At 60.9% G+C, this 56410-nt stretch carries 53 protein-coding genes, 1 other RNA gene and 2 pseudogenes (2 of these 56 only partly in view); 18 read left to right on the forward strand and 38 right to left on the reverse strand.

Going from position 1 to position 56410, the window contains the following annotated elements:
* Positions 1 to 642: the 3' portion of a sulfite exporter TauE/SafE family protein gene (locus AC07VG_RS14730; RefSeq protein WP_495001335.1), read on the forward strand. 126 nt of this gene lie to the left of the window's left edge; only the last 642 of its 768 coding nucleotides appear in the window; its start codon lies off the left edge, out of view; it ends in the stop codon at positions 640 to 642.
* 48 nt (positions 643 to 690) lie between these two features.
* On the opposite strand, the gene AC07VG_RS14735 is transcribed toward AC07VG_RS14730, so the two are convergent.
* On the reverse strand, positions 691 to 2769 hold the full coding sequence (locus tag AC07VG_RS14735) for a polysaccharide pyruvyl transferase family protein (protein ID WP_495001336.1): 2079 nt from the start codon (positions 2767 to 2769) through the stop codon (positions 691 to 693).
* Positions 2760 to 4046 (reverse strand): ABC transporter ATP-binding protein, encoded by a 1287-nt coding sequence (locus AC07VG_RS14740; RefSeq protein WP_495021409.1) that lies wholly within the window; start codon positions 4044 to 4046, stop codon positions 2760 to 2762. The genes AC07VG_RS14735 and AC07VG_RS14740 overlap by 10 nt, the downstream gene beginning before the upstream one ends.
* Before the next feature lie 450 nt (positions 4047 to 4496).
* On the opposite strand from AC07VG_RS14740, the gene AC07VG_RS14745 reads away from it, so the two are divergent.
* The 3 genes from AC07VG_RS14745 (at position 4497) to AC07VG_RS14755 (ending at position 7138) form a co-directional block, all read left to right on the forward strand.
* Complete coding sequence (locus AC07VG_RS14745; RefSeq protein ID WP_495001338.1) at positions 4497 to 5408, forward strand: LysR substrate-binding domain-containing protein; 912 nt, start codon at positions 4497 to 4499, stop codon at positions 5406 to 5408.
* Between the two features lie 260 nt (positions 5409 to 5668).
* Positions 5669 to 6562: an NAD-dependent epimerase/dehydratase family protein gene (locus tag AC07VG_RS14750; protein ID WP_495021410.1), complete on the forward strand. Its 894-nt coding sequence runs from the start codon at positions 5669 to 5671 to the stop codon at positions 6560 to 6562.
* A 207-nt stretch (positions 6563 to 6769) separates the two neighbouring features.
* Positions 6770 to 7138 (forward strand): glyoxalase superfamily protein, encoded by a 369-nt coding sequence (locus AC07VG_RS14755; protein WP_495001340.1) that lies wholly within the window; start codon positions 6770 to 6772, stop codon positions 7136 to 7138.
* A gap of 55 nt (positions 7139 to 7193) precedes the next feature.
* Here the strand turns inward: AC07VG_RS14755 and AC07VG_RS14760 are convergent, their stop codons facing one another.
* The 12 genes and pseudogenes from AC07VG_RS14760 to AC07VG_RS14815 form a co-directional block, all read right to left on the reverse strand.
* Positions 7194 to 8057 carry a methyl-accepting chemotaxis protein gene (locus AC07VG_RS14760; protein WP_495001439.1) on the reverse strand — a complete coding sequence of 288 codons (864 nt, stop codon included), beginning with the start codon at positions 8055 to 8057 and terminating at the stop codon, positions 7194 to 7196.
* Positions 8058 to 8096: 39 nt separating this feature from the next.
* Positions 8097 to 9116: pseudogene (locus AC07VG_RS14765) on the reverse strand (methyl-accepting chemotaxis protein); the annotation flags it as partial.
* A 264-nt stretch (positions 9117 to 9380) separates the two neighbouring features.
* Positions 9381 to 10847, reverse strand: a complete 1467-nt coding sequence (locus tag AC07VG_RS14770) for an ArnT family glycosyltransferase (protein WP_495021411.1) — start codon at positions 10845 to 10847, stop codon at positions 9381 to 9383.
* A gap of 115 nt (positions 10848 to 10962) precedes the next feature.
* Complete coding sequence (gene ggt, locus AC07VG_RS14775) at positions 10963 to 12795, reverse strand: gamma-glutamyltransferase (protein ID WP_495001342.1); 1833 nt, start codon at positions 12793 to 12795, stop codon at positions 10963 to 10965.
* 130 nt (positions 12796 to 12925) lie between these two features.
* On the reverse strand, positions 12926 to 15091 hold the full coding sequence (locus tag AC07VG_RS14780; RefSeq protein ID WP_495021412.1) for a beta strand repeat-containing protein: 2166 nt from the start codon (positions 15089 to 15091) through the stop codon (positions 12926 to 12928).
* An 11-nt stretch (positions 15092 to 15102) separates the two neighbouring features.
* Complete coding sequence (locus AC07VG_RS14785; protein ID WP_495021413.1) at positions 15103 to 15834, reverse strand: PilW family protein; 732 nt, start codon at positions 15832 to 15834, stop codon at positions 15103 to 15105.
* Entirely contained in the window at positions 15831 to 16253 is a 423-nt protein-coding gene (locus AC07VG_RS14790) for a hypothetical protein (RefSeq protein ID WP_495021414.1), read from the reverse strand. The genes AC07VG_RS14785 and AC07VG_RS14790 overlap by 4 nt, the downstream gene beginning before the upstream one ends.
* Positions 16237 to 16692: a pilus assembly FimT family protein gene (locus AC07VG_RS14795; RefSeq protein WP_495021415.1), complete on the reverse strand. Its 456-nt coding sequence runs from the start codon at positions 16690 to 16692 to the stop codon at positions 16237 to 16239. The genes AC07VG_RS14790 and AC07VG_RS14795 overlap by 17 nt, the downstream gene beginning before the upstream one ends.
* Positions 16692 to 17153: a type IV pilin protein gene (locus tag AC07VG_RS14800; protein WP_495001347.1), complete on the reverse strand. Its 462-nt coding sequence runs from the start codon at positions 17151 to 17153 to the stop codon at positions 16692 to 16694. Before AC07VG_RS14800 ends, AC07VG_RS14795 begins: the two co-directional genes overlap by 1 nt.
* A gap of 244 nt (positions 17154 to 17397) precedes the next feature.
* The gene (locus tag AC07VG_RS14805) at positions 17398 to 19038 is read right to left on the reverse strand and encodes an Nramp family divalent metal transporter (RefSeq protein WP_495021416.1); all 1641 of its coding nucleotides are present in this window, start codon (positions 19036 to 19038) and stop codon (positions 17398 to 17400) included.
* A gap of 512 nt (positions 19039 to 19550) precedes the next feature.
* The gene (locus AC07VG_RS14810; RefSeq protein WP_495021417.1) at positions 19551 to 21323 is read right to left on the reverse strand and encodes an acyl-CoA dehydrogenase C-terminal domain-containing protein; all 1773 of its coding nucleotides are present in this window, start codon (positions 21321 to 21323) and stop codon (positions 19551 to 19553) included.
* Positions 21324 to 21429: 106 nt separating this feature from the next.
* Positions 21430 to 23052: an acyl-CoA synthetase gene (locus tag AC07VG_RS14815; RefSeq protein ID WP_495021418.1), complete on the reverse strand. Its 1623-nt coding sequence runs from the start codon at positions 23050 to 23052 to the stop codon at positions 21430 to 21432.
* A gap of 231 nt (positions 23053 to 23283) precedes the next feature.
* On the opposite strand from AC07VG_RS14815, the gene AC07VG_RS14820 reads away from it, so the two are divergent.
* Together AC07VG_RS14820 and AC07VG_RS14825 are read left to right on the forward strand one after the other, a co-directional pair.
* Positions 23284 to 25092 (forward strand): PAS domain-containing sensor histidine kinase, encoded by a 1809-nt coding sequence (locus AC07VG_RS14820; protein ID WP_495001351.1) that lies wholly within the window; start codon positions 23284 to 23286, stop codon positions 25090 to 25092.
* A gap of 37 nt (positions 25093 to 25129) precedes the next feature.
* Complete coding sequence (locus tag AC07VG_RS14825; RefSeq protein ID WP_495001352.1) at positions 25130 to 25765, forward strand: response regulator transcription factor; 636 nt, start codon at positions 25130 to 25132, stop codon at positions 25763 to 25765.
* 161 nt (positions 25766 to 25926) lie between these two features.
* Here the strand turns inward: AC07VG_RS14825 and AC07VG_RS14830 are convergent, their stop codons facing one another.
* Positions 25927 to 26337 carry a VOC family protein gene (locus AC07VG_RS14830; RefSeq protein WP_495001353.1) on the reverse strand — a complete coding sequence of 137 codons (411 nt, stop codon included), beginning with the start codon at positions 26335 to 26337 and terminating at the stop codon, positions 25927 to 25929.
* 262 nt (positions 26338 to 26599) lie between these two features.
* Positions 26600 to 27025 (reverse strand): hypothetical protein, encoded by a 426-nt coding sequence (locus tag AC07VG_RS14835; RefSeq protein ID WP_495001354.1) that lies wholly within the window; start codon positions 27023 to 27025, stop codon positions 26600 to 26602.
* A gap of 132 nt (positions 27026 to 27157) precedes the next feature.
* On the opposite strand from AC07VG_RS14835, the gene AC07VG_RS14840 reads away from it, so the two are divergent.
* The gene (locus AC07VG_RS14840; protein WP_495021419.1) at positions 27158 to 27817 is read left to right on the forward strand and encodes a glutathione S-transferase family protein; all 660 of its coding nucleotides are present in this window, start codon (positions 27158 to 27160) and stop codon (positions 27815 to 27817) included.
* A gap of 461 nt (positions 27818 to 28278) precedes the next feature.
* Positions 28279 to 28569: a hypothetical protein gene (locus tag AC07VG_RS14845; protein ID WP_495021420.1), complete on the forward strand. Its 291-nt coding sequence runs from the start codon at positions 28279 to 28281 to the stop codon at positions 28567 to 28569.
* 483 nt (positions 28570 to 29052) lie between these two features.
* Here the strand turns inward: AC07VG_RS14845 and AC07VG_RS14850 are convergent, their stop codons facing one another.
* The gene (locus tag AC07VG_RS14850) at positions 29053 to 29292 is read right to left on the reverse strand and encodes a hypothetical protein (RefSeq protein WP_495001357.1); all 240 of its coding nucleotides are present in this window, start codon (positions 29290 to 29292) and stop codon (positions 29053 to 29055) included.
* 433 nt (positions 29293 to 29725) lie between these two features.
* Here AC07VG_RS14850 and AC07VG_RS14855 point away from each other — a divergent pair, with 433 nt between their 5' ends.
* Genes AC07VG_RS14855 through AC07VG_RS14865 form a run of 3 tightly spaced genes read left to right on the forward strand, consistent with a single transcriptional unit; the run spans position 29726 to position 31903 of the window.
* Positions 29726 to 30472: an SDR family oxidoreductase gene (locus AC07VG_RS14855; protein WP_495001358.1), complete on the forward strand. Its 747-nt coding sequence runs from the start codon at positions 29726 to 29728 to the stop codon at positions 30470 to 30472.
* A 13-nt stretch (positions 30473 to 30485) separates the two neighbouring features.
* Complete coding sequence (locus tag AC07VG_RS14860) at positions 30486 to 31340, forward strand: DJ-1/PfpI family protein (RefSeq protein WP_495021421.1); 855 nt, start codon at positions 30486 to 30488, stop codon at positions 31338 to 31340.
* Between the two features lie 14 nt (positions 31341 to 31354).
* Positions 31355 to 31903, forward strand: coding sequence for a YybH family protein (locus tag AC07VG_RS14865; protein WP_495021422.1), 549 nt, complete (start codon positions 31355 to 31357; stop codon positions 31901 to 31903).
* A gap of 69 nt (positions 31904 to 31972) precedes the next feature.
* Here AC07VG_RS14865 and AC07VG_RS14870 read toward each other — a convergent pair whose 3' ends face one another.
* Together AC07VG_RS14870 and AC07VG_RS14875 are read right to left on the reverse strand one after the other, a co-directional pair.
* Positions 31973 to 32923 carry a GlxA family transcriptional regulator gene (locus tag AC07VG_RS14870; RefSeq protein ID WP_495021444.1) on the reverse strand — a complete coding sequence of 317 codons (951 nt, stop codon included), beginning with the start codon at positions 32921 to 32923 and terminating at the stop codon, positions 31973 to 31975.
* A gap of 288 nt (positions 32924 to 33211) precedes the next feature.
* Positions 33212 to 33574: a winged helix-turn-helix transcriptional regulator gene (locus tag AC07VG_RS14875; RefSeq protein ID WP_495001361.1), complete on the reverse strand. Its 363-nt coding sequence runs from the start codon at positions 33572 to 33574 to the stop codon at positions 33212 to 33214.
* Between the two features lie 113 nt (positions 33575 to 33687).
* Between AC07VG_RS14875 and AC07VG_RS14880 the strand changes: the two genes are divergently transcribed.
* Positions 33688 to 34422, forward strand: a complete 735-nt coding sequence (locus AC07VG_RS14880; RefSeq protein ID WP_495001362.1) for an SDR family NAD(P)-dependent oxidoreductase — start codon at positions 33688 to 33690, stop codon at positions 34420 to 34422.
* Between the two features lie 74 nt (positions 34423 to 34496).
* Positions 34497 to 35099, forward strand: a complete 603-nt coding sequence (locus AC07VG_RS14885; protein ID WP_495021423.1) for an NADPH-dependent F420 reductase — start codon at positions 34497 to 34499, stop codon at positions 35097 to 35099.
* 538 nt (positions 35100 to 35637) lie between these two features.
* Here the strand turns inward: AC07VG_RS14885 and AC07VG_RS14890 are convergent.
* From AC07VG_RS14890 to AC07VG_RS14965, 16 genes and pseudogenes are all read right to left on the reverse strand, one after another.
* A complete protein-coding gene (locus tag AC07VG_RS14890) occupies positions 35638 to 36075 on the reverse strand; it encodes a hypothetical protein (protein ID WP_495001364.1) in 438 nt (145 codons plus the stop codon).
* Entirely contained in the window at positions 36056 to 36823 is a 768-nt protein-coding gene (locus AC07VG_RS14895; RefSeq protein WP_495001365.1) for an SDR family NAD(P)-dependent oxidoreductase, read from the reverse strand. Before AC07VG_RS14895 ends, AC07VG_RS14890 begins: the two co-directional genes overlap by 20 nt.
* Positions 36824 to 36831: 8 nt before the next feature.
* A complete protein-coding gene (locus AC07VG_RS14900) occupies positions 36832 to 37602 on the reverse strand; it encodes an SDR family NAD(P)-dependent oxidoreductase (RefSeq protein ID WP_495001366.1) in 771 nt (256 codons plus the stop codon).
* A gap of 1 nt (position 37603) precedes the next feature.
* Entirely contained in the window at positions 37604 to 38752 is a 1149-nt protein-coding gene (locus tag AC07VG_RS14905) for an oxidoreductase (RefSeq protein WP_495001367.1), read from the reverse strand.
* A 13-nt stretch (positions 38753 to 38765) separates the two neighbouring features.
* Positions 38766 to 39965, reverse strand: coding sequence for an AfsA-related hotdog domain-containing protein (locus tag AC07VG_RS14910; RefSeq protein WP_495001368.1), 1200 nt, complete (start codon positions 39963 to 39965; stop codon positions 38766 to 38768).
* A complete protein-coding gene (locus AC07VG_RS14915) occupies positions 39962 to 40492 on the reverse strand; it encodes a DUF2867 domain-containing protein (protein ID WP_495001369.1) in 531 nt (176 codons plus the stop codon). Before AC07VG_RS14915 ends, AC07VG_RS14910 begins: the two co-directional genes overlap by 4 nt.
* A 13-nt stretch (positions 40493 to 40505) precedes the next feature.
* A complete protein-coding gene (locus AC07VG_RS14920) occupies positions 40506 to 41099 on the reverse strand; it encodes an NAD(P)H-dependent oxidoreductase (RefSeq protein WP_495001370.1) in 594 nt (197 codons plus the stop codon).
* 144 nt (positions 41100 to 41243) lie between these two features.
* Positions 41244 to 41819, reverse strand: coding sequence for an acyl-homoserine-lactone synthase (locus tag AC07VG_RS14925; RefSeq protein WP_495001371.1), 576 nt, complete (start codon positions 41817 to 41819; stop codon positions 41244 to 41246).
* Positions 41820 to 41978: 159 nt separating this feature from the next.
* Positions 41979 to 42695, reverse strand: a complete 717-nt coding sequence (locus AC07VG_RS14930) for a helix-turn-helix transcriptional regulator (protein WP_495001372.1) — start codon at positions 42693 to 42695, stop codon at positions 41979 to 41981.
* Between the two features lie 175 nt (positions 42696 to 42870).
* Positions 42871 to 43041 (reverse strand): hypothetical protein, encoded by a 171-nt coding sequence (locus AC07VG_RS14935; RefSeq protein ID WP_495001373.1) that lies wholly within the window; start codon positions 43039 to 43041, stop codon positions 42871 to 42873.
* A 418-nt stretch (positions 43042 to 43459) separates the two neighbouring features.
* Positions 43460 to 43808 (reverse strand): annotated as a pseudogene (locus tag AC07VG_RS14940) (integrase arm-type DNA-binding domain-containing protein); the annotation flags it as partial.
* Between the two features lie 186 nt (positions 43809 to 43994).
* Positions 43995 to 44386: a transfer-messenger RNA gene (ssrA, locus tag AC07VG_RS14945) on the reverse strand.
* 79 nt (positions 44387 to 44465) lie between these two features.
* The gene (locus AC07VG_RS14950) at positions 44466 to 44744 is read right to left on the reverse strand and encodes a PA2433 domain-containing protein (protein WP_495001374.1); all 279 of its coding nucleotides are present in this window, start codon (positions 44742 to 44744) and stop codon (positions 44466 to 44468) included.
* Positions 44745 to 44868: 124 nt separating this feature from the next.
* Complete coding sequence (locus tag AC07VG_RS14955) at positions 44869 to 47685, reverse strand: FAD-binding and (Fe-S)-binding domain-containing protein (protein WP_495001375.1); 2817 nt, start codon at positions 47683 to 47685, stop codon at positions 44869 to 44871.
* 80 nt (positions 47686 to 47765) lie between these two features.
* A complete protein-coding gene (lldD, locus tag AC07VG_RS14960) occupies positions 47766 to 48911 on the reverse strand; it encodes an FMN-dependent L-lactate dehydrogenase LldD (RefSeq protein WP_495021424.1) in 1146 nt (381 codons plus the stop codon).
* A gap of 70 nt (positions 48912 to 48981) precedes the next feature.
* Positions 48982 to 50676, reverse strand: coding sequence for a lactate permease LctP family transporter (locus tag AC07VG_RS14965; RefSeq protein ID WP_495001377.1), 1695 nt, complete (start codon positions 50674 to 50676; stop codon positions 48982 to 48984).
* A gap of 261 nt (positions 50677 to 50937) precedes the next feature.
* Here AC07VG_RS14965 and AC07VG_RS14970 point away from each other — a divergent pair, with 261 nt between their 5' ends.
* A complete protein-coding gene (locus AC07VG_RS14970; protein WP_495001378.1) occupies positions 50938 to 51705 on the forward strand; it encodes a GntR family transcriptional regulator in 768 nt (255 codons plus the stop codon).
* Between the two features lie 165 nt (positions 51706 to 51870).
* Here the strand turns inward: AC07VG_RS14970 and smpB are convergent, their stop codons facing one another.
* Positions 51871 to 52353, reverse strand: a complete 483-nt coding sequence (gene smpB, locus AC07VG_RS14975) for an SsrA-binding protein SmpB (protein WP_100939616.1) — start codon at positions 52351 to 52353, stop codon at positions 51871 to 51873.
* Between the two features lie 127 nt (positions 52354 to 52480).
* On the opposite strand from smpB, the gene AC07VG_RS14980 reads away from it, so the two are divergent.
* Positions 52481 to 52915 carry a type II toxin-antitoxin system RatA family toxin gene (locus tag AC07VG_RS14980; RefSeq protein ID WP_495001379.1) on the forward strand — a complete coding sequence of 145 codons (435 nt, stop codon included), beginning with the start codon at positions 52481 to 52483 and terminating at the stop codon, positions 52913 to 52915.
* The gene (locus AC07VG_RS14985) at positions 52908 to 53222 is read left to right on the forward strand and encodes an RnfH family protein (RefSeq protein ID WP_495021425.1); all 315 of its coding nucleotides are present in this window, start codon (positions 52908 to 52910) and stop codon (positions 53220 to 53222) included. The genes AC07VG_RS14980 and AC07VG_RS14985 overlap by 8 nt, the downstream gene beginning before the upstream one ends.
* Before the next feature lie 44 nt (positions 53223 to 53266).
* On the opposite strand, the gene AC07VG_RS14990 is transcribed toward AC07VG_RS14985, so the two are convergent.
* Positions 53267 to 53794, reverse strand: a complete 528-nt coding sequence (locus AC07VG_RS14990; protein WP_495001381.1) for an outer membrane protein assembly factor BamE — start codon at positions 53792 to 53794, stop codon at positions 53267 to 53269.
* 97 nt (positions 53795 to 53891) lie between these two features.
* On the opposite strand from AC07VG_RS14990, the gene fur reads away from it, so the two are divergent.
* The gene (gene fur / locus AC07VG_RS14995) at positions 53892 to 54299 is read left to right on the forward strand and encodes a ferric iron uptake transcriptional regulator (protein ID WP_495001382.1); all 408 of its coding nucleotides are present in this window, start codon (positions 53892 to 53894) and stop codon (positions 54297 to 54299) included.
* Between the two features lie 99 nt (positions 54300 to 54398).
* Here fur and recN read toward each other — a convergent pair whose 3' ends face one another.
* The gene (recN, locus tag AC07VG_RS15000; RefSeq protein WP_495001383.1) at positions 54399 to 56072 is read right to left on the reverse strand and encodes a DNA repair protein RecN; all 1674 of its coding nucleotides are present in this window, start codon (positions 56070 to 56072) and stop codon (positions 54399 to 54401) included.
* A gap of 243 nt (positions 56073 to 56315) precedes the next feature.
* Between recN and grpE the strand changes: the two genes are divergently transcribed.
* Positions 56316 to 56410: the beginning of a nucleotide exchange factor GrpE gene (gene grpE, locus AC07VG_RS15005; protein WP_495001384.1), read on the forward strand. 472 nt of this gene lie beyond the right edge of the window; 95 of the gene's 567 nt are visible here — the first part of the coding sequence; it begins with the start codon at positions 56316 to 56318; its stop codon lies off the right edge, out of view.

Genomic DNA, 56410 nt, shown 5'->3' on the forward strand with positions numbered 1-56410 from the left:
GGCTTGCTCGGCCTGGCTATGGCGCCGACGCAGGCTGCGGCCTTGTTGATCATCCCAGCGACCTTGACCAATGTCTGGCAACTGGCGGCGGGCGGGCACCTGTCGACCCTGCTCAAACGTCTGTGGCCGATGTTACTGGCGATCTTCCTCGGCACCGCTGCCGGCACCTGGTGGTCGGGCGGGATGGACGGCGGTCATGGGATGGCGCGGGCGTTGGGCGCCGCCTTGCTGCTGTATGCCTTGAGTGGCCTGTTTCTACCGGTGCTGCGAGTCGGTACTCGAACGGCGCGCTGGCTGGGCCCGGTCTGTGGGCTGGTCACCGGGCTCATCACCTCGGCTACCGGTGTGTTCGTGATTCCTGCGGTGCCTTACCTGCAGGCGCTGGGCTTGAACAAGGATGAGCTGGTGCAGGCGCTGGGCCTGTCGTTCACCGTTTCGACCCTGGCGCTGGCCCTCGCTCTGTTCTGGCGTGGGGCGCTGGGGGAGGGGGCCCTGGGTGCTTCATTGCTGGTCTTGCTCCCGGCGATTCTCGGCATGCTGTTCGGGCAATGGTTGCGCCAACGGGTCAGTGCCACGTTGTTCAAGCGGGTGTTCTTTATCGGCATGGGCCTGCTGGGCGGGCATCTGCTGATCGGTGGTTGATGTTTGACGTAACCGGGAACGGAGGACTCCGGCCCCGGTCTGTTTCAATCAGTCTCGTGGGTAGCTGTGCAGCGGCGTGGTATCGCCAGATGGCCACATCGAGCTTTCGGAGCCGGGCTGGTAGAAGGTCACCGTCATGCTTCGGCGTGAGATTCGTTGCTCAGAGACGACGGGAGAGACGGCGTGCCAGGAGTTGTTCGAACGCACCAGCACGGCAGAGTTGCCCACCAGTGGCTCGACCCGCGCGGCCACCGCGGCGGGGTCCTTGCCGCGCAGGATGTTCAGGCAGCCGCCATGGGCCCGATCCCAGGACTCATTGAAATAGAGAATATGCGTGACCCGTTTGTCCGGCAGGTCCGGATGGGCGCCGAGGCTGGCCCCCGGGCCGTAGTGGAAAACATTCACTTCCATCGGTGCCTGGCGCAGGTCCTGGTCGGTCAAGGCGCTGAGGGCCTCGCGATAGGCGGCGCTGCACAGATCCCGGGCAAGCCGGCGCCAGACATCGCTCAGTTCCGATTCGTAGGCAATGGCCTTGCTACCCATGGGTAACAAGGCGCGGGCCTCATACTCATAATCCTTTTCGCCGCCATAACCGGCCACGGTCTTGAAATGATCGTGGGGATAGGTCGCGGCCAGGGCGGCCGCGTCTTGCGCCGAATACAGGTTGCCGATTTCGGCCCATGCAAACGGGTCGCTCTTGAGTGCGCCGTGTTTGAGCGCCGACAGGTTCAGGATGGGTTGCATTTGTCGCGCTCTCAATTTTCTGAAACCACGCCCCAGCGAGCGCAAAGGCGCTGTGAGTTTGAAACTGTTGGAGTTTTGCAGCGTCATGATCGCCTTCTCGCTGAGCGCAAGTTGTTCTGTCAGTAGGAAGATCTGTCGCTGCCGTGCGTTGAGCTCGATATTCAGAAAGTCGAGCGTAGGTGCTGGCGGTTCTGTCAGTGCCGGGGGCTGGTTATCGCCGCGTTCAAGCAAGGTGGGCAGATGTTGCCAGAAGCGATTGAGGGCGCGGCGCGACGAGGTCTTCCCTTGGACGATGATGTTCGCGACCTGGTCCCAATAGGTGTTCAGCTCCACCGCTGCGGTTTTTAGCGACAGGGGCGGCTGGGTTTTGCCAATCCGTGAAGTGAACCATTGCACCGTCAGTTCTTCCTCTTTCGGCAGTGCATGCATCTGACCCATTTTGGCCAGTGCGGTGTACTTGCCAGTGCTCAGGTCCGCTGTGGAAAACACCGGCACGCCAAAGACCAGGGCGCTGATGGACAAGTGATAGCTGTGACCGATGACCGCTTGGGCATGGCCGAGGATCTCCGCCAGCAGTAGCGGGTCCGGCCAGAAAGGCAAGGTGATGGTGTTGGGGATACGCGTTGTCACCACCATGTGATGGTCACCCAGCACCGGGCCGATCGGCATGACCAGCAGGCGGTAGCCGGCTAACGCCTCCGGGTGTTGTTCGAACAGTTGTAAAAACGGCTCAACCACGTGAATCGACTGGATAACGATATACGGCGCACCCAGCCCGCAGGTCCCGCACAGCTTGGCAAAGGCCGCGCTGGGGTGTTGCTCGTCGATCAGGCTCGGCAGGTTAAAGGCGGTATCGGGCAGCACCTGAATGTCGGTGTTGGGGCTGAGCTCTCTCAGGCTGGCGCGTGACGGCTCATCCCGGACCCGCACACATTGGCTGTGTTCCAGCGCGAGCTTGAGCAGGGGCGTGCTCCACTCGGGAATATCATTGCAATGCATGCCCGGAGCGTTCCAGACCACCGGGACGCCATGCTGCTGGGCAATCAGCGCCGGCGATAGCCAATAACCCGTGGGGTGATGAATATCCGGGCTGGGAGGCGCGTAGCCATGGGCGACGACCTTGTCGAAGCGGATGATGAAACCACCGCCGATCAGGACGCCGTCGAGTTGCTCGGCCAATTCCGGCAGTTCGGTTAGCGAAGTAACGGTATAGGGCCACTCGGCTTGAGTTTTTGCATTGTAGGAAAAACGATGCAGTTGAACCGAGCCAAGGCGCTTGCTTAATTCGGCTTCGGCGAGGATCGGGAACAGCAAGTCACCATAGTTCTCTACATCGAAAGTGCCGAAGATTCCGATGTGCCAGGTACGTGCAGTCATTTGCATGGTGCGATTCCGTTATTGAATAGAGGATTTTCCCGGGCGGATACGTCGACGGCCTGTAAACCCAGATCGACAACCCCAAGAAAATTTTCGGCGTTGGGCAACATCTCGAAAGCCAACGGCGCGACTTGCTTTTCGATCAGTTGGGCGGTGTGTTCGATCAGCCCATCCATGAGTTTGAGGGTGATGTGATAACGACCTGCCGCCAGCTTTGCCTTGAAGGTGATAGTGATTGAAGCGCGCTGCCAGCCGTTTTCCTCCGGCTCTACCGAAAGCGCCAGGTTGGCGCCGCCGATGACCAGCAGGTGGGCTTCTTGAAGGGTGAGGCTGATCGACGGGTGGCGGACCGATGTTTGAATCCGGGCCTGGACGTGGATCTCGATATTTTCGCCGTACAGGTAGGCGGATGTCAGCGCTTGTGTATTGGTGAACACGGCGCTGCTGATATGCCCCTCAGTGGTGCCGAAGGCGATACCGTCCCGGGTGTCGAGGAAGGACTTGCGCGTGACGGCGATATTGCCTCCGGAGGCCCCGCGTCGCTGTTCATCACGCATGTCGAGCAGGTACAGCTCGGCCATGTCTTCGGGAGTACCGCTGGCAACCAGTTGGCCTTGGCGCAGGTAAATCACCCGGTGGCAGAAGCGTTTGACCAGGCTCATATCGTGGGACACGAACAGCAGCGTGGTGCCACTTTTGGTCAGGGCCTCCAGACGGTTCAGGCACTTGAACTGGAAGGCCGCGTCGCCCACGGAAAGCGCTTCGTCGACGATGAGGATGTCCGGCTCCACGCACACCGATACCGCAAAGGCCAACCGTACCAGCATGCCGCTGGAGTAGGTCTTGGTCGGTTGGTCGATAAAGTCGCCAATGTTGGCGAAGGCCTGGATCTCCTCGAAGCGGGCGTCGATCTGCGCCGACGTCAGGCCCAGGACCGCGGCGTTGAGGTAGACATTCTCTCGACCGCTGAATTCCGGATTGAAGCCAGAACCCAACTCCAGCAGGGCGGCAATCCGGCCTCGGACCTGGAGGTTGCCCTGGGTGGGCGTCAAGGTGCCGCAGATCAACTGCAAGAGCGTGGATTTTCCGCTGCCGTTGCGGCCAATAATGCCGACGGTTTCGCCTCGGCGAATTTGCAGTGACAGGGCTTTGAGCGCCCAGAACTCACGATAAAACTGCTTGCGGTTGCGCAGCAGCATTTGCAACAGGCGGTCTTGGGGAGCGTCGTAGATCTGATAGCATTTGCTCAGGTCTTGGACATCAATTGCGAAATCAAGCGACATTGGCAAGTCCGTTACACATCATACAAGCATCCTTAAAGCACCCGTCTCGTTTGCCTCGGTGCATAACCGAAAGGTCGGTGAGGCACAGTTGTTTTCGTTGTCGGCGAAAGGAGTCGTTCTTTTCTCGGCTTTGAGCGGGAGCCTGTCCCGTGTCTATCGTGTCATGCTTGCGCGACTGAGAATAAGTGATAATTGAGGCTTTCGATATATCGAATTATACCGGTGTGGCAAACAGTCTGTCTTGAAGCGCAGCGACGTGGAACAGGGCGAGTTTTGCCGGGATATTGGCGTCAATAAGCCTCTAAAAATCGTAAGTTAGTTAAGGGAAGCAACGTCTGAAGACGGAGCAGGCCAGTGTGATAATTGTGTTTGGATTAATACATTTCAGACAAAATAAAGTGGCCGTGGAATACGGCGACTGTTGAGCAAGTTTTCCATGAGGGATAGCGGTTGAAAGCCAGATCCGATGAGTTGCAGATCTTCGTGTGTGTCATCGAGTGCGGCTCGATTTCCGCCGCGGCTGAACAGGTCGGCCAGACGCCCTCGGCGGTCAGCCGGAGCCTGTCGCGGCTTGAGGCCAAGTTGGAAACCACCTTGATCAACCGCACCACGCGGCGCATGGATTTGACCGAGGAGGGCAAGTTCTTCTTCGAGCGGGCCAAGCAGATCCTGGCGCAGATGGATGAACTGGAAGAGCGGCTGTCCTTGCGTCAGCAGACGCCCGCCGGACGCCTGCGGATCAATGCCGCTTCGCCCTTCATGTTGCACGCGGTGGTGCCTTATATCGCGGAGTTTCGCCGCCTGTATCCGGATATCCAGCTGGAGCTCAACAGCAACGACCTGATCATCGACCTGCTGGAGCAAAGCACCGATATCGCCATTCGTATCGGCAACCTGGCGGACTCGACCCTGCATGCGCGCTCCCTGGGCAGCAGCCCGCTGAATATCCTCGCCAGCCCCGCGTACCTGGAGACGCATGGGATACCGGCCAGCGTCAGCGAGTTGTCCGGGCATACGTTGCTCGGGTTCACCCAGACCGAAAGCCTCAATCACTGGCCGTTGCGGCATGCCCAGGGCGACCGCTGGCAGATCCAGCCGGGCATCAGCGCGTCCAGCGGCGAGACCTTGCGCCAGTTGGCGCTGGAAGGGCAGGGCATTGTCTGCCTGTCGCATTTCATGACCCATCAGGACATTCAGGCCGGGCGCCTGCAGGTGATTTTGCCCGAGGCCAACAGTGGCTATCGCCAGCCGATTCACGCGGTGTACTACCGCAACTCGCAACTGGCATTGCGGATCCAGTGCTTCCTCGATTTTATCCAGGGCAAGCTGGCGGGTTATGCCGATCCGGTGTTGGTCGGTTAAGGCAATGCGCCGCCTGAGACCACGGCGTCACCTGTAGGCGCCGGCTTGCTGGCGATGGCGGTGGTGAATGTGGCATCGCAATCGCCGGCAAGCCGGCTCCTACAAGGACCGTGCAGAGTCAGCGTTTTACGGGGAAGTGCCGGTTGTACTCAGGCAATTCGTGATTCCTGCGCAAGAGTGAATTGGGTCATCCAGGCTTATTCGGCACGGATAAGTCTTCGATACTGGATCCATCACTGACCCCTGCACGGAGTTTCTCCATGAACGTTTTCATTACCGGCGCCGCCGGCTTTATCGGCGGCTCCATCGCCACCGGCCTGGTCAAGGCCGGTCATCAGGTCACGGGCCTGGTACGTAGCGCCGGGCAGGCCGAAGACATGCGCCAACTGGGCATTACCCCGCTTATCGGTACCCTGGATGACAGCACCCTGCTCGCTGAGCAGGCGCGTCGGGCCGATGCGGTGATCAACGCCGCCAGCAGCGACCATCGGGGTGCGGTTGAAGCCTTGCTCGGCGCCCTGCGCGGTTCCGACAAGGTGTTCCTGCACACCAGCGGTTCGAGCATCGTCGGCGACGCATCCGGCGGCCTGGCCAGCGACAGCATCTACCACGAAGACCAATTGCCCGCACCCACCGTCGACAAGGCCGCGCGCGTGGCCATCGACCATCTGGTGCTGGGCGCGGCGGCCTTTGGCGTGCGTTCGGCGGTGCTCTGCAACACACTGATCTACGGCCACAGCCAGGGTGTGAACCGCGACAGCGTGCAGTTGCCGCGGCTGCTCAAACAGGCGCGCAAGAGTGGCGTGGTGCGCCATGTCGGCACGGGCCGGAACATCTGGTCCAACGTGCATATCGATGATGTGGTGGCGCTGTATCTGCTGGCACTGGCCAAGACCCCGGCGGGCGCCTTCTACTTCGTGGAAAGCGGCGAGGCGGCGTTTTTCCAGATGACCACCGCCATGGCCCGGGCCCTGGGCCTGGGTGAACCGCAGGACTGGCCGCTGGCCGACGCCGAGGCCGAATGGGGTTATGAAATGGCCAACTATGGCCTGGGCTCCAACAGCCGGGTGCGCGGCAGGAAGGCCCGCGAACTGCTGGGTTGGGTGCCCAAGCGCACCTCGGTGACCGAGTGGATTCTCAACGAGATGGTGTGAAGGAACAGCGGGTCGATCGCTTCCGGGCCTGGGTGGCGATCAGCCCGACCAGGCTCTGGGATCTGCTCGCTTGTCTGCGCGCGCGGAGGCTTTACGACGCGGTTTTTGCGAGGCGCTTCGCGCTTTTAGTAGTGGTGGCATCTGGCTATTAAAGAATCTGCTTTCCAGGCCGAAGCGCTTTAACTCAGGTAGCCAGGAAGACCCGTCATGAGCTTCGGTAAAACCACTCCCATCTTGCGTATCGAAGACGAAGGCAAGGCCTTGGCGTTCTACGTTGACTTCCTTGGGTTCAGCGTCGATTGGCGGCACCGTTTCGAGCCCGGGTTTCCCCTGTATCTGCAAGTGTCCCGGGGGGATTGCGTGCTGCACCTGAGCGAGCACACTGGCGATGCCGCGCCGGGGGCGGCGTTGCGCATCGAAACCGACGAACTGGAAGGCTTCAGGGCGCAGTTGCTGGACAAGGCCGGCGATGCTGAACCGCTGGAGATCCAGGCGATGCCCTGGGGCAGCCTGGACATGGCGATTTACGATCCGTTCGGCAATCGGCTGGTATTTACCCACGCGATTTGCGTCTGACAGCGTCCGCCGGCTCCACAGTTTCCGTTCTGTGGGGCCTGGCGAGACAGTGGCGTTACACGCGGAAGTGGCTGACCATCATCTGCAACTGATTACCCAACCGGGCCAGCTCGACGCTGGACGCCGCGGTTTCGTCGCTGGCGGCGGCGGCCTGTTCGGACACATCGCGCACATTGACGATACTCCGGCTGATTTCCTCGGCCACCGCGCTCTGCTGCTCGGCTGCCGCGGCGATCTGCTGGTTCATCGACTGGATGTTCGACACCGTGCGGGTGATGTTCTCCAGTGAGACGCCGGCCTTGCGGGTCAGGGCGACACTGCTGTCGGTCAGGTTGCGGCTGTTGTTCATCACGTTCGCCACTTGCTGGGTACCGTTCTGCAAGGCGGCCACCAGGCCCTCGATCTCTTCGGTGGACTTCTGGGTACGCTGGGCCAGGCCGCGCACTTCGTCAGCCACCACGGCAAACCCGCGTCCGGCTTCACCGGCCCGGGCCGCCTCGATGGCGGCGTTGAGTGCCAGCAGGTTGGTTTGTTCGGCCACGGCCTTGATCACATCCATGACCGCGCCGATCTTGTCGCTTTCCTGTTGCAGCACGGTCATGGCTTCGGTCGAACGCACCACTTCGGTGGCCAGGCGTTCGATCTGGGCAATGGCCTCGCCGACCACCTTGTCACCTTCACGGGCTTCACCGTCCGCGGCGGCGGCGGCCTGGGAGGCCTGTTCGGCATTGCGCGCGACCTCCTGAACGGTGGCGGTCATTTCGTGCATCGCCGTGGCCACCTGATCGGTTTCGATTTTCTGGCTGTTGACCCCGGCGCTGGTCTGTTCGGTGACCGCCGAGAGTTCCTCGGCGGCGCTGGCGATCTGGGTGACACCATCGCGGATACCGCTGATCAGGTCGCGCAGGGTGCTGCCCATGCGCTGGATGCCTTGTTGCAGCACACCCAGTTCGTCACGGCGGGTCACCACCAGGTTGTGGGTCAGGTCACCGGCGGCAATGCGCTCGACCACACCGAGGGTCTCGCGGATCGGGCGGGTGATCTGCCGAGTGATGACCACGGCGGCGAGAATCCCGACCAGCAACGCCAGCAGCGTACTGCCCAGTTGGAAGGTGCGGGCCTGGGCGCTTTCGCTGTCGCGTCGGTCCAGTTGGATCTGATACAGCGCTTCGCTGCGAGTGACGATGTCGGTGCCCTGGTCGGTCATTTCCTTGCGCGCCTGGGCGATGCCGGCGTTGGCCGCTTTGTAGGCCTGCAAGGCGCTGCGGTAGTTGCCCAGGGCCGTCTCGAGCTGGGTCACGGAGGCCTGTTCGGCACTGCTGAAGGCTTGCGCCAGTGCTTTGAGCCCGTCGATCGCTTCGCTCAACTGATTGAAGGCTTTCTGCTCGGTGTCCGGGTTGCTGTTGGCGGCATAACCGCGCACTTCATAGCGGGTCAACTGAAACTGTTCCTTGGCCCGGGTGATGGCCTGGAAGCGTTCGAAGCGGCCTTCCTCGCCAGGCTGCATGTTCAGCACCTGGTCGTGGATGGCGTTGATCAGCTTGTTGACGGTCTCGGCGTTGTCACCCATGGTCTGGCGGGCGCCGTTGCCGGTGCGATAGGCATCGCGCATCTTGTTCAGCGATTGCTGGTATTGCGAGATAAGGTCGGCCTGCTCTTTGAGCAGCTTGAGGTTTTCCGGGCTCTTGAAGCTGCCGATCAGCTTTTGCTGCTGGGCGATGAAGGCTTCCAGGGTGACCTGCACGTTCTGTGCGGCGGTTTCGTTGCCATCGGCCAGCATATATTGCAGGCGGGCCACGCGCAGTTTGGTCAGCGAGGCGTTGAGCTGGGTGATGTCGCTCATCCAGTTGCTGCGATCGATCAGGCCGCCCAGGCTGTTCCAGCCGGTCAGGGCCAGCATGGTGGTCAGGAGCAGCACCAAGCCGAACCCCAGACCAAGTTTCAGGTTGACGCTGATATTGCCAAACCAGCTATTCATCGAATTCCTCCAGGAACGTTGTGTTGCATGCTATCGGGTGGCTGGAAGGTGTTGTTTTTGGAGCCAGCTGAATTTGTTGGTAGAGCTTCTATCGGCGGTAACACAGATAGCTGAACGATATTTTGTCATACAGCATGTTTCTGTGTTGTGGGGGCGAGGATAGCTGTGTTTGTCGTTTGGCTGTTCGTGAAGTCGGTTTCGGGTGAAAAAAAACCGGCGCTACGAAGGCACCGGTTTTTGGGGGGGGGGAGCGTATGGGGGCGTTTATTGCCCGTAGAAGTTATACAGACGCTTGCCGCCGATGGTGACACTGCTCAGGACCTTGGCCGGTGCCGGAGGTGCCGGGATTTTCAGGCCCTGGTCGACGATGACCACATTGTCCGGCGAGGCAGCCAGGAAAGCGCTCAACTCGGCTTCGGTCATCAGCACTTGTTGCTGGCGTTGGGTATAGAACACGGTCGAGGCCAGGCGCTCTTCCGGCTGGAACAGCGCGACCTGCTTGCCGTGGGCCTGCAGTTCGATGACCTGGTCGGTCAGCGGTTTGAAGGAGTTCTTGACGTCGGAGCGCGACTCCAGCGCTGCCGCTACCAGGTAGCCGCCGACCACCAGCGCCATCAGCCCCATTGCCAGGGGCCGGTGATGTTTCACCAGTTTGGCGCTGAAGGTCGAACTGGCCGAGCGTCGACGCAGCCACTCGAGGATCACCACCGAGTACTCGGCGGCGATGATGGCGGCGGCCGGAGCCATGGACATCAGGTAGACCATGCGCTTGCTGGAGGCCAGGGTCAGCAGGGTGAACTGGGCCAGGATCCAGACACTGGCGAACAGCAGGTGGCGGTTGTCCACCAGGCGTTTGCGCAGGTTCCACAGGCCCAGGTACACCAGCAGGTTCCAGGGCAGGAAGGCTTCCGGCAGCTTGGCCAGGTAGTAGTAGAACGGTTCATAGTGTCCGGCGGAGGTGAAGGAACCGCTGAAGCGGCCGACGCTGTTGGCCCACAGCACTTCGCCGACGGCCTGCAGGCCGCCGCGCTGGTAGAGCAGGCATAGCCAGATCAGCAGGGGGATCAGCCCGAGCGCGGTGAACAGCGCCGGACGCAGCCAGTCGCCAAGGCTGAAGCGTTTGTCGATCAGGCTTTGGCTCACCAGGTAGACGAAAATCACGATACCCGGCAGGGCAAGGCCCAGTACGCCCTTGCTCAGGGTCGCGATCACGATGCCGAGGGCGAAGACACACCAGACGCTGAGGCTCGGGTTACCTTTTGCGCGTTGCTCGGTGGCGCGGAAGAAGGCCAGCAGGGCCAGGGTCACCCCGAGGCTGAGCAGCGCGTCTTCGCCGACCTGGCGCGCGTTGCCCAGGTAGCTGGCCATGGTGGCGAGCATCGCGGCGGCGGTCCAGGCCAGTACGCTGGGGCGACCGATTTTGCGCAGAAACGCAAAGAGCGCAAGCACCGTGAACAGGCCGGCGAAGGCCGAGGCGAGGCGCACGGCCAGGGGCGTGCCGCCAAACAACTGGATGGCGCCGGCGTCGAGCCATAGGCTCAGCGGTGGTTTTTCCAGGAAAGGTTCACCCAGCAGGTGCGGAGTGACCCAATCCTGGGTCAGGTGCATTTCCATCGCGATCCCGGCCACCCGGGATTCCGTGGAGCCTTGCAGCTCGTGGTTACCCAGTCCGAAAAAAAACAGTAGGCCACCCAGAAGGAGCAGGAGGAGAAAGGGGCGTGTCATTCGCATAGTGATACCGAAAGAGAGGAGCGGGTCGCAAGGCAAGCTGTGGATTGGAAAAGTATACGGGGCGATTTCTCAACATATTGTGAAGAGCCGTCGCCCCAGAGTGTTCCAAGATATTTCAGTCGCCCAGCGCCTCACCCTCGCGCCGAGGATCGGCGCCGCCGGCCCATGACGACTGCCCCTTGGCATCGCGCACGCGCATGATCGCCTGGGTGCCGCTGGTCATGTCCAGCTCGCTGACGGGGTGTCCCTTGTCCTGCAATGCTTTCACCAACTGGGCTGAGAACAGGCCTTGTTCCAGTTCGGTAGGGCCATTGCGGCTGCCGAAGTTGGGCAGGTTGATAGCCGATTGCGGATCGAGCTTCCAGTCCAGCAGGCCGACCAGGGTCTTGGAAACGTACTCGATGATCTGCGAGCCGCCGGGCGAGCCGACGGTACCGAGAAACTCGCCACTCGAACGGTCGAACACCAGGGTCGGCGCCATGGCCGAGCGTGGGCGTTTGCCCGGCTCGACACGGTTGGCCACCGGCTTGCCGTTTTCACTCGGGATGAAGGAGAAGTCGGTCAGTTGATTGTTGAGGATAAAACCCTCGACCATCAGGTGTGAGCCGAACGAGCTTTCCACCGTGGTGGTCATCGACACGGCACCGCCCTGGTCGTCCACGGCGACGATCTGCGAAGTAGAAATGCGCATTGGCGAGCGGTCCGGGGCCAGGGCCACCTGGATGCCGGCCGGCACGCCGGGCTCGGCCTGGCCCAGGCTGCGCTCACCGATCAGGCGGGCGCGGCTGGCGAGGTAGGTGGGGTCGATCAGCCCGGCGACCGGGACCGGGATGAAGTCGCTGTCGGCGACATACAGACCCCGATCGGCATAGGCCAGGCGGTCGGCTTCGGCGATCAGGTGCACGGCTTGCGGGCGCGGTTCGAGACCGGCGGGGCTGGCGCTTTTCACCGGACCGAGCGCTGACAGCGCCTGGCGTTTGTCCTGGGCCTCGAGAGCCTGCAGGGTGCCGAAGATCTGTGCGATGGCGATGCCACCGGAGGAGGGGGGTGGCATGCCGCAGAGCTGCCATTGCTTGTAGTCGGAGCACAGCGGCGTGCGTTCCTTGGCCTGATAGCTTTGCAGGTCGGCCAGCGAGAGCGTTCCGGGGTTGGTGCTGCGATTGACCGCCGCGACGATCTCCTCGGCGATGACGCCCTTGTAGAGCGCATCCGTGCCTTCGTTGGCGATGCGCTTGAGCACGGCGGCCAGTTGCGGGTTCTTCAGCATCGTACCGACGGCTTTCGGGCTGCCGTCGGCATTGAGGAAGTACGCGGCCATGGCCGGCGAGTGGGGCAGGAACGGACTGGCGACGATCTGCTTGTGCAGGCGCGGTGAAATCGGGAAGCCCTGTTCGGCCAGGCGGATGGCCGGGTCGAAGAGCTTCGCCCAGGGCAGGCGGCCCTGGCTGCGATGGGCCAGTTCAAGGGCGCGCAGCACCCCGGGCGTACCGACCGAGCGTCCGCCGATCTGGGCCTGGGTGAAGGCCATTGGCGTGCCGTCGGGTTTGAGGAAGAGTTGCTCGGTGGCGCCCGCCGGTGCGGTTTCACGTCCGTCGTAGGCATGCACCTGTTTGCCATCCCAGACCATGATAAAGGCGCCGCCGCCGATGCCGGTGGCTTGCGGTTCCACCAGGGTCAGTACGGCTTGCATGGCAATCGCCGCATCCACGGCTGAGCCGCCCTGGCGCAGGATCTCGCGCCCGGCCGCGGCCGCCAGCGGGTTGGCCGCCGCGGCCATGTGCCGGGTGGCGTGTTGGGTGAGCATGCCCGTGCGATAGCCCGTGCCGATTTCCGGGGCGTCGGGCAGGCGGGTGTCGGCTGAGGCAAACGGGACGTTGCAGAGGGTGAGCGCGAGGCTCAGGGTCAGGGCGCGAAGAGGGAAGCGGCGTGATGGAAAACGTGAGTGCACTGTGTAGGCTCCTGCCTTGGACATGCGGAGCACTATAGTCCGGGCGCGTTGGCTGGAACAGTCGTCGATCGGGGGGATGCAAAAGTGTCAGCGCCGCCGGCACAGGGGGACGGTGACGGCGGCGCTGAACTCAATATGCCCGGATCCAGCGCACTCTCGTCGAGGCCTGGACCGCCCCGCCGCCGCCACCCGTGCTGGGCGGGGTGGTGGTGATGGTCTGGTCGCTGGTCACGCTCGAGACGTCGACGGCGATGCCGCCCTGGGAAATGGTGGTCGTGCTGGTGCCGTTGCCACCGCTGGAAAGCGCGCCCTTGATACTGGTGGTGGCCCCCGTGGTACTGACGAGACCGCCGAGGATGACGTTGCCGTATAGGGTCCAGCCGCTGCTGTTCAGCCCGCCGTTGGCTTCAATGGCGATGTTGCCGATGGGCAGGCCGCTGTGGCTGACGTTGGAGGCGTCGGTCCAGGTGGTCAGGGCCCCCGCTGTCTTGTCGCACAGGTTGGTCGGGTAGAACGACCCGCCGCACAGGTTGGTGTAGCCGGAGAAGTTCGGCGAGTACAACGGCACCATGCCGCTGCTGGTCAGGGTAACGTCGCCCTTGTTGTTATTGCTGCTGTTGCTGTTGCTGAGCACGGTATTGGTCAGCCGGGTCAGGCTCTGCACGCCATCGAGGGTGATATTGCCATCGAACCAGAGCACACCTGGCGGCATGGCCTTGATACCCGTAAAGGTCCAGCCGCTGCTGGGGGTCGCACTGCTGCCGCAACTGGTGTTGCCATAGTTGCAGATCATGAAGTTGGCGCCCAGCAGGGTGCGCATATCGGTTTTCGTGAGGTCATAGGGCCCCGCTGGCACTGCCGTGCCCGCGGAGGTTTTGACGTTCTGAATCGTCAGCGTCGGTGTGCTCCCGGAAAAAGCGAACACATAGTTGGCCTGGCTTTTCAGGGCCGTGACGTCCACCGTGGAGACGGTGATGTTGCAGTACGGCACGCCGGGCAGGCCGGGCGAGGCGCCGGCGACATTCTGCGTCAGGTTCGCCAGTGCCGTGCCGGTGTAGGTCGTGCCGTCCTGGTTGAGCAGCGTGCCGGCGATCTGGCTGGCCGCGCTGAATGACGGGGTATTGTATTGCTTCACGTTCAAATTTCCGCCGCCCTGGAACTGACCTACTGTCGCGGTGAGGATCGATACGTCGCTGTTGGCTTTGAGTGTGGTGTAGGTGCCGCTGAAGCCGGTGATCGCCAGGGTGTTGCCCCACAAGGTCCCGACGGTGCCGGTCAGGAAGTTGACGCCGCCGCCGTATACCGAGTTGTAGGTCAGCGAGATGCTGGCGGGCAGGGTGCCGGTCCCTGAGATCAGCACCGCGCCGGCCGTGGTACTGATGACCCCACTGGATTGGCTGACCTTGCTCAGGTCCAGGGTATAGACCGTGCCATCGGTGAGGGTGATCAGTGCGGTGCCGGTGCTGGCGGCGGTGATCGAGTTGTCGGTGTTTTTTGTGCCGCCGACCAGGGCGGTGCCGATCGTCGATCCGCCCGACAGCACATTGGCCTTGAACGCTCCCGCCGTGATCGCCACATAGCTGCCGCCGGACTGGGAGATGTTGATGGTCTTGGCCCCCACGGTCAGGTTGACCGGCTGGCTGCTGGAACTAAAGGTAAAGGTACCTTCGGTGTTGAGGGTTGCATTGTCCGCGATGCCACCGCCACTGAGGTTGATACCGCCCTTGGCGCAACCGGAGACATAGGCTTTCGAACCACTGGAAATGCTCAGCGTGCCCATCACGGCGATATTCGCCAGGGCCGTGCCGTTGGTGATCGACAGGCTGCCGCCGCTGTAGTTGAAGTCGCCGTTGAACTGCAAGGCTGGGGGCAGGGCCCCGTTGGTTGTGGTCGCGGGACTGGCCGGCGTCAGCACATAGACCACTTGTAGGGTGCTGGTCGCCAAGTTGTTGGTGGCGGTGATGTTGGCGGTTACCTGGGTGTTGGTGCTGCCAGGAAGTATCGTCGCTTTGAGTCCAGTGGCGCTGATGGGTAGGTCGCCCGCGGTGACGTTCAGGGTGCCATTCTGCAACTGCGCCTGCAAGTACTGACGCACCCATTCCACGCCGTTCCAGACTCGCGACTCCGCTGGCGAGGTGGCGTGTGCCGCCACCTGCTGTTGCTGGGCGCCGCGTATGCCGTACATCATCCCCAGGGCGGTCACGGTCAGGGCCATGCCGATGAACAGGATCATCAGCGTTGCGGCCATGCCACGTTGAGCGGTGCGCGACGATGTGGAAAACGATGAGGCTGGCATCGAGAGCTCGGCTAGGAAGTAGGCTTTTCGAAATTGATCAGACAGACCGTCGCCTTGCTTTTGACATAGGCGGGCTGAGGATCGGTGCTGTTCGGGTCCAGCGTGCTGTTATTGGCACTCAGGGTGACTTGCAGGCGATAGGCGGTGTTGATGGTGCGACCGTAGGGCCAGCAGGTGGCGAAGCCTACTGAAAACATCGTGGTGCCCTGGCCGGCTTCGATCAGCGTGGTGCTGGTCCAGGTGGTGGTGTTCCATTGCGTCGAGGCCTGGGTACAGCCGACCGCGCCCTTGAGGCTGACCAGGGCGCCGTTGATGACCACGAGCCCTGCGCAACTGGCTGTAGTCGCGGTGGAACTGGTCTGATAGGACCAGACAATGGCATTACCCGTGATGCCATTCGGTGCGGAACTGGTCAGGGTTGGAAAGCTGGTCTGGGCGGTGGCAGTGCCGGCCAGCGTGCCATTGGTCAGGGTGGCGCCGGAGAGCAGCACGAAGTAGTTGTCGATATCGGAGGTGGCGCGCGCGGTCGCGCTGCCGCTCCAGAAACCGCCATTCATCAGTTCTCGCTGGGCTGTCAACAGGCCTGATGCGATCTCTCCGTCCTGTCGAGCGCTCTGGATCGATGCCGCGGAAGTGTAGACCAGGTTTTTATACAACGAGAGCATGGCCAGTATGCTGAGCAGGGAAATGACCGTGCCGACCATCAGGCTGATCAGCGTGAAGCCACGCTGCTCGCTGCTCATGACTCGTCTCCCACGCGGATGATGCCGCCAAAAATGCTGCTGTCCGAGCTGCGTGTAGTGAGTACTACCGAACTCTGTTGCGGCCCGCCGGGGAGGGGGGTGGCGCTGGTACCAGCCGTGACGGCTGGGGCGCTGGTGCAGGTCGCTATGATCGGCAGGGTGGCTGTCTGGGTGGGGATGGAGACGACGAGCAAGGCGGCGTTGGTCGTGCACAACGACGCGCCGTTCTGCTCCAGCAGACTGCGCATCTGGGCGACCACGATATTTTCCAGTTTCATGTCCCGCTGGCTTACCGCCGCCCGCGACGCGGCATAGGTGATGCCCAGGCCGACAATCGCCATCAGCAGGATACCAATCAGTGATTCGAGCAGCACGTCGCCCCGTTGTCGCTTCGAGGCCAGCTTATATAATCGGGACATCGACTGAACTCTCGCTGCCGGCCGTGACTTGAATGGTGCTGGTGGTGCACGAGCCGGAGCTGACTGCAAAACCTCGGTTGTTGAAGGCGATGCAGACCAGATCGACACCGCCAGTCTGGATCACCGCGGCGTTCGGAAGCGAGGTGCTCCAGATCTGCGTGGTCGCAGTACAGTCGATGGCGCTGGAAAGGCTGTACAGCCTGAGGTTCTGCCCGGAGCGGCACAGTACGGCAGCGGGCGCGGAGTCCTGCATTTTACCCTGGTTGCGCAGGGCGATTGCCTTGGCGCGGCTGATCCCTTGTTTCAAGAGGCCGGCGGCATCGCGCTGATAACCACTGTTGGTCCATGACTGGGTCAAGGGCATCCCCACGAACAGCAAGAGGCCGAACAGGGTGATGGTAATCATCAACTCGATCAGGGTGAAGCCGCGACTGTTCATTACAGCCAGCCGCCGTTATACGAGCTGCAGGAAGCGATGTTGCGATTATTGCCTTGATCCAGCGTGATGACGCAGCCATTGACACTGCCGCTGCTACCCGTTGCGGTCACGGTATAAGTTGTGGCGGTGGAGCTGATGGAGTAGCTGAACAGGCTGGACTGGCTGGGTTGCCAGCCTGACGACGGGGCGGTGCAGGGTGTAGGGTTGCCAATCAGTGCGCACTGGATCGAGGTTATGCCGCTGGCCGTCGAGACCGGGTAGGCCAACTGTTTCTGATAGTAGTTTTCCAGATTGAGGCTCAGCGCGACGAGGTCGGCCTGGGCCGCCTTGATATCGCTCTTGGTGATGTAGCTAGTGTAGGCCGGAAGCGCAATGGCGGCGAGGATCGCGACGATGGCGACGGTGATCATCATTTCGATCAGGGTGAATCCCGATTGTTTTCTGGCGTGGTTCATAGACATTTGATTAGCGCGTCCCCGTGACCCTGTAGTCAGGTCGCATTATGACATCAGTGAGTCGCACTTCGGTGACCGGATCAGGGTGACTGGTCGGATCTGCAGAGCATTTCATCGTCGGTGTTGTCCCGGGCCCCGTTAGCCTCATCAATTATTCGTCGGCTTGCGCTGATATTGACCGAACATAAGCGAGCAATAAGCAGGCCCATGCTCGGTCGGCTTCAGTAGTTTTTGGCTCGACCCGAGGGGGTCACGCCATCGCCAACTGGACCACCTTGAAAATCACCATGCCCATGGCGACAACCAGGTAACCGCGCAGCACCCCCATCCAGATCCGATTGCGTTGCGACAGGACCATGGGCTTGAGCTTGTTCAGCGCTGGCATGCGCCAGGAGTTCATCATTTCCTGGGTGAAAGTGCTCGCCTTGTCGGTCAGGCCGGCCTTGTCCACGGCTTCGCGGGCATGCAGTACGTTGACCGCGATGGCGATGACCAGGCCGACGATACCGCCGCCGATCAGAATATCGGTGATGGTTTCACCGGACATGTCCGGGAACGCCACGGCCGAGGTCAGGACCACGGACAACAGCACCAGTATCGCGACGATGACCGCGGTCACCACATTGGTGAAGCGCTTGTTCACCCAGGGGCCGAGCACTTCCTTGTCATTACACAGTAGCAGCAGGAACACCGTGGCGCTGGGCAGTAACACGCCGGCCAGGGTCTGTACCGCGTTGGTCAGCAGGCCCAGCGGTACGCCGGGGATCAGCACCAGGGCCGCGGCGACGGCGATCAGGCCGCAGTACATCAGGTAGAAGCCCTTGGCGTCGCCGGGCTTGCGGTGCAACGAGTGCTTGAGGCTCAGGACATCGCCCAGTGCATAGGCGGTCGACAGCGACACCGCCATGGCGCCGATGATACTGGCGTCGATCAGTGCGACCGCGAACAACACACCCGGCAGGCGCCCGTGGTACTTGGCGATACCGGCGGCGATGGCGCCGGCGTCAGTGAAGTTGCCGAACTCCGGGTGGCCGACGAAAACCTGCGCGGTGAAGGCAATCATCGCCACCGCCCCGATCACCACCATGGCGATGCCCAGCCACAGGTCGGCGCGTTCGTACTTGATGAAGCGCGGGGTGATGCGCTTGTCGATCACGTAGCTTTGCTGGAAGAACAACTGCCAGGGCGCCACGGTGGTGCCGACAATCCCGATGATCAGCAGCAGCACCTCCGACAGCTTGCCGTCAGCCGGCAGTTGCGGGGTGAAGAAGTCATGGGCGACCTGCGTCATCGGTGGGTGGATCATCACGAAAATCGGCACCAGCAGCAGGCTGCCGAAGACCAGGATCAGGGCGAACCGCTCGAAGCGTCGGAAATTGCCCGTGCATGCCGCCAGCATGATGAACACCGCGGCCAGGCACACGCCGGCCACCTTGGGCACGCCGAGGAAATCCATCCCCAGGCTGATACCGATGAATTCGGTGACGATGGTCAGGGCGTTGAGGATAAACAGGTCGATGGCGCTGAACGCGCCCCAGAACTTGCCGAAGCGGTCGAGGATCAGGCGGGCATGGCCGACACCGGTCACCACGCCCAGGCGCAGGACCATCTCCTGGTTGACGTAGAGCACCGGGATCAGCAGGGCCAGGGTCCACAGCAGCAGCGTGCCGTAGTTCTGGCCGGCTTGGCCGTAGGTGCTGAACGCCCCGGCGTCGTTGTCGCCGACCATCACGATCAGGCCCGGGCCGAGGATGGCCAGCAGGGTTTTGAGGCGATGCATCCAGCCGTTGCGTGGGGCGATATCGTCATGGCGGATGGTGCCGAAGGCTCCGCGGATATCGCCGATGTGGGCGCTGTCGAGAACAGCGGATTGTGCATTCAAGTTGGACATGGTGAGTTCCTCCAAAGCGTGGCATTGGCAGCCGCTTTTTGGTTTCCCACGGACAGGCGAGCATGGGTCTTCCTTCTCCTGGCCACAGTCCGTGGGCGTTGCTGGAGACGAAATGACAGGCATTCCTGGCGTTACGGGAAGCGCAAATAAATTGGGTATTCAACCGCTGACCGAGGTCGGTCCGGGTTGCTTGGAGGTCACACGGAAGGGAACTGCATAAAGCGCGGGGCGTTCGAGCGGGGGGAGATCAACCAGGGTCAGTCCTACCTGCCAGGCGGCACCATTCCAGTCAGTGTGACCGGCCTACTAGAGCTGGGGTCCATGGGAGTTCTCCGTGGTTATTTGCGCTAATGTAACAAAATGTGAGGAAAGGTGGTGAGTGAAAATTTATGAAACTTTTATAGGGAGCAACAACGGGTCGAGAGGCTCCTTGAGGGCCGCAGAGCCGGTTCTTGTTGTTTTGCATCGGTGATGCAGGTGCCTTCTTGTGCCTGCACGCGGCAGGCATGGATTCAGAACTGCTCGGCTTCCAGCCCGAACAACGACGCACTGCCTGCGCGAATGCTTTGTTCCAGACTCAGGATGCGCGGCAGCAAGCGGCTGAAGTAGAACTGCGCGGTGGCCCGTTTCGCCCCGTAAAACCCTTGATCCTCGTCGTGCTTGTCTTGCGCGACCTGGGCCATGCGCGCCCAGAGATAGGCGTAGGCGACATACCCCAACAAGTGCAGGTATTCGACGCAGGCGCTGCCGATGATATTGGGGTTGTGCGCGGCCTGCTCCCGCAGCCAGTCGCTGAGGCTTTCCAGGCGTTGCACCGCGTCCAGCAGGTCATTGCTGTAGGCCGCGCCGGGCCGTTCGGCATAGTCGCGAATCTCGGCGGTGAACAGGCGCAGGGCGACCCCACCGTTGCCCACCACCTTGCGGCCCAGCAGGTCGAGGGCCTGGATGCCGTTGGTGCCTTCGTAGATCTGCGCGATGCGCACGTCCCGCACCAACTGTTCCTGGCCCCATTCGCGGATATAGCCGTGGCCGCCGAAGATTTGTTGGCCGTGGATGCAGCTGTCCAGGCCAGTGTCGGTGAAAAATGCCTTGGCCACCGGGGTCAGCAGGGCGACCAGGGCCTCGGCGTTGTGCCGTTCATCAGGCTGCTCGGAGAACTTGGCCAGGTCCAGTTGCTGGCCGACATAGCTGGCGAACGCGCGGCCGCCTTCGGTCATGGCCTTCATGCTGAGCAGCATGCGCCGTACGTCGGGGTGGACGATGATCGGGTCGGCGGCCTTGTCCTTGGCCACCGCCCCGCTCGGGGCACGGCTTTGAAGGCGTTCGCGGGCGTAGGTCCGGGCGTTCTGGTAGGACGTTTCCGCGCACCCGATACCCTGGATGCCGATGGACAGGCGCTCGTAGTTCATCATGGTGAACATCGCCGCCAGGCCCTTGTTGGCCTCACCGATCAGCCAGCCGCTGGCGCCGTCGAAGTTCATCACGCAGGTGGCGGAGGCCTTGATGCCCATCTTGTGTTCGATCGAGCCGCAACTGAGCGCATTGGCGGCGTCCAGATTGCCGTCGGCATCGACGAGGATTTTCGGCACCAGGAACAGCGAGATGCCTTTGGGGCCCGGTGGTGCATCCGGCAGCTTGGCCAGCACCAGGTGGATGATGTTCTCGGTCAGGTCCTGTTCGCCGCCGGTGATAAAGATCTTGCTGCCACTGATGCGGTAGCTGCCGTCGACCTGGGGTTCGGCGCGGGTGCGGATCAGTCCCAGGTCGGTGCCGGCATGGGCTTCGGTCAGGCACATGGACCCGGCCCAGCGGCCTTCGTACATCGGCGGCAGAAAGCGCTCTTTCAATGCCTGGGTGGCATGGGCGTCGATGGCCAGGCAGGCCCCGGAAGTCAGTGCCGAATAGAGGGCGAAGCTGGAGTTGGCGCCGTAGAGCATTTCCTCGAATTGCACGGCGAGCATCTTCGGCATGCCCATGCCGCCGAATTGCGGGTTGCCGCTGAGGCCGACCCAGCCGCCCTCGATATAGGTGGCATAAGCTGCCTTGAAGCCTTTCGGGGTGCTGACCTGGCCGTTGTGCCACTGGGCGCCTTCTTCGTCGCCGCTGCGGTTGAGCGGGGCGATCAGGTTACCGGTGACCTTGGCCGCTTCTTCAAGAATCGCATCGGCGGTCTCGGCGTCGACGGTCTCGGCCAGGGCCGGCAGGCGCGCCCAGAGCTGGCGGGCATTGAAGACTTCATGCAGTACGAAGCGCATGTCGCGCAGGGGCGCGTTGAACTCGGGCATGGCGGGAAACATCCTGCAAATAGGGAATGGAAACACGGCGCGGCGGCGCCATGGGCAATGCGCGTCACCCCAGGCGTCGGCAACACCCTGGGTCGATAGGTAAAGGCTAGAGGTTTTTCGCCATATCGCGCAGGACGAACTTCTGGATCTTGCCGGTCGAGGTCTTGGGCAACTGGGTGAAGACCACGCTGCGCGGTACTTTGAAACCGGCCAGGTGTTCGCGACAGAAGGCGATGATCTCGGCTTCACGCACATCCTGATGATGGGCCTTGAGGGTGATGAAGGCGCACGGCGTTTCCCCCCACTTTTCATCCGGACGGGCCACCACCGCGGCTTCCAGCACCGCCGGATGGCGATAGAGCACGCCTTCGAGTTCGATGGTGGAGATGTTCTCGCCGCCGGAGATGATGATGTCCTTGAGCCGGTCGCGGATCTCCACGTAACCGTCCGGATGGGTCACCGCCAGGTCGCCGGTGTGGAACCAGCCGCCTTCGAAGGCTTCGGCCGTGGCGCTGGGGTTCTTCAGGTAGCCCTTCATCACCGTGTTGCCGCGCATGAAGATTTCGCCGATGGTCTGGCCATCGGCGGGGACCGGCTCCAGGGTTTTCGGATCGGCCACCATCAGACCTTCGAGGGTCTGGTAGCGCACGCCCTGGCGCGCCTTGACCTGCGCCCGCCCTTCCAGCGGCAGTTCATCCCAGGCCTCATGCCAGGCACAGATGGTCACCGGGCCATAGACCTCGGTCAGGCCGTAGACGTGGGTGACCTTGATGCCCATGGCTTCCACGGCGCCAATCACCTTGGCCGGTGGGGCGGCGCCGGCGACCAGGGCGTTGACCGGATGATCGATTGCCGCCTTGGCCGACTCGGGCATGTTGACCAGGGCGTTGAGTACGATTGGCGCGCCGCTCAGGTGGGTGATCTGGTGTTCGCGGATCAGGTTGAGGATCTTCTGCGGGTCGACCCGGCGCAGGAACACATGCACCCCGGCCATCGCGGTCACTACCCAGGGATAGCACCAGCCGTTGCAGTGGAACATCGGCAAGGTCCAGAGGTACACCGGGTGGTTGCCCATGCTCCAGATCATCTGGTTGCCGAGAGAACTGAGATAGGCGCCGCGATGGTGATAGACCACGCCCTTGGGGTTGCCGGTGGTGCCGGAGGTGTAGTTCAGGGCAATGGCTTGCCATTCGTCCTGCGGCCACTGCCAGTCATAGGCCGGATCGCCCTCGGCCAGCAGCGCTTCATAGTCCAGGTCGCTGACGGCCTGGCCTTCGCCGTATTCCGGGTCATCGACATCGATCACCAGCGGCGGGTGGTCGAGCATGCCGATGGCGGCCTGTACCACGTCATGGAACTCGCGGTCGGCGATCAGCACCTTGGCTTCGCCATGGGCGAGCATGAAGGCAATGGCTTCGGCATCCAGGCGCACGTTGAGGGCGTTGAGCACCGCGCCGATCATTGGCACACCGAAGTGGGCTTCGAGCATGGCCGGGATATTCGGCAGCATCACCGCCACCGTGTCATTGCGGCCGATGCCGCGCCCGGCCAGCGCCGAGGCCAGGCGTCGGCAGCGCGTGTAGGTCTGGGCCCAGGTGCGGCGGATCGAGCCGTGGATCACGGCGGGGTAGTCGGGGTAGACCTTGGCAGTACGCTCGATAAAACCGAGTGGAGACAGGGCAATATGATTGACGGCAGTTGGCGCGAGGCCTTGCTCGTAGATGGACATGGTTCGGGTACCCGGTGGCTGATTATTAGCTCTATGTCCGAGGTGCTCGGTCTTTACCGATCCCCTCGATGACTTATCCGGGGTGTTTTATATAATGTTTGTGGATTGATATGGAAGTACTACCTGAGTTGTATAGTATATCTACTATAAGAATTTCAAGGTTCAAATCATGACCGCAATACTGCCCATAAAGTCGCGATTGGCCCGGCCTTTCTCCAGGCGGGGGCCGCGATGACGTCCGCCGCCATTGGTCTGGCGCAGGGTTCGCCGTTACTGGACCACGATCCGCAGCCGAGCCTGCTGCTCGATGCCCGGGCCCGACCGCTGGAGCTCAACAGGGCGTTGCTGGCGTTGCTCGAACAACTACCGCTAGCTGATGCGGTGAGCTTGTTGCCGGTCAATCACCAGCCGCTGGTACGCGCCTGCCTGGACCAGCAACGGGCCATCGAAGGTGTCGAGGCGCAATTCGAGCAGCGGATCCTGGTCTGGACCTTTATTCCCGACCCGCAGGAAAACCGTGTGCTGGCGCGCTGTCGCGAAGCCACCGCGCAGATCCTTGCCGAACGCGAGTCGGCCACGGCCAGGCGTCTCTACCGCCTGATCACGGAAAACACCACCGACCTGATTTCCCGGCATACCCCCGACGGCTGTTTTCTCGATGCGTCCCCGGCGTCCTCGACCTTGCTCGGTTACTGGCCCGAAGAGTTGCGCGGTCGCCTGGCCCACAGCCTGTTCCACCCGCAGGATCTGGCCGGCCTGGTACACCGTACCCGTGACGCCCTGGAGCAGGACGGTTATCACACCATGACCTATCGCATCCGCCATCGCGATGGCCATTACCGTTGGTTCGAGACCGCCTGCCGGGCGATTCGCGAAACCTACACCGGGTCGGTGGTGGAAGTGGTCAGTGTGTCGCGGGACATCACCGCCCGGGTCCAGGCCGAGGAAAACAAGCACCGGCTGGCGGAGGTGGTGGAAGCCAACCCTGACCCGGTGTTGTTCATCGAGCCCCGTGGCGCTGTCACTTATCTCAACCCGGCGGCCCGGCGCACGCTCAAGTTCGCTGAGCAGGCGACGATGCCGAGCCTGGACGAATTTCTGGCCGCCGATGTGCTCGCGGCGCTGCAGCGCGAGGGCTGGAGTCGTGCCGAACGGGATGGTCGCTGGAGCATCGAGGCTCGTCTGCAACCCCTCGATGGTGGAGCCTCGGTGCCGGTGTCGTTGATGCTGCTGGCGCATCGCTCGGCCAGTGGTGAACGCTTCTACTCCCTGGTCGCTCACGACCAGAGCGAGCGCGAATTGCGCGAAGCCCAGCAGCGTCATCACCAGGATGAACTGGCCCACACCGCACGGCTGGTGACCCTGGGCGAGCTGGCCTCGGGCATTGCCCACGAGATGAATCAGCCGTTGGCGGCGGTGGTCAATTACGCCAGTGCCAGCCAGCGTTATTTGCAGGCCATGGACAGCAATCCGCAGGCCGTCGAGCGGGTGGCCCAGGGCCTGGAGCGCATCGCCGTGCACGCCAATCACGCCTCCGAGGTGATCAAGCGGCTGCGCGCGTTTCTGCGCAAGGGGCGGCGGCGCATGGAGGCCCTGGATATCAGCGAAGTGGCTCGCGAGACGGTGCGTTTGTGTGCCTGGGAAGCCAGTGCCTGCCAGGTGACGATCGAGGAGCGCCTGCCGGATAATCTGCCGCCGGTTTATGCCGACCGGGTGCTGCTGGAGCAGGTATTGCTCAATCTGTTGCGCAATGCCATCGATGCCAACCGCGAGGTGCATCCGCGGCAAGCCTCGCGAATTATTCTGGCGACCGAGCGCGGCCTGGATGGTGGCGTGGAGGTGAGTGTCAGTGACCAGGGCCCCGGTGTTTCCTTGGCGCAGTTGGAACTGATCTTCACCCCGTTCTACACCAGCAAGGCCAACGGCCTGGGCCTCGGGCTATCGATGAGCCGCAGCATCATCGACGGCTTCGGTGGCGAGCTGCAGGCACAGCCCATGGCCAGCGGTCTGCGGATGCGCTGCCGCTTGCCAGCGCAATAATGCGTCGGCCGAAAAAAATAACAACAGGAGTAACGCAATGGTGAGTGTGGCGCAGCAGCTGGTCTATGTGGTCGACGATGACCAGGGCATGCTCGACTCGACGGTCTGGCTGCTGGAGTCGGTCGGCCTCAAGGCGCTGCCCTTCACCAGTGGGCGGGACTTTCTCGACGCCTGCGATGCCCGGCTCAATGCCTGTGTGCTGCTGGATGTGCGCATGCCGGGCATGGGTGGTTTGAATGTGCAGGAAGAGATGAGGGCGCGGGATATCCGCTTGCCGGTGATCTTTGTCAGTGGCCATGCCGATGTACCGATCGTGGTGCGGGCGTTCAAAGCCGGTGCTCACGACTTTATCGAAAAGCCCTATAACGAACAGTTACTGCTCGACAGCGTGCAGCAGGCCTTGAGCCGGGCCGATGACAGCCAGAGCCTGAGCGAGGGGCAGGCGCGGGTCCAGGCTCGGCTGGATAGTTTGACCCCGCGAGAGCGTGATGTGCTGTTGCCGCTGGTGCAGGGCTACGCCAACCGGGAAATCGCCGAGCAGTTGGGGGTCAGTGTGAAGACCATCGACCTGTATCGCTCCAGGGTCATGAAACGCATGGCGGCGCAGAACCTCCCGGATCTGGTGGGGATGGTGATTGCGGTGGGGTTGGTGGATCCGTTGAAGTTGCGTTGAGCTGTCAGGAGACGCTCGTTGCAATCAAATCCCTCGCGATTATCTGACAGTGCTCCCTGCGTTCATTACAGCGCTGACCATTGATGCGTGGACCGTCATCATTGGGTTCACCGCTGTAGCGCTCCGCTATTTCATGCAGCACCTGAGTGACGAGTCCACCGTCACTCAGTGAGGTGCAAGTCTCCACGATGGGCGATATGGATCTTGTTGCCATCCGGGTCACGAAGGTAGGCACCGTAGTAGCCGTCGCCATAGTGAGGCCGAGGCCCCGGTGCGCCTTCGTCGACTCCGCCGCTATGAAGACCTGCGGCATAGGCTGCATCCACGACTTCCTGAGAGGGTGCAGAGAAAGCCAGCATGCTGCCGTTGCCAGGGGTTGCCGGCATGCAGTTATAGGGCGAATAGACGTAGAACCGAGGCAAGGTGCGATCAGGCATGACCCAGCAAGCGGCGGCTGGGCCTCCGTCAGGCGTGACCGTGCGCCGGCGCAGGCCCAACGGAATCAAAACCGCGTCGTAGAAGGCGGCGGCCTTGTCGAGATTGTTTGTTCCGACAGTCACATGGCTGAACATTTCGGCTCCTTCGAAGGTGTTGGTTTCAAGAGTATCGCAATCCCACTCTTCAAGGGCGCAGCCATCTCCTGGACGTCTCGCTTTAGTGATTATTGTTTTCACGGTGAGGTTGGGCAACTACGCCAGTTTGGCCACCTGCTGGGCGATCCAAGTCACTTCAACCCGTACCGCACACCGCGTCCGCTGCCGTGCTGCTCCAGATGGTTTCGCTCGGTCAGGCTGTCGTCGTTCGGTGTCGGGTGTCAGCCAAGGAGCTGTTCAGTCAGGGCTTCAAGGCGTCACATTGGCTGCGCAGGTCGCTGTTGGAGATCGAAAGGCAGCTACCGTGACCGGTCTTGGCGTAGCAATAGGCTCGCTGGTCACTGTCGGAGATCGAAAGGCAACTGCCATTGCCGGTTTCCGCATCGCAGGCACTGCGCAAGTTGCCATTGGAGATGGAAAGACAGCTGCCATGACCGGTCTTGGCGTAGCAATAGGCACGCTGGTCACTGTCGGAGATCGAAAGGCAACTGCCATTACCGGTTTCCGCATAGCAGGCACTGCGCAAGTCGCCGTTGGAGATGGACAAACAGCTACCCTGACCTGCCTTGGCATAACAATAGCTACGCTGATCACTATCCCCGATGCTGAGGCAGTCGGCATAGGCGTAACCACTCAACATCAACAGCATTGCAATGATGACTCTCATCACACCCTTCCATGATTTGCCAGGAAACAGCCTGGTACTGTTGGGTCAATATGTTTCAGCGCCACAGGTGCGCTATCAAATTGACACTATCATGGGGAAAAGTTCCCTTGAGTATTCCTGGAGACTCTTGACATGGCGCTTGTGCTCTACGGTCATCCCTTCTCGTCGTACACACAAAAAGTGCTTATCGCGCTCTACGAAAACGCGACCCTCTTCGAGTTCCGCTGTCTCGGACCGGACACACCGCAGCACTCGGCCGAATGGTTGCGACGCTGGCCGCTGCGCAAGTTTCCGTTGCTGGTGGACGGCGAGCGCAACGTAGTCGAAACCAGCATCATCATCGAGTACCTGCAACTCGTGCATCCAGGGCCGGTGCACTTGCTGCCCGGGGACCCGATGGCCGCGCTGGATGTGCGCTTCCTCGACCGTTTCTTCGATCTGCACGTAATGAGCCCGGTGCAGCACGCGGTAAGCGGTGCGCTGACGGGCGATCCGGTGAGGCGTCAGGAAGGGCTGGCGCTTGCTGAGCAAAAGCTGGAACTTGCCTATGCGTGGCTCGAAGGGCAGCTTACCGGCAGGATTTGGGCCGCAGGTGCGGACTTCACACTGGCGGACTGCGCGGCCGCACCGGCGCTGTTCTACGCGGATTGGACACACCGGATTTCCGAGGCATTTCCCGTGCTCCGCGCGTACCGCGCGCGGTTGCTTGGCCGACCGTCCTTCGCCCGGGCGGTGGAGGAGGCACGGCCGTTCCGTCCGCTGTTCCCGCTCGGGGCGCCCAATCGAGACTGAAATACACAGATGTTCACCATTGTCATGGCGATAGGGCCAGACCAAAGCAGAGATGGATACACCGGCCTGCTGTTTGGCATGTCCTGCCAAGGTCTCTGCCCAGGCAGCCGCGGCGCTGCTCTTCGCTGCCCCGGTGAAAAGGGCTCTGCCTGGTACCCAAGCCATCGTATACTCGCCACATCAAACAATTATTCTTCTTTCCCTCACCACTGCGGCTTCTCCAGTTCCACCGTACGACTTGAAGTCACTTTTTGATACAGTGTTAATGCTGTTATCCCATGGGTCCCAGTATGTGACAGACGAAACTGAGAGATCATGACCCAGTATAACTACAAAGTGGCCTTTGCTGAAGACCATTACTCCTTTAAAGGTATGGAGAGAATCAAAGAAAAGCTCGTATCGATCAAAATAATGCATTTCCCTAACAATCTTATAACTTATTAGCTGCGATGGCGACGTTGGTGTTGCTGGTGACGATTGCCCCGATGACGATGACGGCCCCGACACTGGCGTTGGCGTTGGCACTGCTGGTGACGATTGCCATGATGACGATGAAGGCCCCGACACTGGCGTTGGCGTTGGCACTGCTGGTGACGATTGCCATGATGACGATGAAGGCCCTGACACTGGCGTTGGCGTTGGCGTTGGCGCTGCTGGTGACGAATGCCATGATGACGATGAAGGCCCCGATACTGGCGTTGGCACTGGCACTGCTGGTGACGATTGCAATGATGACGATGAGGGTGAATTAGTCGAAGGAATCAGAACATGGTGATCAAAAGAGGTATGAGAGAAGTAATCACTGTTCATCTTTTGAATTAATGTCTTCCATTGGGATGCATCAATGCCGTCCTTTTTAGCATATCCCGGAAAATAGTTAATGATGGTTTGCTCTGTGACATTAAAGCCATTAATGCGCATCAGTACAGACATACACGCGGCCCAGCAGCTGTAATCTTGCGACTGAAACGTCAACCCACTACATGTGGCAGAAAATTCTTGAGGCGTGATTCCCGCATATGGCATAACCTATCTCCATGCTGGTATGTGGTCATTAGCGAAATTCGTTGAGTATTCCAAAAGCTGATTGCAGCTTGCTTAACCAGTTACGGCGACCTTCGTGCTATGGATGTAAGTAACGCAAATGCTTTTAGAGCAGAGCCCATTGTAGACCGCTTTCAAGGTAGCATCAGGGGCGGGCCAGGCACGGCCGTTCCGTCCGCTGCGATTAAAATTCATTGCAACTGCGCCAGCTTCGCCTCCACGGCATCGTCAAAAATGATGTAGAGCGCTTCGATATCGGCTGGTCGCAAGCGCTTGGCACTTTCCAGGCCGCCGATCCATTCAATCTGAATGGCCCTTTCAGCCTCCACGTCCGCAATGGTGCTGGCGGCATTGAAGGCCCGGACCAGGTCGCTGACGGGGTCCCGGATGGGTTTTGGAAGTCGTAACAGGTCGAGCCTTTCTTGTGGCATGTTTTCCTTAACCGATTGAATTTCATGGTTAATATTGATTTTTATGTGAAATAAAAATTGGAATATCTTTCGAAATTACACGCCACTGTAACACCCATTTGAACTCGATCTGATAACCGATCGCCTGTCCGCGCAAGGCGCTGGTCCTTGGGATACAACGCCCCCTCACGCAGCCTCGACCCCACGCTGTGTAAGCGTTGCAACAATGCTTTCAGCACCTTGGCCATCTCATGATCTGGCGCACCTTGGCGTAAAGATCTCTATCGGTTTGTCTGCCAGCTTGTGGCGTTTTTTGAGGGTTATACGACCTTTACGCCATCAGCGGGCTGTTTCCATAATTTGCCCAGGAAATCGAGCGCAGACATGCGCATAACCGTGATGACGCCGTGACCTTTCGGCTTGACCAATCACGAGGCAGAGAAGGGGACAGAAGATGAGGCTCAAGAACAAATCGGTTTTGATCACCGGCGGTACCAGTGGTATCGGGCTCGCCACCGCCAGGCTCTTCATTGCAGAAGGCGCGCGGGTCGCGGTTACCGGTCGCGATGTTGCTGTATTTGAGCGCGTGCAGGCCGAGCTGGGCGAGACCGCGCTGGTGCTCCAGGGCGACGTGCGTTCGCTCAAGGATATGCGGGCGATTGCCGCCGAGGTGAAAGAGCGGTTCGGCGCTCTGGATGTCGTGTTTGCCAACGCCGGTCGAGCATTCCCGTCGGCACTCAACGACATCGACGATGACCTCTATGACGAGATCATGGATATCAACGTCAAGGGCGTGGTGGTCACGCTTCAGGCGGTGCTGCCGGACTTGCGCGAGGGCGCTTCGGTCATTCTCAACACATCCTTCGTCGCGCAGACCGGCAAGCATGGCATCTCCTTGACCGCAGCGGCGAAGGCGGCCGTGCGATCACTGGCGCGCAGTTGGTCATACGAGTTCCTTGACCGGAAAATCCGCTTCAACGCGATTGCGCCCGGCGCGATGGACACGCCCCTGATCAGCAAGTGGGGTATGTCCGCTGAGTGGGTTCGCGAGCGTAAGGCCGAGTTCGCCCAGGCGGTTCCGGTGGGTCACATGGGCAAGGCCGAGGACATTGCGTATGCGGCGCTCTATCTCGCCAGCGACGAATCCTCCTATGTGGTCGGCACCGAACTGGTGGTCGATGGCGGAGCCTCGCAACTTTAAAGGAGAAATTATCGTGACCGACAATAGCGAAAACAACGCCGCCGGCGAGCGTCCACTCAGTACGGGGAGTTCCCGCCGCGATGTGCTCAAGTTCGGCGGCATCGTCACCCTCGGCTCCATCCTCGGCGGCGGAGCCCTGCTTGGCCGTGCCGCTCCGGCTCTCGCGCAGGCCGGCAGCGGTGGAGAACTGGCCGCGAACGAACCGCTGAATATTTTGATCGTGAATTACGACGGCGGCACGCTGCTTGATTTCGCCGGCCCCAGCGAGATTTTTCACCGGCTACCGAATACCAAGGTTCGTTATGCGAGCCTCAATGGCGGCAACGTGACCCTCGAATTCGGGGTCGTGTATGGCAACACTGAGCGACTGGCCGACATTGAGAGGACTGACCTGCTCCTGGTCCCTGGCGGTTCTGACTTGTCGGCGCCGATGCGGCCGGAGTACCAGGCACAGATCCGGCGCCTGGCTGAAAGCGCCAAGCATATTACGTCGGTCTGCAATGGATCGCTCGTGCTCGCCGCCACGGGTATTCTCAAGGGCAAGCGCAGCGCCTGCCATTGGGCCTTCGTCAACAAGCTGACTGAGTACGGAGCTATCGCTGTTCCGGATCGCTTCGTAGAGGACGACAACGGCCGGTTCATGAGCGGCGGCGGCGTGACGGCGGGCATCGACTTCGCGCTTCGTGTTGCCGCGAAGCTGCGCGGTCAACAGGCCGCCGAATTCACGCAACTCGTGATCGAATATGACCCCGCTCCGCCGTTCCATTCCGGTCATCCCAGGGACGCTCGGCCAGAAGTCATCGCGATGGTCGACAAGGAACTGCCCGGCGCGTCCAGGGGGCTCGCTCGCATACCCGGCGTTCGCTGAAACGTCGGCAGGCCATGTTGGCTGCACCTGCCCAATCGGGTGCAGCCCTCTCCATTCAAGTCAATATCGGAAATCACCAGATGCGACAGATCCGTCTTTGTGCGGCTGCCCTTGCAGTCGGCTTCTCCTTTTTCGCCTTTACCCTGCCGGCCACTGCCGGTGACCCGCAGCATCCGCCCGAAGCGGCTATCAAGGCCGAGAATGCACGATGGGCGCAGGCCTTCGGGCGAGGTGACTATGAGGCGATAGGTCGCCTCTATACGGCAGATGGCGCTCTCTTGCCGCCCGGGGGCGACAGGGTCAGCGGAGCCCGCGCGATCACCGAATACTTCGCCAAGGGCTATGCCGGATCTGCGCCTGGCAGCGTATCTTTCAGCAATTACGAGTTCTACGGTGACGATCAGGCGGTTACCGAGGTTTCGGATGCCGAGGTCCGTGATCACAGTGGAGCGCTCAAGTTTCGCGGTAAACAGATCCTGATCTTCCTGAAGCAGGGGGGCGTCTGGAAGCTGCACCGCGACATGTGGAGTGATTACGGTCCGCTGAAACCTGACGCTCGTTGAGCGCCCGGGTCTGACCGCAGTGGCCCGGGTGGCCACTGACTGCGCCACGCGTGCTGATGGGGCGTCGATCTATCCGCGCTCAGCGTTCAATCTGCTCTCGCGGCGGACCGATTGCGGCGGATGTCCATGCAGTTTGACGAAGGCCCGGCGCATCCGTTCCGGATCGGTGAACCCCACCGCCAGGGCAATCTGTTCGATCGGTTCACTACCATCGCGCAGGCGCAGGCACGCCGCTTCAACGCGCAAGCGCTCGACCGCCTTGGCGGGCGTTTCACCCGTTTCCCGGCGAAAGGCTCGTCCGAATTGTCGCAGGCTCAATCTGGCCGCCTCGGCGAGTCGCTCGACAGGTAGCGCTTCAGCCAGATGTTCCCGGGCAAAATTCAGCGCAATGCGGATGCGATCCGACTCCGGCTCCATTTGTGACATGGCGGAGAATTGCGACTGACCGCCTGGTCGACGATAGGGCACGACCAGCAGCCTGGCGGTATCCCGCGCGACTTCCGTGCCCATATCCCGTTCGATCATGGCGAGTGCCAGGTCGATGCCGGCGGCGATGCCCGCGGATGTCCAGATATGTCCGTCCGCTATATAAATACTGTTCCCCCCGACTTTGATGCCAGGGAAGCGCGACTGCAATTGAGCGGCGTACAGCCAGTGCGTCGTGGCCCGGCGTCCGTCCAGCAGGCCGGTTTCCGCCAGCAGAAACGCCCCCGTACACACGCTTCCCACCCGCGAGGCCTTGGCCCCCAGCTTCTTGGCGGCGGCGATGTTTTCCGCTGCCCGCATCGGCTCGATATCGCCACCAATGAACAGGATGGTGTCAAACCTGCGCCTGCCTGCCGGCTGGGTCTCGATCGGAAGACCGGCATTGCCCAGCACTGATCCTCCCGCCTGCGAGATGACCTGGAGATCATAGGGGGTATGGCCAGCGGCGGTGACCACCTGATTGAACGCCGAAAGGGGGCCGGCAAGATCAAGAGCATCATGGCCATGGCAAACGAAGAATCCGATTCGATGCATGATGAGGTCACTCAAAATCCGGGAGGGCGTATTTTGCGGGAAACCCTCGGATAGCGCCATGGCAAGTCAGTCGCGCTGCGTCACGTTTCCCCCGGTCAGTCGATCGTAGGAAGGACGAACCTTTCACTGAACGTAAGATTGACCCCTATGAGCGGTCCGCCGGTTTGCTGGAGTCGGCGGCATCTTTCCTGAAAGCGCGGAATGAGCAAGGCGGCGAGCGCGCCCGATAGATATGCCCACACCATCGGCAACAAGGTGCGGCGACTCAGCGGTTCTTCAGCCTCCTGCTTAGGGCAAAGCGTCGCGCTTGGCGAAGATGCCTGCCATTTCCGCCGCGTTCTCGGTCCCCCAGGTGCACAGCGGGACGATCGCCTCAGCCAGGCTGCGACCGAGCGGGGTCAGCGCGTAGTCCACACGTGGCGGCACCTCCTTGTAGTCGGTCCGCGCCAGCACGCGGTCGGCTTCCAGATCCTTCAATTGCTGGATCAGCACCTTGTCGCTGACGCCCGGGATCAAACGCTTGAGCTCGCCGTAGCGCTTCGGGCCATCGCGCAGAAAAAACAGGACCAGCGGTTTCCACTTGCCCGAGATGATGCGCAGCGTGGCGTTCAGCCCACAACCGGTATCGCAGATTTCAGAAGTCGTCGTCATTTTTTGATACTTACCAAAAGGTGCATACTTGTCCTTAGGTTATCAGGACCGCATCCTTGTCTTCAAGCAAGCAGTTTCCTGCTTGCGTAGAACTCCTACGAAGGATGCACGACATGACCAGACTGAATGGAAAGACCGCTGTGATCACCGGTGGTGCTACCGGCATCGGCCGCGCCGCGGCAAAGCGCTTCATCGAAGAGGGCGCCTTCGTCTTTATCTTCGGCCGTCGGCAGGACGCGCTCGACTTCGCTGTGGCCGAGCTCGGGCCCAATGCCCGTGCGGTGAAGGGCTCGGTCTCCGATCTGGACGACCTCGATCGACTCTACGCGGCGGTGAAAGCCGAGCGCGGAACCCTCGACATCGTCTTCGCCAATGCCGGGGCGGGAAGCCAGCTTGCGCTCGGCAAGATCAGCGCCGAGCACATTGACGAAACCTTCGACACCAATGTGAAGGGCACGATCTTCACGGTCCAGAAGGCGCTGCCGCTGATGGGCCCGGGCGGCTCGATCATCCTGACCGGATCGAGCGCCGGCACCACGGGCGCTCCGGCATTCAGTGTCTACAGCGCGAGCAAGGCGGCAGTGCGCAACCTCGCACGGACCTGGGCGGAGGACCTGAAGGGTACGGGCATTCGAGTAAACGTGCTGTCGCCCGGGCCGACGGCGACCGATCTCGCGAAGGAGGCGTTGGGCGAGGAGGGCATGAAGGTTTTCGCCGCGATGACTCCGTTGCAGCGCATGGCCGATCCGGCGGAGATCGGAGCGGCGGCGGCCTTTCTCGCATCGTCGGACAGCAGCTTTATGACCGCCAGCGAGCTCGCCGTTGACGGCGGCCTGGCGCAACTCTGACGCGTCACGCCCGAGCGGGCGCTCCATTCGAATATTCGGAGCACCGTAGGGCGTGCTGAACCCAAGGAGAATATATGAGCTACGCAATTATCGGCTTCGGCAAACTCGGCCAGGCCCTGGCCAAGGCGTTTGCCCGCAAGGGTATCGAAGTATCCGTTGCCACCACGCGTGACCCGGAAAGCTTTGCATCCGCCGCGGCCGCTATCGGATCCGAGATTATTCCCAATACACTGGCGGAAGCGGTCAAGGCGGACATCATCTTTTTGGCTGTCCGTTACGAGTCGCACCGGGATGTCGCGAAGGCGCTGCCGACTTGGAAGGGCAAGACCATCATCGATGTGACCAATGCCTACGGCGTGTCCCCTGAGGCGCTGGGAGGTCAGCCTTCTTCCAAGGTCGTCGCGCAGGCTTTCACGGGTGCAAGACTGGTCAGGGGCTTCAACCACCTGGTCGCTAGCGTCCTTGACCAGGATCCGGCTGTAAAGGGTGGCAGGAGAGTCGTGTTCCTGGCGAGCGACGATGATGGCGCCGCCGCGGAGGTAGGTACGCTTGCGGAACAGCTCGGGTTCTCGCCGATCAAACTGGGTGGACTTTCGGAAGGTGGGCTGCTTGTGCAGGCGCGCGGAAATAGCTGGGGTCAACTGATCTTCAAGGACTTGGTCAAGTTCGATGGATGAGTCGGGGTTGCGAGTTTTGATGCGATCCTGCTTGGTCTCACGGTCACGCCATCGATCTGGTGCTCTTCAATCCCATCGGTCAGCGCGGCGCCCGAGAAGCACACGATGCGTAGCGGCGGATAGTTCATCTTCGGTGCACGAGCCTTGTTCGGAATAGCCAGCCAAACCTCAAAATGTGCAAAGCGCCGCATTGTGCTGGCGCAAAGGCGTGAATCGATTGCTGATCGGCGGCCTCTTCCGACGCATCCAGGTCTCCCATATGAAGCTGTGCGCCAGTCGCGCATTTTGGTTGGTTGCGTACCCTCGGGCATCAGGTAGACCAACGCCTTGGCCAGGAACTGGTGATGACCACGGTGCGAGCCGTTGACTTCAACCGTGCAGCCAGCTGTAAGGGGCGCTGTAGAGTTGCTGGACGGTCTGTGCGGAGTCGGGCACCGAGGAGGGCATGGTCATTACCAAAAGGAGATACTTAGTAATGATAAGTATCATCGGCAAGATATTCTACCGTTCCATTGCCCGCAATCGGTGCCCGACGGGATCAGTAAGAGCGGGCTCCTTGTCGGGTGGGTTTGGCGACGTTGCGCTCGAATAATCTGTGGGAAAACTCCAGTACCGCCAACACCAGTTGAACGGCACCCAGCACCAGTAAGAAAGGCGAAGCGCCACCGCTGACGGCCAATACCTGCAGTACCACTACGATCACGCGCAGCAAGGCGCTGAGACGGGCGTGTTCGCGCGTGGGGGCTCGCCAACGCACAAAGCCCCACACAAGGTATGCCCAGGCGCCGATGTTGAGCAGGAACATGGCCGTGGGGTCGAGCGTCGAGAAGCGGCTGTCGAAGCCCAGTTGATGATCGAGCCATTGGATCAGTGAATAGGCCCAGACGGATACCATCGGCAAGGCGAATGGAGCCATTGCAAGAATGTCGTATACAGCGCCGACGCGTATGATTTTCTCATGTGTGGATTGGGTCATTGCGAGTCTCCTCCTGGAGTGGCTGGTTCAACAAGTCGCGAATTTCTTGGAACTCCCCCGATTTCAGTCCGTTACGATGGCGCTCGGCCAAGACTTGGACGATATGCCCAGCGCGGGACTCGGCGTCGACGATGTAGCCGGGAACTGCCGCTCGTTGCCGCAGCGCGACAAGATCGCTGAAACGTTCATCCGCCGCCATGATGGTCCGCGCCACAGTCGTCTGGACGTTGCAGAGCCCCAGAACTGCAAAGAATGTGTGTGGATTTTCCAATTGATAGATTTTTGCCAGAGCGTTCAACGCCGCCTTGGATACCGAATATGAGAGCATCCCGGCACGTTGGCGCAGTGCCGAAATCGATGATGAGAAGACCACGGTACTGGGGGGCTGCGTCGCACTCAGCATAATGTCCAGGACCATTTTCACGGCGCCCAGGTTGAGCGCCAAGACGCTATTGAACTCCTGCATCGAGGTCTGCGTGGCCAGTTGGGGCGCGCTGCCGAACCTTCCCGCATTCAGGTAGACGGTCTCTACCGGGGTAGGGGTGCGCGATAGCAACGCCTGCAAGATTGCCGGTGCGCGCTCGATATCGGTCAAATCGCACCGCAGGAAGTGGAAGTGCTCCTGTGGCGGGATATTGGCCGCAGGATTTCGTGACACCGCGAGCACCTCGTCGCCCCTGGCCAGGTGATAGCGTGCCAGAGCGTTGCCGATACCGGTGCTTACACCGGTGATCAATATGCTAGCCATGATTGCCCCTAGAATTTGCCGATGTGATAGCCACCATCGGCGCTGAGCACCGTGCCGGTGATGTAGCTGGATCTCTTGCTCAGCAAAAACACGATCGCGTCGGCGATTTCCTCTGGCAGGGCAAAGCGCTTCATGGCCGTCACGTCACGCTTGCGCTGGGTGTTTTCCGGATGGGCAGCCAGCCGTTCCGGAGAGTTCATACCTCCCAGTGTCGGCCCGGGCGCTACGGCGTTGACGCGCACGGCAAAGCGGGATTCGCTGTCGCAGGCATTCTCCATGGCGGCGACCTGCGTCAAGGCATTGAGCGCTGTCTTGCTGGCGACGTAGGCCGCCTGATTGGCCATAGGCATCACGCCAGCGCACGAGGACACATTGACGATCGCTCCATCGGGGTACTGGCTGATCAATGCCAGTTCTTTTTGCAGGCAGTAAAGGGGGCCGTTCAGGTTGGTGTGGATGACCCTGTTCCAGTCCTGCGGTTGAACTGTCGCGATCGGCGCGTAGGGGGCGGTAATGCCTGCATTGTTGATTGCGTAGTGCAAGCGATCAACCTCGCCGGCCACCGTCGCGAATGCCTCGGCTACTGAAGTTTCCGACGCTACATCGCAAAAGATGAACTGCGCCGAAGCACCTAGTATCTCCAGAGCGGCGGCGGCCTTTTGCTGGTTCCTGCTCATGAGGAACAGCCGCGCGCCCGCTCCGGCCAGTTGCTTTGCCACCGCCAGGCCGATGCCGCTTGCACCGCCGGTGATGACGATGTTCTTGTCTTGAAATTCCATGTTATTGATTCCCGTAATGGATGTGAGCGGGACGCTTGTAATGCTCATTCACACAGCAATACACCCGCTCGAGTTGCGGATTGCTCTTGTCCCGAAAGCAGTTACCGTCAAACCGGCATTGCTGGACCTGATCTTCATGACCGGAGAGTGACTTGCTGATCAGGTCGTTATCGGCAAAAAGGGCTCGGCTCATGCCGATCAGATCGCAGTGACCAAGACGCAGTTGATCTTCTGCCTCCTGCAGGGAGCCAATGAAACCGGCATAGCCGACCGGGAGGGAGGTGAACGACTTGATCAGGCGTACCCCTTCGACGAACTGTCGCTGAATCGTCGGATGGGCAGAAAGCATGTAGCGGAAGGTTTCCTTGATGGTGATCGAGCACATGATTGCCGACGTCCCGGCGTCCGACAGGGCCGCCACGACGTCCTCGAGCAGTTCCGGTTGCTGCCCGTTCGCGCCCAGACAATCATCGATGCCCAGGCGCACGGAAACTTCCAGGTCTCCAGCGGTAACCCTGTGAATGCGGTCGATGACTTCCAACAGGAACCGCGCTCGCTTGAGCGGGCTGCCGCCATAGGCGTCACGGCGATGGTTGGTCCAGGGCGACAGAAAACTGCTCAGCAGATAGCCGTTGGATGCCTGGAGCTGGACCATCCTGGCGCCGGCCTGTCTGGCACGCAGAGCCGCTTGGGCAAACTGATCGCAGACAGCGTCGATGTCCTCGACACTCATCTCTACCAATAGATCGGCACCGCTGCTGCCGGATAACGCACTGCGGCTTGGGCAAAGCAGCGGTTGGCCGCTGATCTGCGTGCCACCTTGGGCTCCGTAATGCTGAAGTTGCACCACCACCGGACAGTCCCGCTGGTGGCCGTACTCCACCAGCGGCGCGAGCTTTTCCATGTTGGCATCGCTGTGCAGGCACAGGCCACGCGCATGCAGACGCGTGGAGGGCGCTATGGAGGAGTTGCCCAGCACCACCATGGCGCAGCCACCATCGATCACATGTTGATAGAAAGTGAGCATTTCTTCGGACAGCGAACCGTCCGAGGTGGCCAGGTCGATGCCCATCGGGGCGAAATACAACCGGTTTTTCAGCGAAACGCTCTGACCGATCACCAGTGGGCGTTGTGACATCTCATAGCTCATGGGCGCACGATCCTCATGCCACGATTTGCTCGTGGGCGAGAGGGGCAGGCGAAGAGGCAGCGGCCCATTGCATCTGCCCGGCAAAGAAGCAGTGGCACTTGATCGTTTCACGGAGCTCGCTGGCCTGGTCCTTGGACAGCTTGCCGAACACCAGCACCCGCTGATCGGATTCGCTGGTGGAGCAGATCGAAGCGACTGGCAGGCTGAGGAAACCACCCCCTTCTATGTAGAGCGATACGGTACTGACCGTGCTCCAATCGATGGCCCCGGCTTGATGAGTCACCAGCACTCCCAGTACCGAGAGCAGGCTCAGCCTGGCGTGCAACACGCTATCGGCGTGATGCACGAGGATATTCTTGGGCAAGCGATCGGAAGGGGCAAACCAATGATCCTGAGGGTAGTTCAACGAGCGCATGCGTTTGAACAGCGGTAACTTGATCACTGCGCCTTGCAGCCAAAGACGCGACACCAGCCGACCGTTCTGATAGAAGTTCGCGCACTTGTCGATGGACTTGGGTTGTGATCGCTTGAGGCCCTTGGCCTGCTGCACCACGATTTCGACTTCATAGGCCGATTCGGTGTAGGCATTGAAGGAAATGCGCAAGTCTTCGATGGAAATGGAAACTGCGCCACGCTGGTGTCCCAAGTAGTTGTAGACATAGTGGTACATGGCTTGCCTGGCCACTTCGATCAACATCAGGCCCGGCACATGTTCGTGCTGCTTGTTGTAGAAGTAGTAATTCTTGGTGTCGTTGATCAACAGATAAGACCCCTGCCTGGCCTTATCCCACTGCGCGAGCGCTTCAAGGCATTCGATCATGCGTAATACCTGGTCGGACGGTATCTCGGCATCACCGCCCTGAAAATGCTGGGCCAGGTAGCGTTGGGCCTGCTGGGGGATGAATTCAGCCGTGAGGATGAAGTGGTCGCCGCACTCGGTATAGAAATCGGTCAGGCGGATCTCGAAGGTGGAGAGTGTGCCCGCCTGTTCCGCGCTGATGGTCAAGGGCAGATAGCGCAGCACATACTGGCCATCTTGCGCACGGTACAGCTCCTTGAACAGAGCCTGATCCTGCGCGTTGCCAGCCAGTATTTCGGCACCGATCGGAGCGCTGAGAAAACTGGGCAGAATCAGCCTTGGTCGAGCGATCAGAACATCCTTGGGTGTGTCTTTGTGCAACAGATGAGGGTCAATCGAGTCTGCGCTGTTCATGAGTTGCGATCTCCAAGTGAGCGAGTTGGGGAATGTAGGGGGAGATGGGACAGCAAAAGCTTGATGATGACCCCATGTACCGGCGCCACCGGCAGCATGTACAGGCGGCCGAAAGTATTGAAGGTCTTGACGGAGGTGGTGATATGCAGGCAACGCGGTTGCGTGAGTGTTGCATCGATCGAGACCATGACCGCCAGATGGGTATCGCGTGAGGTCAGTACCAGCTTCTGTGCGCTGATGGCCTCGATGGTGAAGAAATCGAGCTTTTCGCCGACCGCCGGGACGCACTGTGGTGTGACGCCCGAGAACCCGCCGATCCTCTCGACGTGAAAGTGCTGCGAGATGCTGTCGCGCAGCCTGAACGCGCCTTTGAGCCAGGCGGGCGTCGCGGCCGTCATCAGGCAGTACAGTTCGAATACCGTGGATTCGGTGTCGATGATCGCGCTGGCCGAATGCAGAAAACCCAGCTCATGGTGCGCGGCCACCAGGCTGGCGCACGGTGGGATCTGGTCGTTTGGCGTCTTCATGATTGATGACACCTTATTGCAGCAGGGCGATTTGCGCCTGCTCGGCCTGCAACAGCATGTTTTCGTAGAGCTGGTCGGCGGATGCCTGGTCCTCAATGACCTGTTCGGCGACATTCTGAGAGGTGACGTCGATTGACTCGTCATCGATGAATACCGATTCGTAGATCCCGACGACAGGCAGGTAGATACCTTTGACGTACGCCACCGTCTGCTGCAAAGGCCTGAGCAATTCATCCAGTGTGTAACGGTTGAACCCGCCAGCGCGGTAGCCTGTGGATGGTGCACCCACCGTGGTGATGATCATGAACTCCTTGTTCTTGAGCTTGTCGCCGCCGCGTGCGTAGGCATAGCCGGGGGTGAACACTTCGTCGATCCACTGCTTCATGATTGCCGGGCAGGAATACCAATACAGCGGAAACAGCAACACGATGCGGTCATGGGCATCGAGCAACGCCTGCTCTGCACGAATATCGAACCCGGTGGGCGTTACCGCGCTGGCCAGGCTATGGACCTTGACGCCACGATGGCTGATCTTGCTCATGATCGCGATATTGACGCGGGAAACCGAGAGGTCAGGATGGCCAGAAATAACAATGACTTTTTTCACGTAGGGCGCGTGTCCTTTATATAAATAAGTCGGTTGGAATGCCGATGCAGCACTATTTAAGAGCAGGTGCCTGAAGTTGTAACCTAACCTTTTGGGGAGGCGGTTTGGCCAACTTGCCGGCAGCGGCAGGCCACTCGTAGTGCTTCAGGCCACTTCTCGATCAACAAGGCTGGGCGGTACCCTGATCCAGTTGGCCATGATCTTGTGCCCGTCGATCACGGTCAGTTTGTCGTCGCAATGAGCGTCGAAGCCCGCTTTGCGCAACAATCGGGCAATCCCCGGCGGAGATACCGTGATCAATTGGCGAACCCCGTGGAGAGCCGCGACCTTGAGCACTTCGTGCAGTAGCGCCACGGCGTTCGGCGATGACAGTGAATGGCCAGTGAAGGTCCGTTGTTGCAGGTCGACGGCGGCAAAACGGGAGATTTCCCAGATGTCCGCGGAATGGGGGAGTGCCTGGCCGCCGATCACCTGGGGAAACACTTCTCCCAGCAGATAGGGCTTGTGCGTGGGCAGCAGCCGCGCTACGCCGACGATGCGCGGGCCTTGATGGGCGATCACATATACCGTGTCGTCGCGATCGAATTGATCCAATTCCTCACCGATCGCACACTCCAGATGCCATCCAAGCTTCTCGACAAATACGCGATAGCGGTATTGCAGCAGGGCCTGCCACAGTTCTATCGGTAAGGTAAGGCGCGTACCCGTGGTCATATACATGAGGAACCCTCGGCAAATAATCGAGGGGGCATTCGGCAGAATAATCGAATGCTTAGGTACTGCTCTTTTGGGCAGGTGTGTCGTCAAGATGCGAGTATTATTATTGTTGTTATCACTCAGCGATGTTAACGCTTCAGAGGTGCGGAAATGAGTGGTGTGTCAGGTGAGCAAGCCCAGTGAAGTTGCGCGCACTACGGTAGCGGTGCAGTTATGGACGCCCAGTTTCGAGCCTGCATTGCGCAGGTGAAATTTGATGGTTTCCCGCGATAGCGAGAGGATCAAACCGATCTCGTAGGCGGTCTTGCCGTCGGCTGCCCACTTAAGGACTTCACATTCGCGCCGCGACAGCGATTTTTCCTGCGGTAATTGCCAGTGCGGTGTCAGCACGCGCAAGAAACCCTGATGGGCGACATGCACCAAAAACCGCATGTATTTTTGATTGGCGGCAAGCTCTTGGGTAGTAATAGGGTCGCTGGGGCGCGCCAGTGTCAGCATGCCGCCGCTGCCGCGGCCGTCCAGACAGGATTGCGCCCAACCGTGGACTAGTCCGGCGGCGTGGGCCTCCTCCCACATCTGCGGGCTTTGCTGGGTCATTTGCTCGTCCCAGACAATCGGTGTCGTCGATTTCGTGCAGTGTTGTACCGTCGGGTCCACGGCCATGTATTCGCATTGGACATAGCGTTGTCGCCACGAAGGCAGAAAATTGTTGCTCATCACGACCTTGGGGCGGGTGACGGGTATGGGGATTCGGATCCCATAGGCGCAATAGTCGAACCCTAGGTGTCTCGCAGTGCTTACGATCCGGGCCAACAATTCAGCTTCGGTTCGGGCATTGTCGATCGTGTCCAGCAGATCATCCATCCATTTCACTGTCATTCTCCTTGAATTGACTTTGTTACGCTCTATCTGCACCGAAAATTACTTTCGGACACACTGATGACGCAGGGTGGTGTTGTCATGGCTTGGTTGACTGGTCGGGCCAGTGATCGGTATTGGGATTACTGGCCCTAGGCAAGGGTAGCCTGACCGCGACGGGAAAACATTGGGTTCTTCACGGAATCCCGGGAAACACAGAAACAAGAACACCGATTTGATGGATGATGTTCGTGTGAGCAAACACATCTAAAAAACCGGCGTTCTTAGGCACGATATTAATACGTTTCTTCCCTTTTGGGCGGGCTTTTCTATTATCACCATCAAACCTGACGGTGACACGCTTCAAATCACACTGACTCCTATTGCTACCCAATGACCCACTTGAGGAGCTTGCCTCCAGCCGTGCACGACCATTCATGAGTATTGCGAACGATCAATTCGTGACTTGCCGATCCTGGGCCACAGCGTTCAGTTAAAAGTGCTGCTACGCCGGGTGAACTGCCGAAACTGTGGCAAGAAGATGGAAGCAGTCAGTTGGTTCTACAGGCGCGCACTACCTGTTCGATCCGGACTTCTGCAACGTAGCCTCTGGCTGGGAAAAGGGCATTGTCGAGAAGAACGTTCAAGACAGTCGACGGCGCATTTGGCTTACCCAAGCCCCACACAATAGATACAGCTTCTCTTTCCCCTGAAAATACCGCGATTAAGCTACGGCAGGCTGCCACGCTTCGGCTTAATGGAGCGCAAAGTATTCTGCTTCATTTTACGGAGTCTTTCTTCAGCTCGAACCAAGCAGTGGCCACCTTCTCGAAAGTGTGTTCAGTCTCAGCGAGTTTGGTTTGCCTTACCTCATCACGCTGGGTTTTGGGATCAGTGCCAAAAGCGAGCAACCCACGTGCCTCTGCGGCTTTCTTAGAGGTTGGGGTATGGACCAAGCGCCATGTTGATACGGCTTCTGGTCAACGGCTCGCGGTAATTGAAATTCCACATCATTGAGCCGCTCGCGCGTACTCGAAGCTGTAAGCCATCGCCGTCGCTGAGGACGAAGTCTTTACCAGTTGCCTTGACTGCCTTGAGCTGGCGATCGGAGAGGCGGGTTGCGTTAGTAGGCATGGGGGCTACCTCCAGCACCGTTTTGGTATCCTGAAAATAGCATTTGGCAGTCCGGGATACCACTTGGGATACCAAAGCGCCTGGAACTCAGAAACCCGGCAAAGCCCCCATAAGCGCTGAAATCCCGGTATTCACTGGATTTCAGGCACAAAAAAAGACGTCCGTGGACGTCTTTAGATGATGAAGTGGTGGAGCCGGGGGGATTTGAACCCCCGTCCGCCAGTACTCCGCTGTCGGTACTACATGCGTAGCCGTGTCTATTAAGTTAACCCGCAGCGACCCGACGGGCAGGGTGCTTTGGGCGAGTTGTGTAAGTTTTAGCCGATTCGTCCACAACGTACTGCACGGCGATTCTGTTCTATATGACAATCATTTTGGGTTTACAGACATCCCCTGATGATTGCTGGCACCGAAGTAGCCAGGAGGAAGGCTAGCGCCGCTTACGCAGCGAGAGCTTGTTCCCCGTAATGGTCGTCATTGGCAACTATAAGTAGTTGCAACAGTGGATTTACGAGTTCTGTTACCAACTCGGCATGCACCTAGAGTTTCGCGACCGGCGTCGAATCCTAAACGGCCCCGTGCCTGCTGTACGTAACCAGCAGGCATGCACAGTGTACGCCAATCTGGCTCGCAAGGCCATCCCGATGCTGACCCGCTTTACTGGCCGGCTTTGGGGCTGTTGCGGATTTCCTGGAGCGCCCGCTCGGTGATGGCGACGCACTCCCTGGCGCTGTCGTTGGTGTTTCTATCCGCGGCGGCCTTGGCCTGCTGGATGCTGGTCTCGAGGTTGGCCTGCCGGTTGGAGTCCAACTGGGTCTTGGCACTGTTGAGGCTCTGCAGGTTCATCGCGCAAAGGTCCTTCTCGGCCGAGGCAAACACCGGGGCGGCGATGACGCAAGTGCTGACAAACAGGCCCAGCAGCACGGAACGCTTCATGTGTATCTCCTTGAACTGAGTGACCCGATTTCATTGGTGATCAGAGCGGACTGTCGAGTAGGGGGACGTCCCGCGCTCGCGGGACTCGCTCTATGGACTACCGCCGCTGGCCAAGGTTCTATTTTTATCCGTGTGCCGACTTGGCCCGGGTCACCCGATCCACCAGGTACACCAGCCCGTGGTAGTCGATCCCGCCATGCAGGCTCAAGCCGATCTCGCAGGTGCGACTGGTGGAGATCCCTTCTTCGCAATACTGCACGGCGTCCTTCAAGGTCCGCAGCGAGTGGGCATTCAGTTCCGGAGTGGTGAAGCCCTTGTCGCCGGCAAAACCACAGCAGTGAATGCCTTCCGGAATCACCACGTTATGGCTGCAACGCCGCGCCAGGTCGATCAGCGCCTGGCTTTCGCCCAGGTGCTGGGTGCTGCAGGTCACGTGCACCGCAATCGGCGCGTCCTGTGGCGTGAATTCCAGCCGCTCCACTAAATGCGTGCGAATGAAACGCACCGGGTCGTAGAGGTCGAGGCGGGTATCGCCCAGGTCTTGCACCAATCGCAAGGTGCACGGGCTGGTGTCGCAGTAGATCGGGTCGAGGCCGCCACGGCTGGCGTGCAGCAGTGCGCCGATCAGCTCCTGGCGTTTGTGCTCGGCCTGCTCGGCGTAGCCCTTGGAGGCGAACGGTTGGCCGCAGCAAAGCTGGTCGGTGTTGTCCGGGAACACCACCTGGTAACCGGCTTTTTCCAACAGGCCACGGGTCTTGTCCAGCAGCGACATCTGCTCCTTGTCACCCGCCGCCGGACCCATCACCCGCGATACGCACGCCGCCAGATAGACCACCCGTGGTCGCTCGTCGCTGACCGCCGGGCTGAAGCGCACCACGCGCTCTGGCTGCGGCATGGCGCTGGTCCATTGCGGCACGCGGCCCTTGGACAAACGTGTCAGGCCCGATGACAGCTTCGCCAGGCGCGGCGCCCCGAGCAGCATGCGCGCGCCATTGGCAACATGCAGGGTAAAGCGCACACCTTGCAATACCGTGGCGAAATGCGTGCCCAGCCAGTCGACGGTTTTCCCGTGGCTGGCGTGCTCGCCCCGCAGCTTTTTCACCAGCTCGCCGGTATTGATGCCCACCGGGCAGCGTTGTGCGCAGAGCCCGGTCGCGGCACAGGTGTCGATGCCCTGGTACTGATAGGCCGCCTCCAGTTCAGTGGTGTCGACCCCAGCGCGTTTTTTCGCCTGGATATCGCGCCAGATCACGATCCGCTGGCGCGGGCTCAAGGTCAGCCCCTTCGACGGGCAGACCGGTTCGCAGAAGCCACACTCGATGCATTTGTCGACGATCTCATCGGCGGCCGGCAACGGCTTGAGGTGCTTGAGGTGAATCTGCGGGTCGTCGCTGAGCACCACGTCCGGGTTGAGAATGCCCTGGGGGTCGAGCAGGCGCTTGATGGCCCACATCAACTGGTAGGCGTCCTGGCCCCATTCCAGTTCGACAAAGGGCGCCATGTTGCGCCCGGTGCCGTGTTCGGCCTTGAGCGAGCCGCCGAACTCGACGGCCACCAGATGCGCGACGTCATCCATGAACGCCTGGTAGCGGGACACTTCGGCGGCGTTGTTGAAGCCCTGGGTAAAGACGAAGTGCAGGTTGCCTTCCAGGGCATGGCCGAACAGGATCGCTTCGTCGTAATGGTGTTTGTCGAACAGCGCGATCAGGCGGTTGACGCCGATGGCCAGTTGTTCGACCGGGAAGGTCACGTCTTCGATGATCACTGTGGTGCCGGTCTTGCGCACGGCGCCGACGGCGGGAAAGGTATCCTTGCGGATCGCCCAGAGTCGGGCGTTTTCGGTCGGGTCTTCAGTGAAGTCGACCTGCTTTTCCACTGGGAACGGCGCCAGTGACGTCATGATCTGCCGCCTTTGCTCCTGCAGCAGTGACGAGGAGGCCGCGCGGGATTCGATCAGCAGAGCGCAGGCGCCGTCGGACAGTTCACGCACGAACGCCGGCATGCCCGGCTTGTCCTGCACCGAGCGCAGGCTGCGGCGGTCGAGCAGTTCGACGGCGGACACCGGCTGGCTTTTCAATACGGTCACGGCGGTGCAGCAGGTCTCCACATCGGGGAAGACGATCAGCGCCGAGGCCTTGTTCGGGTGGTCGATCACTGTGTCGTAGGTCACCGCGCTGATAAACCCGAGGGTCCCCTCGGAGCCCACCAGCAAGTGGCTGAGGATCTCCAGCGGTTCATCGAAATCCACCAGGGCATTGAGGGACAGGCCGGTGGTGTTTTTCAGCCGGTACTTGTGTCGGATCTTTGCCGCCAACTCGCTGTTGGCTCGGGTTTCCCGGGCTAATACCGAAAGTTGATGGAGCAGCGAGCCATGGCTCTGGCGAAAGGCCGCGACGCTGGCCGTATCCTCGGTGTCCAGGCGGCTGCCGTCGGCCAGCACCAGGCGCATTCCGGCGAGGGTGTGGTAGGTGTTCTGCGCGGTGCCGCAGCACATGCCGCTGGCATTGTTGGCGACGATGCCGCCGATCTTGCAGGCGTTGATCGAGGCCGGGTCCGGGCCGATCTTGCGTCCGAACGGGGCCAGCCAGGCATTGGCCTGGGCACCGATAACGCCGGGTTGCAGGCGGATTCGCGCGCCTTGATCGCGAATCTCTCGAGCGTTCCACTGGTCGCCGAGCACGATCAGCACCGAGTCGCTGATTGCCTGGCCTGAAAGGCTGGTGCCGGCGGCACGGAAGGTCACCGCGACCTGGTCGCGGCTCGCCAGCTTGAGCAGGGCGACGACCTCATCTTCGGATTCGACGCGGATCACCAGCTTGGGGATCAACCGGTAGAAGCTGGCGTCGGTGCCGAAGGCCAGGGTCGAGAGCGGGTCATCGAAACGGCGCTCGCCGGGGATCAGGCGTTCGACCGCGTGGAGGAACGATTGGGGCAGGCTCATGCAAACTCCTCACGGGGGCGCGGCGTCTGGTGCGCGACGTGCCCCGTTCAATCAGGCGGTGATTCGTAGGGGTGCGAGGTTCAGGCGCCCAGTTCACGAACCAGCGAATCACGGTTGATCTCGCTGATGGACTTGGCGCCGGTGAGCACCATGGCCACGCGCATTTCCTTCTCGAACAGGTCCAGCAGGTTCTTCACCCCGGCTTCGCCAGCGACGGCGAGGGCGTAGAGGAACGCACGGCCGATCAGCACGGTGTCCGCGCCCAGGGCGATCATACGTACCACGTCCAGGCCGCTGCGGATGCCGGAGTCGGCGAGGATCTTCAGGTCGCCTTTCACCGCATCGGCGATGGCCGGCAGCGCGCGGGCGCTGGACAGCACGCCGTCGAGCTGGCGACCGCCATGGTTGGAGACCACGATGCCGTCGGCACCGAACTTCACTGCATCCCTGGCATCCTGCGGATCGAGAATGCCCTTGATGACCATCGGTCCTTCCCAGAACTCGCGGATCCACTCCAGGTCCTTCCAGGAAATCGACGGGTCAAAGTTGTTGCCCAGCCAGCCGATGTAGTCGCCCAAGCCCGTCGGGTTGCCGCGATACTTCGAGATATTGCCGAGGTCGTGGGGCTTGCCCATCAGGCCCACGTCCCAGGCCCACTGCGGGTGAGTCATGGCTTGCCAGACACGCCGCAGCGGCGCATTCGGGCCGCTCATCCCGGAATGCGCATCACGGTAGCGGGCACCGGGCACCGGCATGTCCACGGTAAAGACCAGGGTGGTGACCCCCGCGGCCTTGGCGCGCTCCAGGGCATTGCGCATGAAGCCGCGGTCCTTGAGCACGTAAAGCTGGAACCACATGGGCCGGTCGATGGCGGGTGCCACCTCCTCGATCGGACAGACCGACACGGTCGACATCGTAAAGGGAATGCCCTTGGCCGCCGCCGCGCGAGCCGCCTGAACCTCGCCGCGCCGGGCATACATGCCGGTCAGGCCGACGGGCGCCAGGGCTACCGGCATGCTCAGGGTCTCATTGAACAGGCGGGTTTCCAGGCTCAGCTCGGACATGTTGTTCAGTACGCGCTGACGCAGGGCGATGTTCGCCAGGTCCTCGACGTTATGCCGCAGGGTGTGCTCGGCGTAGGCGCCGCCGTCGGCATAGTGGAACAGGAACGGTGGCAGCTTGCGTTGGGCGGCTGCGCGGTAATCGGTAGCGGCGGAAATAATCATGGGGGCTCGCAGCGTTGGTTGAAAGGGAGCGGTTGCCGGGGGCTTCGACAGGCCCCCGGTCCTGGTCACTTTAGTGCACCAGCATGCCGGTGAAGATATAGGCCTGGAGCAGCGTGATCAGGCCGACAATCGTGGCGAAGAACAGGCTGTGCTTGAGGGTGAAGCGGAACAGATCCGACTCCTTGCCCACCAGGCCGGTGGCCGCGCAGGCCACTGCGATCGATTGTGGCGAGATCATCTTGCCGGTGACGCCGCCGCTGGTATTGGCCGCCACCAGCAGGATGTCGTTGACGCCGATCTGGTGCGCGGTGGTCGCTTGCAGCGAGCTGAACAGGGCGTTGGACGAAGTGTCGGAGCCGGTGAGGAATACCCCCAGCCAGCCGAGGAACGGCGAGAAGAACGGGAACGCGGTACCGGTCGCGGCCAGGACCAGGGCCATGGTCGAGGACATGCCCGAGTAGTTGGTGACGAAGGCGAAGGCCAGCACCATGCCGATGGACAGGATCGGCCAGCGCAGCTCGTAGAAGGTTTCGCGAAAAGTGGTCAGTCCAGTTTTGATAGTGATCTTCAGGATCAGCATCGACACCAGGGCGGAGAAGAAAATCGCCGTGCCGGTGGCCGCGATCGGGTCGAGCTTGAAGACGGCGGGAATCGCGGTAGGTGTCGCGACGATCGGCGCGCTCTTGATCACCAACTGGTCCAGGTGCGGGATGGCGAAGTTGAACACCGTGCCGTACATCGCGCCGCCAGTGGCGAACAGTGCCTTGAACGACTTCAGGGTCCAGATGGTCACCAGTACGGTGAGGATCAGGAACGGCGACCAGGCCTTGAAGATCTGGCCCAGGCTGTAGGGTGAGGCGAGGCTGCTGCGCGGTTGGCCGAAACCGCCGACGCTGGCGGTGCTGACCACGCCCGCGGCGGCGCCGGCGATCTGTACGCCGGCGGTACGCTTGGGTTGCCAGACTTTCAGGAACAGGGTCAGCGAGACCAGGCTGACCAGCGCCGAGGTGATGTCCGGCAGTTCCGGACCGATGAAGTTCGAGGTGAAGAACTGGGTCACGGCAAAGCTCAGGCCGGCCACCAGGGCGGCCGGCCAGGTTTCCCGCACACCGCGCAGGCCGTCCATCATGAACACCAGCCAGAACGGTACGAACAGCGACAGCAGTGGCAACTGACGACCGGCCATGGCGCCGATCTTGAACGCGTCGAGGCCGGTGACCTGGCCCGCGACAATGATCGGGATACCCAGGGCGCCGAAGGCCACCGGTGCGGTGTTGGCGATCAGGCACAGGCCGGCGGCGTAGAGCGGATTGAAGCCCAGGCCCACCAGCAGGGCGGCGGTGATCGCCACCGGGGCGCCGAAGCCGGCGGCACCTTCGAGGAAGGCGCCGAAGCAGAAGCCGATCAGCAGCACTTGCAGGCGCTGGTCGTCGGTAATCGACAGCACCGAGCTGCGGATGATTTCGAACTGGCCGCTCTTGACCGTCAGTTTGTAGAGGAACACCGCCGCGACAATGATCCAGGCAATGGGCCACAAGCCGTAGGCGAATCCGTAACCTGCGGCGGCGAGCGCCATGTCGGCCGGCATCTTGAAGGCGAAGATCGCCACCAGGATCGACAACACAAGGGTGATGCTGCCCGCGACATGACCCTTGAGGCGAAACACCGCCAGGGCCAGGAAGAAGAATACGATGGGAATCACGGCCGTGAGAGCGGACAGGCCGAGGCTGCCGAGAGGTGTGTAGAGCTGTTGCCAGGTTTGCATAGTGGGGTGGCCCCTAATTGTTGTTGGTCAGGCACTGATATCGATTTGGCTAATTGGTAATACCAATTTACAATCGCCGGACGCTAGGTTAAAAGCCTTGTTGGTGATGTGTCAATTTGCCGCCCTGAAACTTTCGTCTGATAGGTCTTCGGCGGAAGGGCTGAACGGGTGATTTATGTCGCGTCTGGCAGGTGCTGGCGGCGCCTCGATAAGCCAGAATAGACCGTCCCGGCAAGGGTTCGGGATCGTGAGGAGTGAGTGATGGGGTTTGATCAGGTTCGTCAGCGCCGTTTGTCTGACGATATTGTCCTGCGGCTTGAGGAGATGATCCTCGAGGGCACGCTCAAGGCTGGTGAGCGGCTGCCGGCCGAGCGCGCGCTGGCCGAGCAGTTCGGTGTCTCACGGCCGTCGCTGCGCGAGGCGATCCAGAAACTGGCGGCCAAGGGGCTGCTGGTCAGCCGCCAGGGCGGCGGCAATTACGTGGTGGAGTCGCTGGGCTCGACCTTTAGCGATCCGTTGCTGCATCTGCTGGAAAGCAACCCGGAAGCCCAGCGCGACCTGCTGGAGTTTCGCCATACGCTGGAGGCGTCCTGCGCTTATTACGCTGCGTTGCGGGCGACCGAGATGGATCGGGAGCGCCTGCGCATGGCCTTTGAACAGTTGCAGAGCTGTTATGGGCGGGCGGGCGAAGTGGGGCGGGCGGAGGAGGGCGCGGCGGATGCGAGTTTTCACCTGGCGATTGCCGAGGCGAGTCATAACGCGGTGTTGCTGCATACCATCCGCGGCTTGTTCGATCTGCTCAAGCGCAATGTGCTGACCAATATTGGTGGGATGTACAAGCAGCGCAGCGAAACCCGGGACATGCTGATCAGCCAGCACCGCGAGCTGTACCTGGCGATTATCGAGGGGCGTGCCGAAGACGCGCGCGAAGTGTCCAGCCGGCACATTCTGTATGTGCAGGAGGTGCTGGAGGAAGTGCGCCTGGAAGTGCAGCGGGTGGCGCGGGCGGAGCGGCGCAAGGGGTTGTAGGCGAGTGCATGGGTGTCGTCGCGATCTGAATATCACGCAAAACCTGTAGGAGCCGGCTTGCCGGCGATGAGGCCCTCAAGCCTTGCGGCGTTTGCAGGGGCGCCATCGCTGGCAAGCCAGCTCCCACACTGACCGTGTTGAGGTCAAGACGGTCGTGCCTCGGGTTTAGTCTTCCTTGCCCTTGTTGCGCACGGCGCGCTGCAAGTCCCGGTTGGCATCGCGCTCGCGCTCGGTATCGCGCTTGTCGTATTCCTTCTTGCCCTTGCCCAGGGCGATCTCGCACTTGACCAGGTGCTTGCTCCAATACAGCGACAGGCAGACACAGGCATGGCCCTTCTGCTGCACGGCCGCGTGGATCTTTTCCAGCTCGCGCTGGTTGAGCAGTAGCTTGCGCGTGCGCGTCGGGTCGGCAATCACGTGGGTGCTGGCCGTCGTCAACGGCGTGAAGTGGCTGCCAAACAGCCAGGCTTCACCGTTCTTGAGCAGTACATAACTGTCGACCAGTTGTGCCTTGCCTGCACGCAGACTCTTTACTTCCCAGCCGGCCAGGACCAGACCAGCCTCGAACCTTTGTTCGACGAAGTAATCGTGGCGCGCCTTTTTATTTTGCGCGATGGTCCCTGTGGGGTGTTTCTTCTGTTTAGCCATAGGGGCGGCATTATAGGGAGTTGCGCGCCACTCGGCTACGGTGAAGCTGCGTGCTTGAGCGCGTAGGATGAATCCCGGACAATGCGCGCACTTTTGTTTGCCGCCCAGCTGTGGAATCAACGCTGACATGACGACCCATATTCAACGCTCGGCCTTGCTGCCTTACCCGGCACAGGCGCTTTATGACCTGGTGAACGACGTGGCGCGCTACCCGGAGTTCCTGCCGTGGTGTTCGACGGCCCAGGTGCTGGAAAGCTCGGAGCTGCACATGCGCGCTACGCTGGCAGTGGCCAAGGGCGGCTTGAGCCAGCATTTTGTTACCCGCAATACGCTGGTGCCGGGGCAGTCGATTGAAATGAACCTGGAAGAAGGGCCTTTCAATCAACTGCACGGTGTCTGGGTGTTCAAGGCCCTCGGGGAGAAGGCCTGCAAGATCAGCCTGGACCTGACCTTCGATTACGCCGGGCCTATCGTGCGGGCGACCCTGGGGCCGTTGTTCAATCAGGCGGCCAATACCCTGGTGGATGCGTTCTGCCAGCGGGCCAAGCAGCTCCATGTCTGAGTCATTGGTTGCGATAGAGGTGGTTTACGCCGATGTCGGGCGTCAGTGCCTGCGGGCGCTGTCAGTGCCGGCGGGAACGACGTTGCGGGCGGCGGTGGGGCTGTCGGGGATCGCCGGACAATTTCCCGGGCTGGATGTCGTGGGCTGTCCGCTCGGGGTCTTCGGCAGGGCGATTGCCGATGCCGATACCCGCGCAGTGGCGGAAGGCGATCGTATCGAGATCTATCGTCCCTTGCTGGCGGATCCGAAGGAGGTCCGGCGCCTGCGTGCGGAAAAAGCAGCCAAGGCCAAGGCGCAAAACCTGTAGCCATAAAAAAACCCGGACATGCCGGGCTTTTTTCTGTCGCCGTTTTACTGCGGTGTGGTGTCCAGCGGTTGTGGCGTCGGAACCGGTACGGCTTTCACACCGTCGACATCTTTCTGGATCTGGTCCAGCAGCGAGCCCGGTTTGACCGGCTTCTCGGGTTTCGGCTTCTCGGCATTCTGCGCCGGAGCATTCACCGTGGTGCCGCTGTCCTTGCCGAGGATCGCTTCGTCGCGGCTCACGCCGGGCTTGAAGTCGCCGGACAGGCTGGCGAGTTGATCATTGGCATTGAACAGCAGGCTGATGCGTTCCTGTTGGCGTTCACCGCCACCGGGCTGCAGGCTATACAGGTAATCCCAGCGATTGGCGTGGAATGTGTCGGTCAACAGAGGGTTGCCCATGATAAACCTTACTTGCTTGCGGGTCATTCCCGGGCGCAACTGGTCTATCATGTCCTGCGTGACGACATTGCCCTGCTGGATGTCGATTTTGTAAACCCCGGGGAATGAACAACCGGCGAGTGCGAGCAGTCCCACTAAGGTAAAACTGGTTAGCAACAGCTTGGTGTTTTGCATCGGTGGGCGACTTCCACTATCTTGGCTGGGACAACGTAAACCCCGATCATACCCGTATTAAGAGAAGCTGCGAAGCAGCATCGCGAGAAAGCTGACCATGGTTGAAAATAGCGAACTACGTAAAGCCGGCTTAAAAGTGACTCTGCCACGGGTCAAAATTCTGCAAATGCTCGATTCCGCCGAGCAGCGTCACATGAGCGCCGAGGATGTCTACAAGGCGCTGATGGAAGCTGGCGAGGATGTTGGCCTGGCAACGGTCTACCGTGTACTGACCCAGTTCGAAGCGGCCGGGTTGGTGGTTCGCCACAATTTCGACGGCGGCCATGCGGTATTCGAGCTGGCGGACGGCGGGCATCACGATCATATGGTCGACATGGATACCAGCGAGGTGATCGAATTCACCAGTCTGGAAATCGAGAAGCTTCAGAAGGCTATTGCCGAAGAGAAGGGTTTCGATCTGGTGGACCACAATCTCGTGTTGTACGTACGCAAAAAGAAAAAGTAAGTCTGTCGCGAATACCGGTTCGCGAAGCGAGCGAAGGCGACCCTGGGGTCGCCTTCGTGCTTTTTGTTGCCAGATTTTTCCTGGTGCCGATGTCCGGGCTCAGGCTTTGGCGGTGATCACCATTTTTTTCGCGTGAGCCAGGGACTCCTTGGTCAGGTCGATGCCCCCCAGCATGCGCGCGACTTCTTCGATTCGTTCGGTCTTGCTCAGTTTCGAGACCGCCGTACGGGTGGCATCGCTGCCGCGCATCTTGTGCACGAATAGATGATGGTGCCCTTGCGCCGCCACCTGGGGCAGATGCGTGACCGTCAGGACCTGCCCGCGTTCGCCGAGGCGGCGTAGCAGCTGGCCGACGATCTCGGCGGTCGGGCCGCCGATGCCCACGTCCACTTCGTCGAACACCAGGGTCGGGATGCGTGAGGTCTGTGCGGTGATGACCTGGATTGCCAGGCTGATCCGTGACAGCTCGCCACCGGAAGCGACTTTGGCCAGCGCCTTGAGTGGTTGGCCGGGGTTGGCGCTGACCAGCAGTTCGACCTGCTCAAGGCCGTAGGGCAGCGGCTCGTTGCCGGTGTTGGCATGCAGTTCGATGCTGAAACGGCCACCGGGCATGCCCAGGCGCTGGATTTCCTGCTCCACGGCGCCGGCGAGACCGGTCGCCGCTTGCTGACGCAGGTCACTAAGTTCCCGTGCCCGTTCCTGATAATGTCGGGCATAGGCCGCGAGTTCTTCGCTGAGGCGCTCGACGGCTTCGTCGTTGGCATTGAGGGTTTCGATTTCATCCAGCAGCTTTTGCTGGAGGGTCGCCACTTCCGTCGGCTGGATGCGGTGCTTGCGTGCCAGGGTGTAGATGGCGTCCAGGCGTTCCTCGAGCTGTTGCAGGCGCGCCGGGTCGGCATCGAAGTGGTCGAGGAAGCGGTTCAGTTCGCCGACGGCTTCCTCGACCTGGATCTGTGCGCTGGCCAGCAGGTTGGTGGCTTCACCCAGGGCGCCGGAGCCGTTGTTGACGCTGGACAGGCGATTGAGGCTCGCGGTCAGGGCGTTGAGCACATTGCCTGAATCGCTTTCGCTGCACTGTTCCACGACCTGGCGGCAAATGCCGAGCAGGGTTTCGGCATTGGTCAGGTTCTTGTGTTCCTGCTCCAGGTCGCCCAGCTCGTTTTCCCCCAGACCAAGGTTCTCCAGCTCTTCAAGCTGATAACTGAGCAGTTGGTGGCGGGCGCGCTGTTCGTCGCCGGAGTTGGAGAGACGCTCCAGTTCCTGGCGGGTCTGGCGCCAGCGCTGGGCCGCGAGCTGGACCTGGCGGGCGAGATCGGTGGCGCCGGCGTATTCGTCGAGCAGGCGGCGGTGGGTATCGGTTTTCAGCAGGGACTGGTGTTCGTGCTGGCTGTGGATGTCGATCAACAGTTCGCCGAGGGCCTTGAGGTCGCCCTGGGGGCAGGGCGAGCCGTTGATATAGCCGCGCGAGCGACCTTCGGCGGTAATGACCCGGCGCAGGATGCACGGACCGTCGTTGTCGAGGTCGCGTTCGGCCAGCCAGGCCCGGGCTTCGGGGATGTCTTCGAGGTCGAAGGTGGCGAGGATATCGGCCTTGTCCGCACCGGGACGGACCACGCCGCTGTCGGCGCGATCGCCCAGGGTCAGCCCGAGGGCGTCGAGCATGATCGACTTGCCGGCGCCGGTTTCGCCAGTGATTACGCTCATCCCGCGATCCAGTTCCAGATCGAGATGTTCGACGATTGCGTAGTTATGTACGGACAGGTGCACCAGCATAAAGGCCGCTCCCAGGCTTTAGGTCTGGTTATTTATACAGTGTTTTGATTTGTGCTGACAATGCTTGCCCTTAGTTCGATTGGCTTGCATGTCGGGCTTTTTTAGCGCGATCGGTAATCTGGCGTGGACATACTGACAGGCGATTGCTGTGCTTGCGGCCCTTGAACCAGGAAATTGCGACCCCATATATCGGGGCAGAAGCGCGGGTCGAGCTCGCGGACGATATTGAAAGGAGGTTTTTTTATGGCTGACGAACAGACTCTGGATTCGCAAAATCAGGAAGCCGGCTCGGCTACGCAGGCACAGGGCGACGACCTGGCCACCCGTGTCCAGGTGCT

This window comes from Pseudomonas sp. GW821-FHT03C07, from assembly GCF_059420925.1.

Excerpts from the sequence above, each read along its gene's own strand:
- AC07VG_RS14795 (WP_495021415.1), bottom strand. The coding sequence starts at position 16,692 with ATGAACAGTCGCGGCTTCACCCTGATCGAGTTGATGATTACCATCACC.
- AC07VG_RS14810 (WP_495021417.1), bottom strand. The coding sequence starts at position 21,323 with ATGCCCGAGTTCAACGCGCCCCTGCGCGACATGCGCTTCGTACTGCAT.
- AC07VG_RS14835 (WP_495001354.1), bottom strand. The coding sequence starts at position 27,025 with ATGAGAGTCATCATTGCAATGCTGTTGATGTTGAGTGGTTACGCCTAT.
- AC07VG_RS14770 (WP_495021411.1), bottom strand. The coding sequence starts at position 10,847 with ATGCGAATGACACGCCCCTTTCTCCTCCTGCTCCTTCTGGGTGGCCTA.
- AC07VG_RS14900 (WP_495001366.1), bottom strand. The coding sequence starts at position 37,602 with ATGGAATTTCAAGACAAGAACATCGTCATCACCGGCGGTGCAAGCGGC.
- AC07VG_RS14750 (WP_495021410.1), top strand. The coding sequence starts at position 5,669 with ATGAACGTTTTCATTACCGGCGCCGCCGGCTTTATCGGCGGCTCCATC.
- AC07VG_RS14780 (WP_495021412.1), bottom strand. The coding sequence starts at position 15,091 with ATGCCAGCCTCATCGTTTTCCACATCGTCGCGCACCGCTCAACGTGGC.
- AC07VG_RS14910 (WP_495001368.1), bottom strand. The coding sequence starts at position 39,965 with ATGAACAGCGCAGACTCGATTGACCCTCATCTGTTGCACAAAGACACA.
- AC07VG_RS14915 (WP_495001369.1), bottom strand. The coding sequence starts at position 40,492 with ATGAAGACGCCAAACGACCAGATCCCACCGTGCGCCAGCCTGGTGGCC.
- AC07VG_RS14815 (WP_495021418.1), bottom strand. The coding sequence starts at position 23,052 with ATGTCCATCTACGAGCAAGGCCTCGCGCCAACTGCCGTCAATCATATT.
- AC07VG_RS14800 (WP_495001347.1), bottom strand. The coding sequence starts at position 17,153 with ATGTCTATGAACCACGCCAGAAAACAATCGGGATTCACCCTGATCGAA.
- AC07VG_RS14735 (WP_495001336.1), bottom strand. The coding sequence starts at position 2,769 with ATGCAAATGACTGCACGTACCTGGCACATCGGAATCTTCGGCACTTTC.
- AC07VG_RS14755 (WP_495001340.1), top strand. The coding sequence starts at position 6,770 with ATGAGCTTCGGTAAAACCACTCCCATCTTGCGTATCGAAGACGAAGGC.
- AC07VG_RS14830 (WP_495001353.1), bottom strand. The coding sequence starts at position 26,337 with ATGTTCAGCCATGTGACTGTCGGAACAAACAATCTCGACAAGGCCGCC.
- recN (WP_495001383.1), bottom strand. The coding sequence starts at position 56,072 with ATGCTGGTGCACCTGTCCGTACATAACTACGCAATCGTCGAACATCTC.
- AC07VG_RS14965 (WP_495001377.1), bottom strand. The coding sequence starts at position 50,676 with ATGCAAACCTGGCAACAGCTCTACACACCTCTCGGCAGCCTCGGCCTG.
- AC07VG_RS14890 (WP_495001364.1), bottom strand. The coding sequence starts at position 36,075 with ATGACCCAATCCACACATGAGAAAATCATACGCGTCGGCGCTGTATAC.
- AC07VG_RS14870 (WP_495021444.1), bottom strand. The coding sequence starts at position 32,923 with ATGCATCGAATCGGATTCTTCGTTTGCCATGGCCATGATGCTCTTGAT.
- AC07VG_RS14820 (WP_495001351.1), top strand. The coding sequence starts at position 23,284 with ATGACGTCCGCCGCCATTGGTCTGGCGCAGGGTTCGCCGTTACTGGAC.
- AC07VG_RS14955 (WP_495001375.1), bottom strand. The coding sequence starts at position 47,685 with ATGAGCCTGCCCCAATCGTTCCTCCACGCGGTCGAACGCCTGATCCCC.
- AC07VG_RS14950 (WP_495001374.1), bottom strand. The coding sequence starts at position 44,744 with ATGAAGCGTTCCGTGCTGCTGGGCCTGTTTGTCAGCACTTGCGTCATC.
- AC07VG_RS14970 (WP_495001378.1), top strand. The coding sequence starts at position 50,938 with ATGGGGTTTGATCAGGTTCGTCAGCGCCGTTTGTCTGACGATATTGTC.
- AC07VG_RS14925 (WP_495001371.1), bottom strand. The coding sequence starts at position 41,819 with ATGTATATGACCACGGGTACGCGCCTTACCTTACCGATAGAACTGTGG.
- smpB (WP_100939616.1), bottom strand. The coding sequence starts at position 52,353 with ATGGCTAAACAGAAGAAACACCCCACAGGGACCATCGCGCAAAATAAA.
- AC07VG_RS14855 (WP_495001358.1), top strand. The coding sequence starts at position 29,726 with ATGAGGCTCAAGAACAAATCGGTTTTGATCACCGGCGGTACCAGTGGT.
- AC07VG_RS14760 (WP_495001439.1), bottom strand. The coding sequence starts at position 8,057 with ATGGGCAGCACCCTGCGCGACCTGATCAGCGGTATCCGCGATGGTGTC.
- lldD (WP_495021424.1), bottom strand. The coding sequence starts at position 48,911 with ATGATTATTTCCGCCGCTACCGATTACCGCGCAGCCGCCCAACGCAAG.
- AC07VG_RS14880 (WP_495001362.1), top strand. The coding sequence starts at position 33,688 with ATGACCAGACTGAATGGAAAGACCGCTGTGATCACCGGTGGTGCTACC.
- AC07VG_RS14980 (WP_495001379.1), top strand. The coding sequence starts at position 52,481 with ATGACGACCCATATTCAACGCTCGGCCTTGCTGCCTTACCCGGCACAG.
- AC07VG_RS14825 (WP_495001352.1), top strand. The coding sequence starts at position 25,130 with ATGGTGAGTGTGGCGCAGCAGCTGGTCTATGTGGTCGACGATGACCAG.
- AC07VG_RS14850 (WP_495001357.1), bottom strand. The coding sequence starts at position 29,292 with ATGCCACAAGAAAGGCTCGACCTGTTACGACTTCCAAAACCCATCCGG.
- AC07VG_RS14905 (WP_495001367.1), bottom strand. The coding sequence starts at position 38,752 with ATGAGCTATGAGATGTCACAACGCCCACTGGTGATCGGTCAGAGCGTT.
- AC07VG_RS14840 (WP_495021419.1), top strand. The coding sequence starts at position 27,158 with ATGGCGCTTGTGCTCTACGGTCATCCCTTCTCGTCGTACACACAAAAA.
- AC07VG_RS14885 (WP_495021423.1), top strand. The coding sequence starts at position 34,497 with ATGAGCTACGCAATTATCGGCTTCGGCAAACTCGGCCAGGCCCTGGCC.
- fur (WP_495001382.1), top strand. The coding sequence starts at position 53,892 with ATGGTTGAAAATAGCGAACTACGTAAAGCCGGCTTAAAAGTGACTCTG.
- AC07VG_RS14740 (WP_495021409.1), bottom strand. The coding sequence starts at position 4,046 with ATGTCGCTTGATTTCGCAATTGATGTCCAAGACCTGAGCAAATGCTAT.
- AC07VG_RS14865 (WP_495021422.1), top strand. The coding sequence starts at position 31,355 with ATGTTGGCTGCACCTGCCCAATCGGGTGCAGCCCTCTCCATTCAAGTC.
- AC07VG_RS14805 (WP_495021416.1), bottom strand. The coding sequence starts at position 19,038 with ATGTCCAACTTGAATGCACAATCCGCTGTTCTCGACAGCGCCCACATC.
- AC07VG_RS14790 (WP_495021414.1), bottom strand. The coding sequence starts at position 16,253 with ATGTCCCGATTATATAAGCTGGCCTCGAAGCGACAACGGGGCGACGTG.
- AC07VG_RS14785 (WP_495021413.1), bottom strand. The coding sequence starts at position 15,834 with ATGAGCAGCGAGCAGCGTGGCTTCACGCTGATCAGCCTGATGGTCGGC.
- AC07VG_RS14990 (WP_495001381.1), bottom strand. The coding sequence starts at position 53,794 with ATGCAAAACACCAAGCTGTTGCTAACCAGTTTTACCTTAGTGGGACTG.
- AC07VG_RS14985 (WP_495021425.1), top strand. The coding sequence starts at position 52,908 with ATGTCTGAGTCATTGGTTGCGATAGAGGTGGTTTACGCCGATGTCGGG.
- AC07VG_RS14930 (WP_495001372.1), bottom strand. The coding sequence starts at position 42,695 with ATGACAGTGAAATGGATGGATGATCTGCTGGACACGATCGACAATGCC.
- AC07VG_RS14875 (WP_495001361.1), bottom strand. The coding sequence starts at position 33,574 with ATGACGACGACTTCTGAAATCTGCGATACCGGTTGTGGGCTGAACGCC.
- AC07VG_RS14895 (WP_495001365.1), bottom strand. The coding sequence starts at position 36,823 with ATGGCTAGCATATTGATCACCGGTGTAAGCACCGGTATCGGCAACGCT.